The 57,349-nt window shown below is 36.5% G+C and carries 61 protein-coding genes (1 of these 61 cut by a window edge); 25 read left to right on the plus strand and 36 right to left on the minus strand.

Annotated elements, in window-relative coordinates; translation table 11 throughout:
- Positions 1–230: 230 nt before the first annotated feature.
- Positions 231–1,193, minus strand: coding sequence for an aldo/keto reductase (locus DET49_RS15075; protein ID WP_133549156.1), 963 nt, complete (start codon positions 1,191–1,193; stop codon positions 231–233).
- A gap of 124 nt (positions 1,194–1,317) precedes the next feature.
- Positions 1,318–2,214 carry a site-specific tyrosine recombinase XerD gene (gene xerD, locus DET49_RS15080; RefSeq protein WP_133549158.1) on the minus strand — a complete coding sequence of 299 codons (897 nt, stop codon included), beginning with the start codon at positions 2,212–2,214 and terminating at the stop codon, positions 1,318–1,320.
- 116 nt (positions 2,215–2,330) lie between these two features.
- Here xerD and DET49_RS15085 point away from each other — a divergent pair, with 116 nt between their 5' ends.
- The 4 genes from DET49_RS15085 to DET49_RS15100 all read left to right on the plus strand — a co-directional run bounded on the left by DET49_RS15085 (position 2,331) and on the right by DET49_RS15100 (position 4,848).
- The gene (locus DET49_RS15085; RefSeq protein ID WP_133549160.1) at positions 2,331–2,936 is read left to right on the plus strand and encodes a porin family protein; all 606 of its coding nucleotides are present in this window, start codon (positions 2,331–2,333) and stop codon (positions 2,934–2,936) included.
- Positions 2,937–3,081: 145 nt separating this feature from the next.
- Complete coding sequence (locus DET49_RS15090) at positions 3,082–3,576, plus strand: hypothetical protein (protein ID WP_166636589.1); 495 nt, start codon at positions 3,082–3,084, stop codon at positions 3,574–3,576.
- Positions 3,577–3,700: 124 nt separating this feature from the next.
- Positions 3,701–4,123, plus strand: a complete 423-nt coding sequence (gene aroQ / locus DET49_RS15095; protein ID WP_133549162.1) for a type II 3-dehydroquinate dehydratase — start codon at positions 3,701–3,703, stop codon at positions 4,121–4,123.
- Entirely contained in the window at positions 4,123–4,848 is a 726-nt protein-coding gene (locus tag DET49_RS15100) for a diphthine--ammonia ligase (RefSeq protein WP_133549164.1), read from the plus strand. The genes aroQ and DET49_RS15100 overlap by 1 nt, the downstream gene beginning before the upstream one ends.
- A gap of 145 nt (positions 4,849–4,993) precedes the next feature.
- Here DET49_RS15100 and lpdA read toward each other — a convergent pair whose 3' ends face one another.
- The 5 genes from lpdA to DET49_RS15125 all read right to left on the minus strand — a co-directional run bounded on the left by lpdA (position 4,994) and on the right by DET49_RS15125 (position 9,242).
- Complete coding sequence (lpdA, locus tag DET49_RS15105) at positions 4,994–6,385, minus strand: dihydrolipoyl dehydrogenase (protein WP_133549166.1); 1,392 nt, start codon at positions 6,383–6,385, stop codon at positions 4,994–4,996.
- Positions 6,386–6,759: 374 nt separating this feature from the next.
- Complete coding sequence (locus DET49_RS15110; RefSeq protein ID WP_243729698.1) at positions 6,760–7,299, minus strand: DUF2977 domain-containing protein; 540 nt, start codon at positions 7,297–7,299, stop codon at positions 6,760–6,762.
- Positions 7,300–7,345: 46 nt separating this feature from the next.
- Entirely contained in the window at positions 7,346–7,738 is a 393-nt protein-coding gene (msrB, locus tag DET49_RS15115; RefSeq protein WP_133549170.1) for a peptide-methionine (R)-S-oxide reductase MsrB, read from the minus strand.
- Between the two features lie 40 nt (positions 7,739–7,778).
- Positions 7,779–8,270: a peptide-methionine (R)-S-oxide reductase MsrB gene (msrB, locus tag DET49_RS15120; RefSeq protein WP_133549172.1), complete on the minus strand. Its 492-nt coding sequence runs from the start codon at positions 8,268–8,270 to the stop codon at positions 7,779–7,781.
- A gap of 102 nt (positions 8,271–8,372) precedes the next feature.
- Positions 8,373–9,242 carry an alpha/beta fold hydrolase gene (locus DET49_RS15125; RefSeq protein ID WP_133549174.1) on the minus strand — a complete coding sequence of 290 codons (870 nt, stop codon included), beginning with the start codon at positions 9,240–9,242 and terminating at the stop codon, positions 8,373–8,375.
- 189 nt (positions 9,243–9,431) lie between these two features.
- Between DET49_RS15125 and DET49_RS15130 the strand changes: the two genes are divergently transcribed.
- Positions 9,432–10,250 (plus strand): M48 family metallopeptidase, encoded by an 819-nt coding sequence (locus tag DET49_RS15130; RefSeq protein WP_133549176.1) that lies wholly within the window; start codon positions 9,432–9,434, stop codon positions 10,248–10,250.
- An 86-nt stretch (positions 10,251–10,336) separates the two neighbouring features.
- Positions 10,337–11,674 (plus strand): MFS transporter, encoded by a 1,338-nt coding sequence (locus tag DET49_RS15135; RefSeq protein ID WP_133549178.1) that lies wholly within the window; start codon positions 10,337–10,339, stop codon positions 11,672–11,674.
- Between the two features lie 24 nt (positions 11,675–11,698).
- Here DET49_RS15135 and DET49_RS15140 read toward each other — a convergent pair whose 3' ends face one another.
- From DET49_RS15140 to DET49_RS15155, 4 genes are read right to left on the minus strand one after another with little or no spacing between them, the layout of a single operon-like run.
- Positions 11,699–12,433 carry a head GIN domain-containing protein gene (locus DET49_RS15140; protein ID WP_133549180.1) on the minus strand — a complete coding sequence of 245 codons (735 nt, stop codon included), beginning with the start codon at positions 12,431–12,433 and terminating at the stop codon, positions 11,699–11,701.
- 33 nt (positions 12,434–12,466) lie between these two features.
- Complete coding sequence (locus DET49_RS15145) at positions 12,467–13,552, minus strand: hypothetical protein (RefSeq protein WP_133549182.1); 1,086 nt, start codon at positions 13,550–13,552, stop codon at positions 12,467–12,469.
- The gene (locus DET49_RS15150; RefSeq protein WP_133549184.1) at positions 13,536–14,102 is read right to left on the minus strand and encodes a DUF4179 domain-containing protein; all 567 of its coding nucleotides are present in this window, start codon (positions 14,100–14,102) and stop codon (positions 13,536–13,538) included. The genes DET49_RS15145 and DET49_RS15150 overlap by 17 nt, the downstream gene beginning before the upstream one ends.
- On the minus strand, positions 14,089–14,652 hold the full coding sequence (locus DET49_RS15155) for an RNA polymerase sigma factor (protein ID WP_243729699.1): 564 nt from the start codon (positions 14,650–14,652) through the stop codon (positions 14,089–14,091). The genes DET49_RS15150 and DET49_RS15155 overlap by 14 nt, the downstream gene beginning before the upstream one ends.
- A gap of 216 nt (positions 14,653–14,868) precedes the next feature.
- On the opposite strand from DET49_RS15155, the gene lon reads away from it, so the two are divergent.
- The 3 genes from lon to rpsA all read left to right on the plus strand — a co-directional run bounded on the left by lon (position 14,869) and on the right by rpsA (position 20,137).
- Positions 14,869–17,319 (plus strand): endopeptidase La, encoded by a 2,451-nt coding sequence (gene lon / locus DET49_RS15160; protein ID WP_133549186.1) that lies wholly within the window; start codon positions 14,869–14,871, stop codon positions 17,317–17,319.
- Between the two features lie 96 nt (positions 17,320–17,415).
- Positions 17,416–18,108, plus strand: coding sequence for a (d)CMP kinase (cmk, locus tag DET49_RS15165; protein ID WP_133549189.1), 693 nt, complete (start codon positions 17,416–17,418; stop codon positions 18,106–18,108).
- A gap of 178 nt (positions 18,109–18,286) precedes the next feature.
- On the plus strand, positions 18,287–20,137 hold the full coding sequence (gene rpsA, locus DET49_RS15170; protein ID WP_133549191.1) for a 30S ribosomal protein S1: 1,851 nt from the start codon (positions 18,287–18,289) through the stop codon (positions 20,135–20,137).
- Between the two features lie 89 nt (positions 20,138–20,226).
- Here the strand turns inward: rpsA and DET49_RS15175 are convergent, their stop codons facing one another.
- The 8 genes from DET49_RS15175 to DET49_RS15205 form a co-directional block, all read right to left on the minus strand.
- Positions 20,227–20,694 (minus strand): hypothetical protein, encoded by a 468-nt coding sequence (locus tag DET49_RS15175; RefSeq protein ID WP_133549193.1) that lies wholly within the window; start codon positions 20,692–20,694, stop codon positions 20,227–20,229.
- Between the two features lie 66 nt (positions 20,695–20,760).
- Complete coding sequence (locus DET49_RS15180) at positions 20,761–21,615, minus strand: pirin family protein (protein ID WP_133549195.1); 855 nt, start codon at positions 21,613–21,615, stop codon at positions 20,761–20,763.
- A 15-nt stretch (positions 21,616–21,630) separates the two neighbouring features.
- A complete protein-coding gene (locus DET49_RS15185) occupies positions 21,631–22,248 on the minus strand; it encodes an alpha/beta hydrolase (protein ID WP_133549197.1) in 618 nt (205 codons plus the stop codon).
- A 124-nt stretch (positions 22,249–22,372) separates the two neighbouring features.
- Positions 22,373–23,194, minus strand: a complete 822-nt coding sequence (locus tag DET49_RS15190) for a head GIN domain-containing protein (RefSeq protein WP_133549199.1) — start codon at positions 23,192–23,194, stop codon at positions 22,373–22,375.
- A 62-nt stretch (positions 23,195–23,256) separates the two neighbouring features.
- Positions 23,257–23,400, minus strand: a complete 144-nt coding sequence (locus tag DET49_RS18520) for a hypothetical protein (protein WP_166636590.1) — start codon at positions 23,398–23,400, stop codon at positions 23,257–23,259.
- The gene (locus DET49_RS15195; RefSeq protein WP_133549201.1) at positions 23,397–25,133 is read right to left on the minus strand and encodes a PspC domain-containing protein; all 1,737 of its coding nucleotides are present in this window, start codon (positions 25,131–25,133) and stop codon (positions 23,397–23,399) included. The genes DET49_RS18520 and DET49_RS15195 overlap by 4 nt, the downstream gene beginning before the upstream one ends.
- The gene (locus DET49_RS15200) at positions 25,126–25,470 is read right to left on the minus strand and encodes a PadR family transcriptional regulator (RefSeq protein WP_133549203.1); all 345 of its coding nucleotides are present in this window, start codon (positions 25,468–25,470) and stop codon (positions 25,126–25,128) included. Before DET49_RS15200 ends, DET49_RS15195 begins: the two co-directional genes overlap by 8 nt.
- Positions 25,467–26,003, minus strand: coding sequence for a DUF4870 domain-containing protein (locus tag DET49_RS15205; RefSeq protein ID WP_133549205.1), 537 nt, complete (start codon positions 26,001–26,003; stop codon positions 25,467–25,469). The genes DET49_RS15200 and DET49_RS15205 overlap by 4 nt, the downstream gene beginning before the upstream one ends.
- Positions 26,004–26,147: 144 nt before the next feature.
- Here DET49_RS15205 and DET49_RS15210 point away from each other — a divergent pair, with 144 nt between their 5' ends.
- From DET49_RS15210 to DET49_RS15220, 3 genes are all read left to right on the plus strand, one after another.
- Positions 26,148–26,600, plus strand: coding sequence for a DUF4442 domain-containing protein (locus DET49_RS15210; protein WP_133549207.1), 453 nt, complete (start codon positions 26,148–26,150; stop codon positions 26,598–26,600).
- A gap of 7 nt (positions 26,601–26,607) precedes the next feature.
- Complete coding sequence (locus DET49_RS15215; RefSeq protein WP_133549209.1) at positions 26,608–27,408, plus strand: TIGR00266 family protein; 801 nt, start codon at positions 26,608–26,610, stop codon at positions 27,406–27,408.
- Between the two features lie 133 nt (positions 27,409–27,541).
- Positions 27,542–27,739 carry a hypothetical protein gene (locus tag DET49_RS15220; protein ID WP_133549211.1) on the plus strand — a complete coding sequence of 66 codons (198 nt, stop codon included), beginning with the start codon at positions 27,542–27,544 and terminating at the stop codon, positions 27,737–27,739.
- A gap of 53 nt (positions 27,740–27,792) precedes the next feature.
- On the opposite strand, the gene DET49_RS15225 is transcribed toward DET49_RS15220, so the two are convergent.
- The 8 genes from DET49_RS15225 to DET49_RS15260 form a co-directional block, all read right to left on the minus strand.
- Positions 27,793–28,749 (minus strand): LysR family transcriptional regulator, encoded by a 957-nt coding sequence (locus DET49_RS15225; protein WP_133549213.1) that lies wholly within the window; start codon positions 28,747–28,749, stop codon positions 27,793–27,795.
- A 133-nt stretch (positions 28,750–28,882) separates the two neighbouring features.
- Positions 28,883–29,215, minus strand: coding sequence for a hypothetical protein (locus DET49_RS15230; RefSeq protein ID WP_133549215.1), 333 nt, complete (start codon positions 29,213–29,215; stop codon positions 28,883–28,885).
- A gap of 233 nt (positions 29,216–29,448) precedes the next feature.
- Positions 29,449–30,780, minus strand: coding sequence for a DUF58 domain-containing protein (locus tag DET49_RS15235; RefSeq protein WP_133549217.1), 1,332 nt, complete (start codon positions 30,778–30,780; stop codon positions 29,449–29,451).
- A complete protein-coding gene (locus DET49_RS15240; RefSeq protein ID WP_133549219.1) occupies positions 30,780–31,781 on the minus strand; it encodes an AAA family ATPase in 1,002 nt (333 codons plus the stop codon). Before DET49_RS15240 ends, DET49_RS15235 begins: the two co-directional genes overlap by 1 nt.
- Positions 31,762–32,976, minus strand: a complete 1,215-nt coding sequence (locus DET49_RS15245) for a DUF4350 domain-containing protein (RefSeq protein WP_133549221.1) — start codon at positions 32,974–32,976, stop codon at positions 31,762–31,764. The genes DET49_RS15240 and DET49_RS15245 overlap by 20 nt, the downstream gene beginning before the upstream one ends.
- Entirely contained in the window at positions 32,969–33,727 is a 759-nt protein-coding gene (locus DET49_RS15250; protein ID WP_133549223.1) for a DUF4129 domain-containing protein, read from the minus strand. Before DET49_RS15250 ends, DET49_RS15245 begins: the two co-directional genes overlap by 8 nt.
- Positions 33,727–34,584, minus strand: a complete 858-nt coding sequence (locus tag DET49_RS15255) for a hypothetical protein (RefSeq protein WP_133549225.1) — start codon at positions 34,582–34,584, stop codon at positions 33,727–33,729. The genes DET49_RS15250 and DET49_RS15255 overlap by 1 nt, the downstream gene beginning before the upstream one ends.
- Positions 34,565–35,542, minus strand: a complete 978-nt coding sequence (locus tag DET49_RS15260) for a stage II sporulation protein M (RefSeq protein ID WP_133549227.1) — start codon at positions 35,540–35,542, stop codon at positions 34,565–34,567. The genes DET49_RS15255 and DET49_RS15260 overlap by 20 nt, the downstream gene beginning before the upstream one ends.
- 35 nt (positions 35,543–35,577) lie before the next feature.
- Between DET49_RS15260 and DET49_RS15265 the strand changes: the two genes are divergently transcribed.
- A complete protein-coding gene (locus DET49_RS15265; protein ID WP_133549229.1) occupies positions 35,578–36,294 on the plus strand; it encodes an RDD family protein in 717 nt (238 codons plus the stop codon).
- Here the strand turns inward: DET49_RS15265 and DET49_RS15270 are convergent, their stop codons facing one another.
- Positions 36,295–37,053, minus strand: a complete 759-nt coding sequence (locus tag DET49_RS15270; protein ID WP_133549231.1) for a peptidylprolyl isomerase — start codon at positions 37,051–37,053, stop codon at positions 36,295–36,297.
- On the opposite strand from DET49_RS15270, the gene DET49_RS15275 reads away from it, so the two are divergent.
- The 3 genes from DET49_RS15275 (at position 37,052) to DET49_RS15285 (ending at position 39,413) form a co-directional block, all read left to right on the plus strand.
- On the plus strand, positions 37,052–37,693 hold the full coding sequence (locus DET49_RS15275) for an NUDIX hydrolase (protein WP_133549233.1): 642 nt from the start codon (positions 37,052–37,054) through the stop codon (positions 37,691–37,693). The genes DET49_RS15270 and DET49_RS15275 overlap by 2 nt on opposite strands.
- 97 nt (positions 37,694–37,790) lie before the next feature.
- Complete coding sequence (locus DET49_RS15280; RefSeq protein WP_133549236.1) at positions 37,791–38,588, plus strand: lysophospholipid acyltransferase family protein; 798 nt, start codon at positions 37,791–37,793, stop codon at positions 38,586–38,588.
- Positions 38,589–38,621: 33 nt separating this feature from the next.
- Complete coding sequence (locus DET49_RS15285; protein ID WP_133549238.1) at positions 38,622–39,413, plus strand: tRNA pseudouridine synthase A; 792 nt, start codon at positions 38,622–38,624, stop codon at positions 39,411–39,413.
- Here the strand turns inward: DET49_RS15285 and recQ are convergent.
- Both recQ and DET49_RS15295 read right to left on the minus strand, forming a co-directional pair.
- Positions 39,410–41,527, minus strand: coding sequence for a DNA helicase RecQ (recQ, locus tag DET49_RS15290; protein ID WP_133549240.1), 2,118 nt, complete (start codon positions 41,525–41,527; stop codon positions 39,410–39,412). The genes DET49_RS15285 and recQ overlap by 4 nt on opposite strands.
- Positions 41,528–41,648: 121 nt before the next feature.
- A complete protein-coding gene (locus DET49_RS15295) occupies positions 41,649–42,581 on the minus strand; it encodes a C1 family peptidase (RefSeq protein ID WP_133549242.1) in 933 nt (310 codons plus the stop codon).
- Positions 42,582–42,804: 223 nt separating this feature from the next.
- On the opposite strand from DET49_RS15295, the gene ychF reads away from it, so the two are divergent.
- The 4 genes from ychF to DET49_RS15315 all read left to right on the plus strand — a co-directional run bounded on the left by ychF (position 42,805) and on the right by DET49_RS15315 (position 46,820).
- The gene (gene ychF, locus DET49_RS15300; protein ID WP_133549244.1) at positions 42,805–43,899 is read left to right on the plus strand and encodes a redox-regulated ATPase YchF; all 1,095 of its coding nucleotides are present in this window, start codon (positions 42,805–42,807) and stop codon (positions 43,897–43,899) included.
- 163 nt (positions 43,900–44,062) lie between these two features.
- On the plus strand, positions 44,063–44,725 hold the full coding sequence (locus DET49_RS15305) for a hypothetical protein (RefSeq protein ID WP_133549245.1): 663 nt from the start codon (positions 44,063–44,065) through the stop codon (positions 44,723–44,725).
- Positions 44,726–44,821: 96 nt separating this feature from the next.
- Positions 44,822–45,556 carry a class I SAM-dependent methyltransferase gene (locus DET49_RS15310; protein ID WP_133549247.1) on the plus strand — a complete coding sequence of 245 codons (735 nt, stop codon included), beginning with the start codon at positions 44,822–44,824 and terminating at the stop codon, positions 45,554–45,556.
- Between the two features lie 70 nt (positions 45,557–45,626).
- Positions 45,627–46,820: a hypothetical protein gene (locus DET49_RS15315; RefSeq protein WP_133549249.1), complete on the plus strand. Its 1,194-nt coding sequence runs from the start codon at positions 45,627–45,629 to the stop codon at positions 46,818–46,820.
- A gap of 123 nt (positions 46,821–46,943) precedes the next feature.
- Here the strand turns inward: DET49_RS15315 and DET49_RS15320 are convergent, their stop codons facing one another.
- The 3 genes from DET49_RS15320 to DET49_RS15330 form a co-directional block, all read right to left on the minus strand.
- Complete coding sequence (locus tag DET49_RS15320) at positions 46,944–47,882, minus strand: ring-cleaving dioxygenase (protein WP_133549251.1); 939 nt, start codon at positions 47,880–47,882, stop codon at positions 46,944–46,946.
- Positions 47,883–48,063: 181 nt separating this feature from the next.
- Positions 48,064–48,387, minus strand: a complete 324-nt coding sequence (locus DET49_RS15325; protein WP_133549253.1) for a phosphoribosylpyrophosphate synthetase — start codon at positions 48,385–48,387, stop codon at positions 48,064–48,066.
- A gap of 85 nt (positions 48,388–48,472) precedes the next feature.
- Positions 48,473–48,865: a DUF302 domain-containing protein gene (locus DET49_RS15330; protein WP_133549255.1), complete on the minus strand. Its 393-nt coding sequence runs from the start codon at positions 48,863–48,865 to the stop codon at positions 48,473–48,475.
- Positions 48,866–49,111: 246 nt separating this feature from the next.
- Between DET49_RS15330 and pyrR the strand changes: the two genes are divergently transcribed.
- The 5 genes from pyrR to DET49_RS15355 all read left to right on the plus strand — a co-directional run bounded on the left by pyrR (position 49,112) and on the right by DET49_RS15355 (position 52,572).
- Positions 49,112–49,651: a bifunctional pyr operon transcriptional regulator/uracil phosphoribosyltransferase PyrR gene (pyrR, locus tag DET49_RS15335; RefSeq protein ID WP_133549257.1), complete on the plus strand. Its 540-nt coding sequence runs from the start codon at positions 49,112–49,114 to the stop codon at positions 49,649–49,651.
- Positions 49,652–49,659: 8 nt separating this feature from the next.
- Positions 49,660–50,589, plus strand: coding sequence for an aspartate carbamoyltransferase catalytic subunit (locus DET49_RS15340; RefSeq protein WP_133549259.1), 930 nt, complete (start codon positions 49,660–49,662; stop codon positions 50,587–50,589).
- A 44-nt stretch (positions 50,590–50,633) separates the two neighbouring features.
- Positions 50,634–50,966, plus strand: a complete 333-nt coding sequence (locus tag DET49_RS15345; protein WP_133549261.1) for a ribonuclease Z — start codon at positions 50,634–50,636, stop codon at positions 50,964–50,966.
- Positions 50,967–50,976: 10 nt separating this feature from the next.
- Positions 50,977–51,885 (plus strand): ribonuclease Z, encoded by a 909-nt coding sequence (locus DET49_RS15350; protein WP_133549263.1) that lies wholly within the window; start codon positions 50,977–50,979, stop codon positions 51,883–51,885.
- Positions 51,886–52,065: 180 nt separating this feature from the next.
- Positions 52,066–52,572 (plus strand): CAP domain-containing protein, encoded by a 507-nt coding sequence (locus DET49_RS15355; RefSeq protein ID WP_133549265.1) that lies wholly within the window; start codon positions 52,066–52,068, stop codon positions 52,570–52,572.
- A 565-nt stretch (positions 52,573–53,137) separates the two neighbouring features.
- On the opposite strand, the gene DET49_RS15360 is transcribed toward DET49_RS15355, so the two are convergent.
- The 3 genes from DET49_RS15360 to DET49_RS15370 form a co-directional block, all read right to left on the minus strand.
- A complete protein-coding gene (locus DET49_RS15360; RefSeq protein ID WP_133549267.1) occupies positions 53,138–54,991 on the minus strand; it encodes an OmpA family protein in 1,854 nt (617 codons plus the stop codon).
- A gap of 17 nt (positions 54,992–55,008) precedes the next feature.
- The gene (locus tag DET49_RS15365) at positions 55,009–55,920 is read right to left on the minus strand and encodes a type IX secretion system membrane protein PorP/SprF (protein ID WP_133549269.1); all 912 of its coding nucleotides are present in this window, start codon (positions 55,918–55,920) and stop codon (positions 55,009–55,011) included.
- Positions 55,921–55,932: 12 nt separating this feature from the next.
- Positions 55,933–57,349 carry part of the coding region annotated (locus DET49_RS15370) for an HYR domain-containing protein (RefSeq protein WP_133549271.1) on the minus strand (this coding region is incomplete at its 5' end). 1,362 nt of the annotated region lie beyond the right edge of the window, so 1,417 of the 2,779 annotated nt are shown.

A 57,349-nucleotide genomic window follows, 5' to 3' on the forward strand; every position in this document is an offset into this window, starting at 1 on the left:
TCAGGGTAAACTAAGGAACCGCCGTATACGAGAACCGTACGTACGCGTGGTGTGAGAGGACAGATAGGGAATTAATCCCTATCTTCCTACTCTATCTATCCCAAAATTAAAATAGATTCCCTGATCTATTATTTAGGGGAAGTCATTGGCAGCTCAGGGGAGTTCGATTTTGAAAAGCCTTATTAAGATTTTTAATTTCTAAGCTCCCCATGCTTTACAATTTCTATTAATTAAGACTGGTAATCATCATCGTCATAGATGTTTTCATAAGAATTACCTTTGGTAACGAAAAACTCGCCGGTGACATATCTAAAATGCTTATCCAAAGCCGCAATTTCATCCAGGTCTTGTTCATTTAAATGAAGCCCTGCACTAGCGAGGTTTTCTATAATTCTTTCTTTATTGGTGGACTTGGGAATAACAGCGGTACCACGCATTTCGCTCCATTTGATTAACACCTGTCCTTCAGTGGCACCATGCTTTTTAGCAATTTTTTTTATAACTGGATTATCTAAAAGCGAAGGTTCATCTTTAGCTTTCATACCATCAGGGCGATCCCCGCTTCCAAGGGGAGAAAATGCAGTCATATGGATTTTATGCTTACTGCAAAATTCCAATAACTCATTTTGTTGTAAATAAGGATGTAGTTCCACCTGGTTCATTTCAGGAATATCTGAAGTTTCTTCCATTAATTCTTCCAATTTCATGGCACTGAAATTAGAAACCCCGACATGTTTTACAAGGCCTTGTTTTTTTGCTTCTAGCATCATCTCCCAGGTTGCTATCAGTGGGACTTCTTCTAAAGATAAATAATCTTCATCGTTCTCAGGAAAGCTGACATCTGGTTTAAAAGCTACCGGCCAGTGTATAAGATATAGATCGAGATAATCTAGCTGGAGATCTTTTAAGGTTTTTTTGAGTGCCGGAATTACATCTTCTTTTTTATGGGCATTATTCCACAATTTTGAAGTAATCCATACTTGCTCACGCTTAATTTTTCCCTCTGCAAATACTTCTGAGAAAGCTTCTCCCACTGCTGCTTCATTTCCGTAGGTGGCAGCACAATCAATATGCCTGTATCCATTTTTTAAAGCGATTTTAACTGCCTCTTTTACTTCTTCTTTTCCAGATTTCCAAGTGCCTAATCCTATCGCCGGCATCTGATCACCGTTATCAAATTTTAATGTTTTCATTTTCAGATTTTTTAAAGGAAACAAGGTTTCCTTAGCATTTTTTTAAAATTAATTTGCTTGAAATTACTAATAAATAAAAGCTTTCCGAAGATTTGAGAGCAGTTTAACCGAACTTTAATACAAACTAACGGCGCGGATGAAATTGTTCCATAATTTCCCGAAGGTGCTTACGGTCAACGTGCATATAGACTTCAGTAGTTGTAATGCTTTCATGTCCTAACATTTGCTGAATTGCTCTTAGGTCGGCACCATTTTCTAATAAATGTGTTGCAAAGGAATGTCTGAAGGTATGTGGGCTTATCTTTTTTTTAATTCCGGCTTTTTCGGCCAGGCGTTTAATAATAGTAAAGATCATGGCCCTGGTGAGTTTATTTCCTCTTCGGTTCAAAAACAAAGTATCTGAAGATTCCTTATTAATTTTTTGGTGAATTCGGACCTGGTCTTTGTAAATATTAATGAATTTTTTAGTGTAGTCGGAAACCGGAACAAAACGCTGCTTATTTCCCTTTCCTGTAACCTTTATAAAGCCTTCTTGGAAGAACAGGTCTGAAATTTTAAGTTCGGTAAGTTCACTAACGCGGAGTCCACAACCATATAACATTTCAAGAATCGCTCGGTTTCGTTCACCTTCAGCTTTGCTTAAATCAATCGTAGCTATAAGTAAATCTATTTCTTCAGTGGAAATAGTATCCGGTAGTTTCCGACCTATTTTGGGAGATTCTATTAGGTCTAGAGGATTATCTTTACGATAATCTTCAAAAACCAGGTAATTGAAGAACCCGCGTAAACCGGAGATAATTCGGGATTGAGAGCGAGCATTAACCTCCTTGGCAACTTCGTAAATAAACTGTTGCAGGATTTCCTCGGAAATATGGGTAGGAGAGACTATATGGTTTTTAACATCTAAAAAGTTGATAAGTTTAGCAACATCCAGCCTGTAACTGATAATGGAATTTTCTGATAGCCCGCGTTCTATGCGAAGATAGTTGCAGTAATCCTGTAATGCCGGTGCCCATTTCATACCCTAAAGATATAAACAATTGGTTGTAATCTTAGTAATACTTTAGGCTTGAATAACATTTTATTAAGAAGCCTGTTCCTACATTTGCTGTTGTAACACTAACAAAAATGAAAGTAATGAAAAAGTCGATTTTAATTGCAGTAATAGCCATTTTAGGTTTTAATACTGCAGCAAGCGCACAGGAATTCGTGTATTTTGGAGCTAAAGGTGGGGTGAATTTTACCAATATGTCTTCAGACGGATTTGATGATGAAAAAATGCAAACAGGATTTCACTTAGGTTTGGTTTCTGAAATCCCTTTAAGTGACCGGTTTTCCCTTCAACCAGAGGTGCTTTATGCAACCCAGGGAACAGAAGCAAACAGGACCTTTGCCGGCCAGAATTTTAATGGGGAATATCGATTAGATTATATTCAGGTACCCGTATTGGCTAAGCTTTATTTAATAGATGGCCTTTCCATTGAAGCGGGACCATCATTTAATTTTCTGGTAGAAGAAGAATATAATTTCGAAAGTGACCTGGCTGATGGGGAATTTGATCCGGAGGCCGGAAGTGCTTTTGAATTTGGAGGAGCAATTGGTGCTTCTTACAAATTTAACAATGGTTTCTTTGCCTCTGCCAGATATACCCAAGGATTTACCGATGTGTTTGATAGCGAGAATTGGGATGATGATGCTGTGAAAAACAATGGAATCCAGGTAGGAATCGGATTAATGTTTTAGGGTAATTCTTAAAGAACACCTATGAAATTAAAAGCGGAAATTTACTTTCCGCTTTTTTTATACCTGAAATCCTGTATTTCGCTGTAAATGTGTGTTTTAATTATTACTTGTGGTATCTTTAGAATAGAAATTAAAATGTATAATTATGAAACGATTTGTATTTATTGTTTGTGTTATGCTAATGGGAACCAATGTGATGAAAGCCCAAAGCGGATTGCGGTTAGGTGCCAATATCGGAATACCCTTAGGAGATGTGGAAGAAGTGAGTAACTTTCAGGCTGGTGCAGATATTGCCTATATGTTTGGCATTGCGGATATGTTATATGTTGGTCCTATGATCGGATATACACGATTCTTTGTAGAAGATATTGACAATGAAATTGTAGACCTTGATATGGAAGATCCTGCATTTTTACCTATCGCTGCCTCAGGCAGGATTGCACTCGCACAGGGGTTCTTCTTTGGAACAGATCTGGGCTATGCTGTAGGCCTGAATGATGGAAATGATGGGGGATTCTATTACAGGCCCCAAATTGGGTATAATTTCGGTAAAATTGGACTTATTGCCTCCTATAGTGGAATTAGCGTAGACGGAGATAATTTCAGTTCCATAAACCTCGGAATTGAATTCGGATTATAACTATCCAACCAAAATCACCCTTTGGAAAATAGAATCTTAAAAGTATAATGTTCTTTTTTTCTAAAGGGTTTTAACTATATCTAATTTTTTACCTTTACCAATAGAACTATCTAAGCGGTAAAAAATGAAAATAATGATCATCAACGGTCCAAACTTAAACCTTTTGGGAACCCGTGAACCCGATACTTACGGAAGTAAAAGCTTTGAGACTTACTTCTCTGAACTTCAGTTTAAATTTAAAAAAACCGAACTTTCTTATTTCCAAAGTAATATAGAGGGGGAGCTCATCGATAAAATTCATCAGGCGGATAAAGAGTTTGACGGGATTGTTTTAAATGCAGCAGCCTACACCCATACTTCAGTTGGTTTGGGGGATGCGGTAAAAGGTATTAAAACCCCCGTGGTGGAAGTGCATATTTCCAATACTCATTCCAGAGAAAAATTTCGACATAAATCCTATATTGCTCCAAATGCGAAGGGTGTAATTCTTGGCTTCGGATTGCTCGGGTATGATCTGGCTATTGAGAGTTTTCTAAATAAGGAATAATGGAAAAGGCATACCTGAACTGGAGTAGCGGGAAAGATGCGGCCTTGACCTTGCATAAGCTCCAAGAGCAAGGTAAATATTCAGTTGAAAAATTAATAACTACTGTAAATACGGAGTTTGACCGAATCTCTATGCACGGGGTAAGATTAGAATTACTTCATAGGCAGGCCTCCAGTTTAAACTTGCCACTGCATCAAATTAAACTGCGGGGGGAGGTCTCTATGACAGAATATAATCAGGTGATGGAGAGAGAAACCACAAATCTTCTTAAAGAAGGATTTACCCATAGTATTTTTGGAGATATTTTCCTGGAAGATCTAAAGCACTACCGAGAAAAGCATTTGAAAGATATTGGACTACAGGCAGTTTTTCCTCTTTGGAAAAGGGACACCAATGAACTGATGAGAGAATTTATAGATACTGGATTTAAAGCCATAGTAGTTTGTGTAAATACGGATAAATTAGATGAATCCTTTTGCGGAAGAATTATAGATAAGAATTTTTTAAATGACCTACCGGAAGGGATTGATCCTTGTGGTGAAAATGGCGAATTTCATTCTTTTGTTTTTGAGGGGCCTATTTTTAAACAACCCATTGATTTTAAAAAAGGAGAAATAGTTGTAAGATCCTATAAACCTGGTGAAGAATCAGAGGGTAATTGCTCTTCGACCGATCAAAAATCCTGGGATACAAGTTTTGTGTTTTGTGATCTGTTGTTGAAATGAAAGTTATAATGTTCCGGGCTAATTACAGCTTCCGGCCCTGTATCCCCTAAAACATAGAGATTTTTGGAATTAATACCGTATAGTGTGAATAAAAAGTCCCCGGAACTTGACTGTTTCGGGGACCTATCATTTAAGCTGGTATTTTCTAAATATGAATTACTTCATCATAGGCAGCTGCAACAGCCTCCATTACCGCTTCACTCATAGTCGGGTGAGGGTGAACAGCTTTTAGTACTTCGTGGCCCGTTGTTTCAAGTTTACGTCCAAGAACAGCTTCTGCGATCATATCGGTAACTCCCGCGCCAATCATATGACAACCTAACCATTCGCCATACTTGGCATCAAAAATTACTTTTACAAATCCTTCGGATTTTCCCGCGGCTTTGGCTTTTCCGGAAGCAGAGAAAGGGAATTTACCTACTTTAAGTTCGTAACCGGCTTCTTTGGCTTGCTTCTCCGTCATCCCAACCGATGCAATTTCGGGGGTAGCATAGGTACAACCCGGTATATTTCCATAGTCCAAAGGCTCTACATCCATTCCTTTGATTTTTTCAACGCAAAGAATTCCTTCAGCGGAAGCGACATGTGCAAGAGCAGGTCCGTGAACTACATCGCCAATGGCATAAATTCCATCTACATTGGTCTTATAAAAATCGTCTACAACGATTTTATCCTTATCTGTTTTTATTTTTAGGTCCTCAAGGCCTATATTTTCAATATTTGTTTTAATTCCAACAGCTGAAAGTACAATATCGGCTTCCAGATTTTCTTCGCCTTTTTTGGTTTTTACTTTGGCTTTTACTTTCTTGCCAGAAGTATCAACACTTTCCACTGAAGAGTTGGTCATTACTTTTATCCCGGCCTTTTTAAGGCTGCGTTCAAATTGCTTTGAAATTTCTTCATCTTCTAAAGGCACTACATTTGGTAAAAACTCTACCACGGTAACTTCCGTACCCATAGCGTTATAGAAATGCGCAAATTCAACCCCAATGGCTCCAGACCCAACTACAATCATAGATTTTGGTTGTTTTTCCAGACTCATAGCTTCGCGATAACCAATAACTTTTTTCCCATCCTGCTTAAGGTTAGGTAACTCGCGAGAACGAGCGCCCGTTGCTACAATTATATTATCCGCCTGGTATTCCTTAGTTTTATCATCTTTATCCGTAACAGCGATCTTTTTACCAGATTTTAGTTTTCCGAAACCTTCAATGACATCGATTTTATTCTTTTTCATCAGGAATTGAACCCCTTTGCTCATTCCTGCAGCAACATCACGACTACGTTTTATAACTTTTGAAAAATCTTTATCAGGATTCTCTAAACTCAATCCGTAATCTTCGGCGTGCTTTAGATAATCAAAAACTTCGGCACTTTTGAGAAGCGCTTTAGTTGGGATGCACCCCCAGTTCAAACAAACGCCTCCGAGGCTTTCTTTTTCTACAATTGCGGTTTTAAAACCTAATTGAGAAGCTCTAATGGCGGTTACATAACCTCCAGGGCCACTACCTAAAACAATGATATCGTATTTACTCATATTCGGATTTTTTATGGTGCTTAATAAACTTTCTTGGGGCAAACCCACAAGGATTTAAATAAAATAATTAAAAATGATTCGATGCAAGCATCAAGTATTTCAAAGCTCACTTTGGGGAGCGAAGTTGCGAATTTAAGGAATAATCACTTAAACTGAAAGTTTTAAGTTGGAGTATAGGAGGGAAATGAAAAAGAGGTGTACCAAAGAAAAATTGAAGCTTTTTTGTTTTGGAACCTACTTATATTTTAAAAATTCTGAACTCCAGTATAATTAATTTTTTGCTCTTTAAAAGCTCTATAATAAAAATACCTCATGAATTTCTACAACACGAGGTATTTTAGGAACTTGTTAAAGTCTTTATTGTGAGGGAAAGATTATTTAATCATTTCTACCTTTCTTACATCACTTTCTTTTAGATCCAGTTCTTTCATAACTGATTCAAGATTGGAGCTATCAAAATCCGCACTTGCATAGAACTTTGCTGGAATAATTGCTACCCTAAAGATTTGATCTGTTGTAAAATCCTCACTAAGACCACTTAAATCATAATTACCATCGATAAAAATCTCGGTATCTACAAATGTGTGGTTAGATACATATTGTATGGTCCCTTCATCAGTGAAAAAATTCTGAGGTAACATACTCCATTCATCTACATCGCTTCCATCATCTAGTTGTCCTATGGCATCTAAACGATAAATTATCACAATATCTGTTTCAAGAACTTCAACATCCGTAAAGTCCTCGAAGGCCAAAAGATCTGTAGTCCATAAATTAGCTTCTTCATCATAGAAAAAGTCTGAATTGATTTCGAATATAGTTGCAGTTGCCGCATCTAAGCCATCTTCACCTGGAGGGCCTTGTGGTCCTACTTCGCCATCACTAGAGCAGGCTGTAAATAAAAAAGTTGTCATAAATAAAATTGAAAATAGTTTTTTCATAATCATAGGTGTTAGGTTATTATTTGTTAAAATTTATACTCGCCGAGTTTACGCAATAGCGCTGGCCAGTCTCGGTAGGCCCATCATCAAAAACGTGCCCAAGATGACCACCACAATTAGAACAAAGAATTTCAGTTCTTAGCATCCCAAAGGTTTTATCCTGAATGTATTCAACTTTTCCATCTATGGCTTTATCAAAACTTGGCCAACCACATCCGCTATCAAACTTGGCTTCACTATCAAAGAGTTTTTCTCCACATCCCGCACAAAAATATGTTCCATCTTCAAAGTGCATATTATATTTACCGGTATGTGGTGCTTCAGTGCCTTTTTTTCTCAATACCCGAAATTGTTCTTCTGAAAGTTTTTCCCTCCATGCTGTTTCAGGTTTTTCTATACTATATTTTTTCATTTTCTTTCCTTCTTAATCATTAATTGCACAATAGAAAGTCCTATTGTTTAGCTGGTATAAAATCCATCGCGATTCCATTAATACAATGTCTTTTCCCGGTTGTTTCCTCCGGGCCATCATTAAAAACATGACCTAAATGACCTCCGCATCTAGCACAGTGAACTTCGTTTCTTTGGTAACCGAGTTTTGAATCGGTTCCATAGGCCACTCCACCTTCAATAGCACGGTCAAAACTAGGCCAGCCCGTGCCACTGATGAATTTGTGTTTAGTTTTATACAATTCGTTCCCGCAGGCAGCACAGACAAAAGTCCCAGGTTCATCGACTTTATTTAAAGGACTGGAGAATGCAGGTTCGGTAGCAGCTTTCCTTAAAACCTGAAATTCGGCGTCAGTAAGTTCCTCTTTCCATTCTTCGGTAGATTTTGTAACTTCAAATTTTTCCTGTTTCTGCTGCTTATCATCTTGTTTTTGTGCATTGCCCTGACAGCTGAAACTTAAGACTGCGAGCAAAATTGGTAATATCTTTTTCATAGCTTTTAAAATTTAATTGGTTTCTCCTCTTTTGATAAAATTTGGAGATTTACCCATTTTAGAAGCCCATTTTTGAGCTTTTTTATTTTAAAAGTACAAAGATTATACCGCGATGAACGTTGTGATTTTGTTAATTACCGCAGAATCACCTAAGATCCGGCGGTGTCCTAAACCCTTTGTGATATGTAGTTCACTGTTTTCTAGCGCTTTATGAATTTCATATGCTGAGGAGATTTCAACATCCACATCATTTTCATCATGAATAACCAGCGTTGGGATTTTCACTGCTCTAGCGGAAACAGCCCCAGAATAGCTATCCATATCGATATCGAATTTTTTATCAAAATGAGCTTTCATTCTTTCAGCAATTTTTCTATTCATTTTAAGGTTTCGGACAAATTCTTGAGTGATATGAGTTATGCTATTGGCAGTTCCTATAACTATCAGTTTCTTAGTTTGTAAACCTTCTTTTACAGCCCTTAGTGTCGCCATTCCACCAAGGGAATGTCCGACTACCGCTGAAAACGGGCCGTATTTCTCATCTAATAAATGTATAGCATCAATAAAGTCCAACATTATTGTTTTCTTACCGGGCGCTTTCCCGTGGGCAGGTGCATCGAAACTTATCGTACTATAGCCCTTAGCTTTTAATGTTTCAGCTACTTTTGCTAATTGCGTACCACGACCACTCCAGCCATGGACAAGCAGGACTTTCTTGTTGCTATTACCAAATTCATAGATCATAATCTCTCGATTAGTTCTTGGGATATCCACCTTGAGTTGGTTAGAATTTTCGTCCATATGCTTTTCGCGGTCCGGAAGTTTATATTTGAAGGGAGTTAGAAATAGTTGTGCAGCAAACCTGCTGGCCACAAAGGGGGAAATCCTGGAAAGTACCCTTCCGGTATAGCGAATATAATTAGGCACTAGTAATTGTTGTACTGGGATTTTATCTTTTTTCTGCTGATCCATTTTTTTAGAGTAATTAATTGCAATTTACATTTTTCAAACACCTGCAAGGATCTTTTGGAAATACTTTCTATGTTTGGCCTATTGGTTTGTGGTATTATTTTTGGATAGCTATAAACTGTTAAATGATGCTTAAAGCAAGAAGCAGGGTTTAATGGCTTTTGTAATTTTAACAAAATTAAACCAATAAAGATGAAACTTAAAAAATCAATTAGCGTGATTGCTGTTTTACTGCTCGTGGTAGCTTGTAAAACCAATCCGTTTACGGGAGAAAAGAATTTGAATTTTGTTTCAAACGATCAATTATTTCCTACTTCCTTTGAACAATATGATCAATTTTTAGCTGAAAATGAAGTTGTCACAGGAACGGAAGAATCGCAAATGATTAAACGAGTTGGTAACAAAATTGAAACTGCTGCGGAGAGATATTTAAATGCCAATGGTTATCAGGGTTTCTTAAAGGATTTTGAATGGGAATACAATCTGGTGAAAGATGAAGCGGTAAACGCCTTTGCAATGCCTGGAGGAAAAATCGTTTTTTATACCGGGATTCTTGATGTCGCTGAAACTGAAGCAGGAGTAGCTGCGGTAATGGCTCACGAGATAGCTCATGCCCTTGCCGATCATGGTGCACAACGAATGAGTGCCGCACAATTACAACAACTCGGTGCTGTGGCTGGCTCAATCGCCGTAAGTGGAAGAAGCCAGGAAACACAACAAATTTTTGCCCAGGCATATGGTTTGGGAACGCAAGTGGGAGTGATGCTACCCTTTAGTCGTAGTCACGAAACCGAGGCCGATAGAATTGGGTTAACCTTGATGGCTATTGCAGGCTATGACCCTGAGGAAGCCGCTGATTTATGGAGAAGAATGGCGGCTCAAAGTGATGGACAGGCTCCTCCGGAATTTCTAAGTACGCACCCTTCTAATCAAACAAGGATAAATAACCTGGAAAAATGGACCCCTGAAGCCAAAGCGGAAGCCAGGAAATATGGCGTAACCAGTTTTTAAAGATTATAACTTTTTAATTATATGAAAAGGCTGCCATTTAAGGCAGCTTTTTCTATTTTAGGACTTTTGAAAAAATATCCTGAAAAATGAACAAACTTCCCAAGGGGCACAAAAAATTACTAAATGCATGGGCTTTTTATGACTGGGCGAATTCGGTTTATAGCCTGGTGATTTCTTCGGCTATTTTTCCTATTTTCTATGGTGCGCTCACTATTATAAAGAATGAAAAAGGAATTATACTAAACGATAAAGTAAATTTCCTGGGAATAAATTTTAATAACGATTCACTGATAAGTTATGTAACCGCCGCAGCTTTTTTGGTTGTTTCTATCTTGAGTCCATTTTTATCAGGGATTGCAGATTACGTAGGAAACAAAAAGAATTTTCTAAAATTTTTCTGCTACCTGGGTGCTACCTCCTGTATTGGCCTTTTTTGGTTCGACCTGGAATTTCTATGGTTTGGTTTGCTTTGTTATTTTATGGCCCTGATTGGGTTTTGGGCGAGTTTGGTCTTTTATAATTCCTATTTGCCTGATATTGCATTTCCCAACCAGCAAGATAAAGTTAGTGCCCGTGGCTTTTCTCTGGGTTATATTGGCAGTGTGATTTTACTTGTAATATGCCTGGCGATGATCTTGAATTATGAGATTTTTGGGTTCGAAAGCGAAGCTTTTCCAACCCGATTATCTTTTGTTTTAACCGGAATTTGGTGGATCGTATTTAGCCAATATACATATGCCTATTTGCCTAAAGGAAATAAAAAAGCAATTTTTACAAAAAATGTTCTTTTCAATGGGTTCAGGGAGCTTCGCGGAATATGGATTAGCCTAAAGCATAACATTCAATTGAAACGATATTTAGCCGCTTTTTTTGTGTATAGTATGGCGGTACAAACTATCATGCTGGTGGCTACTTATTTTGGGATTGAAGAGTTGGAGTGGGGAGAACAAAATTCTACTACAGGACTGATTATAAGTATATTACTAATTCAATTAGTCGCAATTCTTGGGGCTACGTTAACTTCACGACTTGCCATAAAATATGGAAATATAAAGATCCTCATTTTTATAAATTTAATCTGGATCGCTATCTGTGGTTACGCTTATTTTATCGTAAGCCCGCAGCAGTTTTATATTGCTGCGGCCTCAGTAGGATTAGTGATGGGAGGGATTCAGTCTTTATCCAGATCTACATATTCAAAAATGCTGCCGGAAAAAGCAATTGATACTGCAAGTTATTTCAGTTTTTATGATGTCGCCGAAAAAATAGGGATCGTTATTGGAATGTTTCTTTATGGAATTGTGGCCCAGATTACCGGAAGTGTAAGAAATTCCATCTTGTTTTTAGTGATTTTCTTTATTGCCGGAGTGTTTTTATTACTGCGTGTACCTATAAAAAAACCTGTCACGAAGGACAGGATTTAGCAATTTTTTTTCTTCGAATAAATACTAATTTGATGAAATTGAACCTGAACCTGAAGTTTTAAAATCCTGATGCTTTGGATTTCCGTTATATGTGATATCTCCTGACCCCATAACTTTGGCTTTTAATCTGGAATTTGCTGAAACCCGGATGTCTCCAGAACCCATAACAGTGGCCTCCACATTGTCCGCTTTGAGGTCATAAGCTTTAAAATCGCCAGAACCTTTTACGTTAACTTCAAAATCCTGAGCTTTTCCACTTAACTGAGTATCGCCGGACCCGGTAATGGTAGCTTCTAAATTTTCTACTTCAACCTCTAATTTTATATCTCCTGAACCAGTAAGTGCAGTGCTAAAGTTTTTTGCATTAATTGTAGCGGAATTCCAAAGATCTCCTGATCCTGTTACTTCAACTGCATCTATATGGTCAAAAGGAACTGTTATTTTAATATTATTGTTTTTGTTAGGTTTTAAATTATAACCTTTTTTTACTGAAATTTTCAAAATATTGTTGTTTACTTCAGTAGTGATATATTCCTGAAGATTGCTTTCAGCTACAACGGTTAAATTACCTTCAGTACCCCTTACAAGTTCCACATCCATAGAACCAACAAGTGAAATTTCATCATAATCTCCCGTATTTCTTTTTTCGGAAGTCATTTCGCCATTGCCTTTAACGGTTTCGCTATTACCCCACCACTGGGCTTGTACAGGTGAGTAACCCAGGCAGGATACGGCTAAAATTAAAAAAAGTTTTTTCATGGTTTAAAGTTTATTGATTGATAATTGTTTCTGTTATTGTTCGTTAAAAGTTACATTCCCGTAGTTGGTATTTATAAAAATGGAATTTCCACTGTTTTCGGTAAGGTGATAACCTTCAATGAGTTTACTTGAATTTTCCTCGTGACGTTTTCTAATCTGTATATTCTCAATCCCTTTTACATTTGCGAAAGAGGATTTTACCCTAAGATTAAAGGGATGTTCACTATCATATCCCAGGTTAACGCCTGCATAATCGGTGTTAATCTCTACTTTTGAAACTCCTTTTAAAATCTTTTCAATGCTTAAGGAACCATAATCCAAATTAAGGTCTAAATATTCAAACACCCGACCTATTTTGGTGCTTAGATAATCGCCATTACCTACTATTCTTTTGGCCTTTTCAATATTTATACTGCCATAATCACAATTGAAATCCACCTGGGTCACCTTCTTTATCCTGGAATCGGTATAATCGGCATTTACATATAAATTATCGGCTTCTTCAACTTCATAACTGCTGTAATCAGCATTTATTTCAGCGTTTCTAATGTAGCCAATATGACTGTTTCTGGTATAATCAAATTTGAGCAGATTAGAATTTCCGTGAAGTTCACCAATATCGATCTTACCATAATCGCAGCTTATTTTTGCATTTCCCAGAAGTCGATCTATGTAAATTCCGCCGTAATCATTTTGAATATCCATGCTATTTCTTTCAGGAGCTTTAATCACATAATTAATCTCCATATTTACCTGACTAGAGTTATTGAAAAGTGAACTCCACCAGGACTGGTCTTCTCTTGTAAAATGAGTTTTTGCGCTTACCCCAGAGGAGGAATGATTGAATTCAATATGAATGTCTTCGAGTTTTTGTTGTACTTTCTCCTGATCGTCCCCATTGGTTTTAATATATACCTCTATAACCACCTTATTTTGATCCCAGGTAGAAATATCTACATTGCCATAGCTATTATCTATGGTCAGCATATCCGTCGGACTAACTTTATAAGATTTTGTGACCTTTTTTTCTTTAGTATGCCTACCGTTAAAATCGCCATTACAATAGCTTAAAGCGGGGATAAACAGCGCTAGTATTATAATATTAAATATAGTTTTCATCGCTTTGGTTTTTTAGGGTTTTTATATTTTCTATTTGATGGAGTACTTGGTTTAAAAGATCAATTCTTTGTTGGAAATTTGAGATCATCGCGTAGACTACTCTTTTATCATGTCCGCTCTTATATAAATCTTCTTTCAGTTTTATGTACTCTGTTTCTAGTTTTTCAAGTTGGACAAGCGCATCTTTTACAATTGTTTCCGTTCCCGGGGCATCCACCGATTTTAGTATTTCCAATTCATTTTTAATAAGCTGGGTGTAGAATTGCTGGGTTTCTTTCATTTCAGGAGAAACACTTGCGAGTTCGCCTGAGTTTTGATAGGAATTCTGACCAAAAAATCCTGCTAAAACCATAAATGTTATGGCTAGTAAGGCAGCCACCGATAGCATTGGCTCCCAAAGACTCCTTTTAAAAGTTCTATCATCCAAATTTTTGGTTTGGTTGTTTTGTTCTTCCAGCCTTTTGAGAAACCTCACTTTGTGACCAGAAGCCGGTTCTTTATTATCGAAATCGAGTTCCCTGAGAAGCTCGTCTATTTTATCGTTTTTCATCTTTGAGTAATTTCTTTCTTAAACTTTCTTTAGCTCTAGAGATCATGGTGCGGGAATTTGCGTAACTCAAATTGAGAATTTCACCAATTTCTTCGTAATCGTAACCTTCTATCAAGTGAAGCGTTAGGGCAATACGATAGTTTTCTTTTAACGAACTAAGCATTTTTAATACTTTGTTCACTTTCTCATCCTTAGAATCTTCATCCAGAATAATTCCTGCACTATCATCTATTTCATTTTTCAATTCATCATTGTAGGCTACTTCGTTTAATTTTATCTTTTTATTAAAAGCATTAATACTTAGGTTTACCACTATTCTTTTTAACCAGGCACCAAAAGTAGAGCTGCCCTGAAAACTATCTATTTTGGCAAAGGCTTTTAAAAATGATTCCTGCATGATGTCTTCAGCTTCAGCTGTATCGCATACAATACGCAGAGAAATATTATACATCGCTTTATAATAGCGCTGGTAAACCTCCATTTGTGCTCGCTGATCATTCTTTCTACAGCGCGCAACAAGATCATTGATATGTGTGATGGTTGGTGTCAATTAAAAACTATCTTGTTTCTATACTAAAGATAGCCTTGATTTTAATTTGTTACACTTTTCAAAAAAAAATTATAAAAAAGATGGTGGCATAGGAATTGACTACTTTTATTTGAAATTGTATTAAAAGCAGCTTAGTTTACTGAGCTTAAGGCTTTACGAAAAAGAAAAGGATTAAGAACCGGAAACTGTTTGTGACAGTTTGACTTAAAATAAATTATGGCTAAAACTAAATTAACAAGTTTTGACAGTTTGTCATTGCAAGATATAGATCAGGATGCAGATTTAATCCCCTTGATGACCCCTGAAGACGAAGAAGAAATTAACAGGGAAGAATTACCCGAAACCCTACCGATACTTCCATTGAGAAATACCGTACTATTTCCTGGGGTGGTAATTCCTATTACCGCAGGAAGGGATACTTCTATTAAATTGATTAATGAAGCTAACAACAACTCCAAAATAATTGGTGTTGTGGCCCAAAAAGATGAGGAAGTAGAGAATCCTTCTGCGAAAGATATTTACAGTACTGGTGTAGTTGCGCGTATTCTTAGAGTTTTAAAAATGCCCGATGGAAATACCACGGTGATTATCCAGGGGAAAAAACGTTTTGAAATTGATGAAATTGTAAAGGAAGAACCATACCTGACGGCTAGTATTAGGGAAGTTCCGGAAGCAAGACCAGAAATTGATAATAAAGAATTCCCGGCAATTATAGATTCTATTAAAGAACTTGCCCTTCAAATTATAAAGGGAAGTCCAAATATTCCTAGTGAAGCTTCCTTTGCCATTAAGAATATAGAAAGTTCTTCTTTCCTAATCAACTTTGTGTCTTCGAATATGAACCTAGCGGTGGAGGACAAACAAAAATTATTAGAAACCAACGATCTAAAAGATCGCGCTCTGGCCACCTTGCGACATATGAATATTGAGTTCCAAAAACTGGAACTTAAAAATGATATTCAGAGTAAGGTGCAAAGTGATATGAGCCAGCAACAACGGGAATATTTTCTTCATCAACAAATGAAGACGATTCAGGAGGAACTGGGTGGGGTTTCTCACGAAGATGAAATTGAAGAAATGAAACTTCGTGCCAAAAAGAAAAAATGGGGTGAGAAAGTGCAGAAACATTTTCAAAAGGAAATCTCCAAAATGCAACGGATGAATCCCCAGGTTGCTGAATATTCCATCCAGCGAAATTATTTGGACCTTTTTTTGGATCTTCCATGGAATGAGTTCAGTAAAGATAAATTCGATTTAAAAAGAGCAAAAAGAATACTTGATCGTGATCATTACGGCTTGGATGATGTAAAGCGCCGAATTATTGAGTACCTAGCTGTATTGAAACTTCGTAATGATATGAAATCGCCAATTCTTTGCCTTTACGGACCTCCTGGTGTTGGTAAGACTTCACTTGGTAAGTCTATGGCAGAGGCTCTTGGAAGAGAATACGTAAGAGTTTCCCTGGGTGGTTTACGAGATGAGGCTGAAATACGTGGACACCGGAAAACCTATATTGGAGCTATGCCGGGTAGGATTATTCAGTCGCTTAAAAAAGCAGGTACCAGCAATCCGGTTTTTGTTCTGGATGAAATCGACAAATTAAGTATGGGGCACGCCGGGGATCCTTCTTCTGCATTACTGGAGGTATTAGACCCGGAGCAGAACAGTGAATTTCACGATAACTTCCTGGAAATGGGGTTTGATCTTTCAAAAGTAATGTTTGTGGCTACGGCTAATACTTTAAGTACTATTCAGCCGGCACTCAGAGACAGAATGGAGATCATAAACGTGACCGGTTATACCATTGAAGAGAAAGTGGAAATTGCCAAGCAGCATTTACTTCCAAAACAGTTGAAAGAGCACGGACTTACCAAAGAGCATATAAAAATTGCAAAACCGCAATTAGAGAAAATTGTGGAAGGCTATACACGGGAATCAGGAGTTCGAGGTTTGGAAAAGCAAATCGCAAAGATGGTACGCCACGCAGCGAAGAATATTGCGATGGAAGAAGATTATAATGTAAAAGTGACCAACGAAGATGTTATCGAAGTGCTCGGTAGTCCAAGACTGGAACGCGATAAATATGAAAATAATGAAGTTGCCGGTGTAGTCACTGGTCTGGCATGGACCCAGGTTGGGGGTGATATTCTCTTTATTGAATCTATTCTTTCCAAAGGGAATGGAAAACTGAATATTACTGGAAACCTCGGTAAGGTGATGAAGGAGTCGGCTACCATAGCCATGGAGTATATGAAATCCAATGCAGAAGAGCTTGGTTTAGATCCTACTATTTTCGAAAAATATAATGTACACATTCACGTGCCTGAAGGGGCTACCCCTAAAGATGGTCCAAGTGCCGGGATAACGATGCTTACTTCCTTGGTTTCGTTGTTTACACAGCGAAAAGTGAAGAAAAGTATTGCTATGACAGGAGAAATTACCCTTAGGGGAAAAGTGTTACCGGTAGGAGGGATCAAAGAGAAGATCCTTGCAGCGAAACGAGCTAGAATCAAAGAGATCATACTTTGTAAAGAGAACGAACGTGATATAAAAGAGATTAAGGAAGATTATCTTAAAGGACTCAGCTTTCATTATGTAAATGAAATGAGTGAAGTTATAGATCTGGCCATTACCAAGGAAAAGGTAAAAAACGCAAAATCACTTTAGAAAAAAGCCTCCTAATCGGGAGGCTTTTTAAATGGAGTGAAGGTTTCAGTAAAGTTGAGCTTTGCTTAATTTTGTCACTTAAGTAGAAATTAAATTATGAGTAAAAAAATCACGATAGCCATAGATGGTTATTCTTCAACGGGAAAAAGCACTGTTGCAAAACAACTTGCTGCCGAACTCGGATATGTTTATGTAGATACAGGTGCTATGTATCGCGCCGTTACTTTATATCTGATGCGTAAAATGATGGTGACCAATACTAATTTTGATAAAGAGGCTATTTTAAGGCATTTACCCTTTATAAATATCAGCTTTGTTTTTAACAAAAAGGTAGGTTACGGGGAAGTACATTTAAATGGTGAAAATGTCGAAAAGGAAATCAGGTTAATGGAAGTTTCCAAGCAGGTAAGTAAAGTGGCTGCTGTTCCTGAAGTAAGGAAGATGTTAGTGAAAATTCAGCAGGAACTTGGAAAAAACAAGGCCGTAGTAATGGATGGTCGGGATATTGGAACCGTAGTTTTCCCCGATGCTGATCTTAAATTATTTATGACCGCTTCTACTGAAAAACGAGCAGAACGCAGGTATGATGAATTAAAAGAACGCGGCGAAAACATTGATTATGAAGATGTTCTTGCCAATGTCAAAGAGCGTGATTACCTCGATACAACCAGAGAGGATTCGCCCCTGGTCAAGGCAAAAGACGCTATAGAAATTGATAATTCAGAAATGAATTTGGAGCAACAATTTAAAAAAGTACTGAAACTTGCCCAGGATAAAATAGAAGATTAAGGTTCCTGTTTTTAAATTATTTAAGGTTTGAGATTAGAGAAATAAGTTGTATTTTTGCAACCCTTTTTGGCAAAGAATCGGAAATTCAAAAGGGATTGAAAATCAAACCATAAACATCTTCTGTGTTTTATTTGCTTAATTTTTCCGAAGAATACAGGATACAAATTTTTTATCAGCAATGGCTGAAGACAAAAAAAATCAGGACCTTCAGGATGAAAATCTTGAAGTTCAACCAGTAGCTGGAATGGCTACTTCATCGCAACCTGCTCCTACCGAGCAACAGGAAAATCCTGAAAAATTTCTTGAAGAATTTAACTGGCACAATTATGAAGAGGGTATTGACCCAATTGATGATAAGAAGTTAGAAGAATTTGAGAAGCTGGTTGCAGAAAATTTCGTAGACACTTTAAATGACGAAGTTGTAACAGGAAAGGTAATTAATCTTACCGACCGAGATGCAATTATAGACATTAATGCAAAAAGTGAAGGCGTTATTTCTCTTAACGAATTTCGTTACAATCCAGATCTAAAAGTTGGAGACGAAGTTGAGGTACTTATTGATGTTCGTGAAGATTCAACAGGACAATTAATTCTTTCTCACCGTAAGGCTCGGGTTATCCAGGCCTGGGATCGTGTAAACAAGGCTCATGATGAAAGTCTTATCGTTAACGGTTTTGTGAAATGCAGAACTAAAGGAGGTATGATCGTAGATGTATTTGGAATTGAAGCATTCTTGCCAGGTTCTCAAATTGACGTGAAGCCAATCCGAGATTATGATGCTTATGTAGGAAAAACGATGGAATTTAAAGTGGTTAAAATTAACCATGAATTTAAAAATGTTGTTGTTTCTCACAAAGCGCTTATCGAAGCTGATATCGAAGAACAGAAGAAAGAAATTATCGGTCAGCTTGAAAAAGGTCAGGTGCTTGAAGGTACTGTTAAAAACATTACTTCTTACGGAGTATTTGTTGATCTTGGAGGAGTTGATGGACTTGTTCATATTACCGATCTTAGCTGGTCGCGTATCAACCATCCAAATGAGATCGTTGAACTTGATCAAAAGCTAAACGTAGTAATTCTTGATTTTGATGAAGCTAAAACAAGAATTCAACTTGGTCTTAAGCAATTAAGCAAACACCCATGGGAAGCTCTTGACGAGAATCTGAAGGTTGGAGACAAGGTAAAAGGTAAAGTGGTTGTAATCGCAGATTATGGTGCATTTATTGAAGTTGCCGATGGTGTTGAAGGACTCATCCATGTTTCTGAAATGTCCTGGAGTACGCACTTGCGTTCAGCTCAGGATTTCGTAAACGTTGGAGATGAGGTTGAAGCTCAAATTTTAACTTTGGACCGTGAAGACCGTAAAATGTCCCTTGGAATTAAGCAATTAACTCCAGATCCATGGACAGATATTACTACTAAATATCCTGTTGGTTCTAAACACAAAGGGATTGTACGTAATTTCACCAACTTTGGTGTATTCGTAGAACTTGAAGAAGGAATCGACGGACTTATCTATATCTCTGATCTTTCCTGGACTAAGAAAATCAAGCACCCATCAGAATTTACTAATGTAGGTGATGAGCTTGAAGTTGTAGTTCTTGAATTAGACGTTGATGGTCGTAAATTAAGCCTTGGTCACAAGCAGGTTGAAGACAATCCTTGGGATAAGTACGAAACTGAGTTCGCTGTTGGTACTAAACACACCGCAGAGATCGCAGAGATCGTAGACAAAGGTGCTACTATAGACTTTAACGAAGATATCACTGCATTTGTTCCAACCAGACATCTTGAGAAAGAAGATGGTAACAAATTAACCAAAGGTGAATCGGCAGAGTTTCAGATCATTGAATTCAATAAAGAATTCAAGAGAGTAGTAGCTTCTCATATGGCTATTCACAAAGAAGAAGAACAGCAAATTGTTAAGCAAGCAGCCAAGAAAGCAGCTTCGCAAAACAACGACAAAACCACTATTGGTGATGTTAATGCCGATCTTCAGGCTTTAAAGGATAAAATGGAAGGAAAATAAATTCCTGTATTATCATAAATAGAAACCTCCTTAGTTTATTTGCTAAGGAGGTTTTTTATAAGATTAAATTTAAAAAGCTTCAATGCTTTTTATTCCTGAATTTTTTTATAAAACAATCCCGGTCCATCGCAGGCCCACCAATTACTTAAAAGAAGATTTTCATCATTTCTGTAATAAAGGTATTCTACCGGTCTATTATAGCAGCTTCCAATAATATTATTTACCTCCTCATAAGTTAGAACTAAAGATTTATCAGAAGGAGTTTCCATATCCTCTGTTATTCTAAACTGACCAGAAACAGTAAATGTATTCCCTTCTTCATCAATTCTTGTTTTAGTAAAGGTTCCATCTTCAGAAAAACTGTAGGTCTCCTGCCAGAACATTTCATCTCCAGTAGTTTCAGAACCCTGGAAACTACCAGTCATTTTTATAAGTTCCCATTGCTGTGGAAGCTCTTTTAAAACCAGATCTAAATTTAGATGTTCTGGTTCTTTATTTTCCTCTTTACTGCAGGAGAGAAAACTTAATACAATAAGAATCGTAAAAAATGGTTTCATTTTATATAGTTTAGTTCCCTTATAAGATGCAGGTTCTGCAGAAAGGTTGCGTTAGTCTTAAAAGAATTATCCCCTCCATGTTCCAAATGCACCATTTTGGTAATCCTGGAAAGCCTGTTGAATTTCCTCCTGGCTGTTCATAACAAAAGGGCCCTGGGCAACAATAGGTTCATTAAAAGGTGCAGCGTGTCCCAACAGTATAACACTTTCTTCTGTGGCCTCAATTTTTATTTTTCCTTCCTCCTTAGCGAATTCAACTAAATGATGCATTTTTGCTTCTTGGCCGTTTACATTTACTTTCCCCTTTACTACATAAAAGAAAATACTTCTTTCTTTAGGAATTTCTACAGAATATTTACCACCCTCAGTAAAATTCAGGGTAGCCATCTGGATATCGTTTAAAGGTACAAAAGGACCTTTTGTATCCTCCCAGTAACCTGATACTACAGCGAGGTTTACCTTTCCCTGATCCAGGTTGAGCTGAGGGATATCTTCTTTTTGAAGGCCTTTATAATTTGGATCGGTCATTTTATGTTTTGCAGGAAGGTTTACCCAGAGCTGGAGAATTTCAAGTTCTCCACCATTTTTTTTGAATTCTTCCGAAGAAACTTCAGCGTGAATAAGTCCTTTTCCCGCGGTCATCCATTGTACCCCGCCAGCTCTGATCACACTTTCAAAACCCCCACTGTCTTTATGGGTTAAATCACCTTTAAGAATAAATGTCACCGTTTCAAATCCACGGTGAGGGTGGGGGCCAAAGGGCAGACCATTATTATTTTTAGGGTACTCCTGATAGCCGTGATGATTTAGAAATAAAAAGGGATCAATATGTGCTATGGAATTCGTGGGTAATGCGCGATAAGTAATAAGATCTGCGATAGGTGAGCTCACCGCTGTATGTATTTTTTTTATGCTTTTCATAGAATCGATCAATATTTAATTGAAAATAAATTCATTGGCAAGTTTTAGTTCATCTTGTGAAATGGTATGGGGCCTGTTTTTATAGATTTTAACTTCTACCTTGGCGTTCATATCGCGCAATATTTCGACAGAATCTTCTACGCGCTTTACCGGTACGTGAGAATCGGGATCACCGGTTCCTATAAAAATTGGTGTGCCATTAAAATCACCAGCATAGTTTTCAGTATAAATCTTATCCCCAATTAGTCCCCCGGTAAAAGCGGCCACACCTCCAAATCTTTGGGCATTTCGGCTAACGAATTCGAGTGTAAGGCAGGCACCTTGAGAAAATCCAGCGAAATAAATATTTTCGGAAACAATCCCAGTTTCTTTAATTTCTTCCAGTAATTCACTTAATATTTCCAAGGCAGAAGAATATTCCGGCTCATTCTCAGCAACTGGACCTAAAAAGGAATTTGGATACCAGGTGAAATCTGTAGCCTGTGGTGCTAAAACTGCAAAATCTGATGTATTTAATTGATTGGCCAGGGAAAGAAATTCCTTGGCACTACCACCCCGTCCATGGATGAGGATCAAAACTTTTTCGGCTTCCCTAAGTTCTTTTCCTGCGGTATATATCTCTTTTTTATGCATTGTAGTAATTTTAAATTAAGATACTAAATACCAATAAAAAAGTCCCGATTTTCGGGACTTTTAAGACAATTTTTATTTTTTTAACCCAGATCTTAAATGATCTTTCTAATATATTTCCAAGCTTTTATCCATCCTTTTTGGCTAGTACTGCATTTTCTGAGAATTCTAATAAATCTATTTCAGGATTTCCATACAATTCTATTTCACTACGGTTTTTGGCGGTAAGGGTCAATTTTTCGAGTACTTCTATTTCGATCTTAGACTTGCCTTCGGCAATTACCACTGCGGTATTTGCTGTTAAATTTTCACCATCAAATTTGCTTGAATGCTCAGCCCGTAACTGTAAGTCGTCTACTTCTCCCTCAATACGTGCAGTAGCATCTTCATAAGTGTCAACTTTAAATTTGGGAGCGTTTACCAATGCCTCGATATCACTTGAACCATTCAGTTGAAAATAAGCATCATCTGCGGTTAAATTCAATTCTACTTTAGATTTACCTTCATTAAAAAGATCAAATTTGGTAGAAGTCACGGTTAGGTAAACCTCTGCATCATCTGAGGTAGAGATTTTAAGCTCTTCAGAATATAGTTCTCCTTCGGCTTCAATTTCGGTATGGCCGGAAACATTGATTTTCTGAAGATTTTCTGGATAAGTAATTGTAATTTCCTGTGATTTGCTTCGCCCTATTTCTTTGGTTGGTTTAAGATATAGTACCCTGTCAACCACTTCACCTCTGATAAGGCTATGTAAGTTGTCATCAGCTTTTACTTCAATCATTCCGGTAGATCCTTTTTTGAGTTTCACCTCAAAATCTCCTGCGATCTCCAGGCTATGGAAATCTGGTAGCCGGTTTTTTTCGGTAGTAACATTTCCACTACCTTTTATTTTTTGAGCGCCACAGCTAATTAATGTTACAATACTGAAGAGGAATAGTACTTTTTTCATAAAATTTGTGTTTAAAACAAATATACTAAAAAGCCCCCGTAATGGAGGCTTTTAAGAGATGCTTAGCATTCGTAGAATGCTACAGGACATTTTTTGGTTAAGATTTGATGACACTCCATGTATTGCTTAACCAGTTCTTCATTTTCAACTACAGGTTCCCCTAAATTAAAGACCACCAGTAATATCTGCAGGATTAATTGTATCATAATTCCTCATTTTCTTTAATTTCTTCCTTATTATCAACCGGTTTTTTATCAACCGTTACTCCTTGACTATTAATTTGAATATTCACTTCTTCTTCCCCCGAGTTTATTCTAGCATTAAAATCGCCGTTTTCATTCCACTGATCTTCGCTTTGGGTGTTCAATTCTTCTGCCGGACAATCTTCGCATATTACTCCATCTTCAGTGATTTTTAAGAATTTTTCTTCCTGGCCATTGTTCAAAAGATCACCCCAATAATCAGCGTTCCTGTGAAAACTATGGGTATTGTTATCGGCAAACAGCGTAGTGCCTTCTGGTATATATAAAGTAATCATCACTTCCTGTTCGCGGTACTTATATTTTGTCGGTGAGGTAAAAAAGCTGTTTAGCAATAATTCATTCCCGCTGAAACTGCTATTGTATGCGATATGACTGGCTCGTTCTTTTGCCTCCAAGTAATCTTTACCATCGGCCGACTTTATTATTTCGAGTTTGGCCAGGGAATCTTTAGTGGATTTTACAACTAATCGAACATCAGAGCTGTACAATATTTTAGCATCGTTTTCATCATATTTTATTTTGAAATCGGTACTTCTGTATATACTGGAGGAGTAATTGGGGTTTGACAGCATACGCACGTAAAGCGTGTCATTACTAGAGATAGGCAGGGTCTCCGTTATAATCTGTTCTCCATCAAATGCCCGATGTGTAGCTTGTTGGACCGCGATGATACTAGCACCAACAAAAGCAAGAATCCAAAGGCCAAGTAGAACTAGTTTAGCGGGAGTTCCAATAGATTTCAAACGACCAACCAGAATTTTTAATCCCAGTACAAACAGGAAGAAGAAAGGGATACCCGCAAGAAGAAAGGCCAGCAACCAAAGTAACCACAGGGGCGCGCCACTGACAACCATTTCCACATAACTGCTCCAGGGAGCATCTATAATACCAAAAGTACCAACAGTAAAAACTCCTACGAACAGACATATCAAGACTGCACCAGCAAAAATTATTAAAGCAATTCCAATAAGTTTTACGAATACCTTTAGGATAAAAGCAAAAACATTGCCAATAGCAGTAGCGGCAGAGCTCGCACCGCTTTTTGCCTGGTTGCCGTATTTTTGGTAATCTACATCCTTTACCTTTCCGGAAACATTGTCAAAACCCTCCCGGATTTTTTTTTCAATATTACTAATGGTTACCTCTTCACCTCGCATGGCCAGTTTATCGGCTGTGGACTTGGCCTCTGGAACAAAGATCCAAAGCGCAATATAAATAAGGATAAAGGCACCACTTGAAAAAATAGTAAGTAAGATCCAAAGTAAACGCACCCATATAAAATCTATACTTAAATAATGTCCAAGTCCGGAAGAAACTCCGCCTACGTAAGAATGTTCAGTGTCCCTGAATAACTGTTTTCCTGAAGATTTCGCGGTTTTAGTATAGACTGGTTCATCTTCAAAAATTTCTTCATCAACCATATAATCTTCGGGTTGCCCCATAATGGCGATTACTTCTTCTACTTCTTTTATGCCGATAACCTGACGATCGTCCTTTTTCTTCTCATGGAACAATTCAGCAATACGAGCCTCAATATCTGCAATGATTTCATCTTTTCCCTGGGTATTGGTAAAGGATCGTTTTATAGCATCCAGATAATGCTGCAGTTTGGCATATGCGTCTTCGTCTATATGAAAGAATATACCGGCAAGATTTATATTTACTGTCTTATTCATGATTCTTATTTTTTTGATTGGTTACAACATTAACAGCGGTTTGAAGTTCGTTCCAAGTACCGGTAAGTTCCTTTAGAAAGAGTTTGCCGGTTTCGGTCAGGCCATAGTATTTTCGTGGTGGTCCGCTGCTGGACTCTTCCCAGCGATAATTGAGCAATCCTGCGTTTTTTAACCTGGTTAATAAAGGATAAATAGTGCCTTCAACCACAAGTAACTTTGCGTCTTTAAGGGTGTCCAGGATTTCGGCTACATACGCATCTTCGTCTTTTAATACCGAAAGAATACAGTACTCCAATACACCTTTACGCATTTGAGCCTTGGTGTTTTCTATCTTCATAGCGTTTGATTTTGAGGTTTGTTAAACTGTTCATTTTTTGATTTTTGATGGTTATTATGATGATGATCTGAATCTTTCCCTATAAAGTTGATGCTTAAGGGAAAAGAATAGTTTTCGCCATTGCTGGCTTTAATACTTGCACTTATTACAGCAAAGATTTCCAGTAAAAACAATGCGGAAAGCAGGCTTGCAAATACGACAATCGTTATTACAATAGAGATTGCCTGACCCATCTGGTCAATATAAAATTGATCCGGTCCTATTACAAAGGGAAAATCTCCGTTTAATCTAACCGCCTGAAATATAATAATAGCCAGGGCTAAAACTACCAGAAAGATGGTGTAGAAAAAAAGGCTAATCTGAAAATTGATCGCTTTTCTACCGTGATCATCTATAAATGGTTTTTCCTTTTTTGTCAGCCATAAGATCAAAGGGAAAAAAAAATTCCCAAATGGAATAATGAATTTGCTGAAAACCGATAAATGTAAAATTGTGGCCAGTGTTTTTTCTTCTTTTGCTATCTTTGAGTTCATAACCTAATAATTTATATTACAAATATATGTTTAAAAGAAGGTATTTTGCAAAACATAGTACTAAAATTTAACATATATTTATGAATTTATAGCTAAACAGTTATTGAATAATTTAAATACATTTAATAAAAACAAACTTTTTCCATGACGTTAAATAAAAGCAAACTCAATAAATTTCTTATGCTAAAGCTGCCAAGCGCTTGGCTTTGCGGAGTTCGGGTAAGTGAATTTGAAGAGAATACCTGCAAGGTTACCGTTAAACATAAATGGATAAACCAAAATCCATTTAAGAGTATGTATTTTGCTGTGCAGGCAATGGCAGCAGAACTCAGTACTGGCGCTTTGTTAATGGGTAAAATTCAACAGTCTAATAGAAAGATTTCTATGCTGGTGGCTCAGAACCGGGCAAAGTTCACTAAAAAAGCCACTGGTAAAATCACCTTTTATTGTTATGAAGGACATTTAATAGAAGGTGCAATAAAACAAACATTAGCCACTGGCGAGGGACAGACTTTCTGGATGAAATCTACCGGGTTAAACGATATCGGAGAACAGGTTGCTGTTTTTGAATTTGAATGGACTATAAAAGCAAAATAATAGGAATATGAATGCACATGAAATAGATTATCAGATTTTTGGTGAAGAAATGCAGTACGTGGAACTGGAACTCGATCCTAGAGAAGCCGTAATAGCAGAAGCAGGCAATTTTATGATGATGGATGATGGTATTAGGATGGATACTATTTTCGGGGATGGCTCTAAAGAGAATGAAGGATTTTTGGGTAAAGTCCTTGGGGCCGGAAAGCGTTTGCTTACCGGAGAAAGTCTTTTTATGACCATTTTCAGCAATGAAATTCAGGGAAAGAAACGGATCAGTTTTGCTTCGCCTTATCCAGGGAAAATTATACCTATAGATCTTACCCGGTTCGGGAATAAATTCATTTGTCAGAAGGATGCTTTTTTATGTGCAGCTAAAGGTGTTGCCGTAGGAATAGAATTCAGCAAAAAACTCGGTCGCGGTTTTTTTGGAGGTGAAGGTTTTATTATGCAAAAGTTAGAAGGGGATGGCATGGCCTTTGTTCATGCGGGTGGTACCATGGCCAGGAAAGAATTATCTCCTGGTGAAAAATTAAAAATAGACACCGGTTGTATTATAGGTTTCACCCAGGATATAAATTATGATATTGAATTTGTAGGAGGAATTAAGAACACCATCTTCGGTGGAGAAGGTCTTTTCTTTGCAACCCTTACCGGTCCGGGAACGGTTTATGTCCAATCCCTTCCTTTTAGTAGATTAGCGAACCGGATTTTGCAGGCAGCACCACAGGCTGGGGGTAAAGATAAAGGAGAAGGCAGTATTCTAGGGGGATTAGGAGATGTTATTGGGGGTGATCGTAGATTTTAGGGTTGTTAAACAGTTGTGAATTAAACAGGGATATAGAAATTTTTAGTATATTTAGAAGGTCTTAAAAAAATACAGCCTATTAAAAGATTTCTACTCTTTTTAAAACTAACTTCTAATTTAAATCTTTCAAATTATGGCGAGAGCGATGTTTGAATATACCAAAACTGTTCTTGACAAGGTCAGTTTTGATCCCGCACTGTTTTGTAGGGAAGTGAAAAAGGCACTTCAACGATTATTACCTCACGAAATAGAGGAACTTCGTATCTGGATTCTAGCTTTAACTCGTCAAAATCCGGAACTTAATCAATGTTTAACTTATTTAAATACATAACAAAAAGCGGCTTTGGCCGCTTTTTTATTAAATACTACATTAACTTCTAATTTTTATTCCTGAAATGCTTTCTTTTTGTTTACAGGACTTATAATATTTACATTATGAAAAGCTATAGCACCTTTTACCACCCCTTCTATGGTGCTACGCAATGCTTCAATAATCTGCATTTTTAATTCACTTCGGTTATAGATAAGACTCACTTCCCTTGCGGGTACTGGCTCTTTAAACATTCTTAGGTTTTTCTTCTCAGCGTCTTTTATATCCATAGTATGTAAATAGGGAAGGAGTGTCATGCCCAGCCCCTCATTTGCCAGTTTTATTAAGGTTTCAAAACTTCCGCTTTCCAGTTGAAAATGATCGTCATCATAGTTTCTAGAGGATTTGCAAAGATTAAGAATACCGTCTTTAAAGCAATGTCCATCTTCAAGCAGCAGCATATCATCTATGTCGAGATCATTAATTTCGATTTTTTCCTTAGGATGAAGCCGGTGTGTATTTGGAATATAACCCACAAAGGGTTCATAATAAAGCACATTTTCTTTGATTCCCTGTAACTCTAGGGGAGTTGCGGCAATTGCAGCATCTAAGTGACCTTCCCTTAACCGTTCAATTATGGCTTCGGTGTTTAACTCTTCTATTTTGAGTTTAACTTTCGGATATTTTTTAATGAAATTATTGATGAACATTGGCAGAAGAGTAGGCATCACTGTAGGAATAACACCCAATTTAAAAATTCCCCCTACAAAACCTTTCTGTTGGTCAACAATATCCTTAATTCTATCACTTTCATTAACAATATTTCTGGCCTGTTGAACGATCTTTTGGCCGGTTTCAGTAAGCTGAATTGGCTTCTTTGTTCTATCAAAAATTTGTACATCCAGTTCATCCTCCAGTTTTTGAATTTGCATACTTAATGTAGGCTGGGTCACAAAAACCTTTTGAGCTGCTTTGGTAAAATTTTTGTGTTCGGCAACGGCCAACACATAATGCAGTTGTGTTATCGTCATAAATTGATCCCTTATGTTCCTGCAAATGTATTTGTTTTTTCTATTTTAAATCAAGTTAAATATGATTTTATCTATATGAAGTCAATTTAAATTTATTTTCAAATCTACAATCGAAGGTTCAATATTTCAGAAATTAGATTGTGGATATTTTTAAATCTTCGTTCGGCGTTCTGTTTGTTTTAAAATCCATTTTTTGATTCTCCATCTTATCTAGAAAGGTTATTTCGAAGGTATTGATAGGAATTTCGGGGAAAGTTATCGAAGGTCGTCCGTCCTTAATTTGGTATACTTCAGCTTGAACTGGTGCTTTTTGAAAAAAATTATCTTTGGTAAAAAAAGTAGGGCAAACCTTTCTATATTTCCAAGAAAGATTCTCTGCATTTACACAAGTTATTCGGGTTTCCTGCATTTTTCCAAAAGCCAGATTGCTTAGAAAGAGACTCAGTAGAATGGCAATTGTTTTCATAATCCTTTTATTTTTATTGGTTTATAATCCTAAAAATAAGCTGGTTCCGAATGCCAGATTAATATTATTCACCCAGTTGTAACTTTTGGTTGCTGAACTGTCGCTACTCTTGGATGAGTATTTCAAAAAATTAAGTTGATTTACTACTGATATGTAGTATTAGGGAGGCAACCTGTAAAAGAATTTAAAAGCGTGTCAGGTGACGGAGTAATTTGGCGGATCTTAAGTTCTAGTTAAAGAATCCCGCGGGCTTTAATTTCCAGATATTTATTAATGGTGTTAATACTTAATTCTTCGGGCCTGGTAAGTAAAGTGTTGATGCTGTGTTTGCGAAGCTCAGCTGCCATTAGTTTCTTTTGGTGCGCAAAACCTTCCGCAATAACCTGGTGTGCCATATCCGTCGTATTGTCTGGACAGCTTGCGATTATTTTATCTAATTCGGTATTTTCAAAGAAAATAACCACTAACACATGTTTTTTATTAATTGCTTTTAAATAGGGGAGTTGTCTTTTTAGAGCTGAGATATGTTCGAAATTAGTATATAGCATCATTAAACTTCGCTGGGAGACACTTTTTCGCAAATTGCTATAAAGCATACTAAAATCTGAATCTGGAAATTTCGTGTTAATATTATACAAGCGTTCCATAATTTGCTGTAACTGACTCAGTTTTGCATTAGCCTTAAGAATACTTTCAATTTTAGCTGAAAATGAAATTAGGCCTACTTTGTCCTTTTTCTTAAGCGCTATATTAGAAAATGCAAGACTGCTGTTAATTGCATAATCCAGCAAGCTCAGACCATTGAAGGGCATTTTCATAACTCGTCCAGTATCGATAATCGAGTAAATAGGCTGTGCCCTTTCATCCTGAAACTGGTTAACCATAAGTTCGCCCTGTTTAGCGCTGGCTTTCCAGTTAATTGTTCGAACGTCGTCTCCCGGAACGTACTCTTTTATTTGCTCAAACTCCATTGTATGACCAATTCGGCGTATTTTTTTTAAACCGGGCTGGGATAATCGATTATCAATGGCCAGAAAATCGAGTTGCTTCATTTGAATGAATGAAGGATATACTTTCAGCATTTGTTGATTTCCAAAAACCAAGCGTTTTTTAACTAAGCCTATATTTGTAAAAACGTAAATATTTAGTTTCCCATAGAAGTATTCGCCGCGAGTAACCGGACGTAAATAATAAGAGAATCTTTCCGTAGTAGCGGCCTCGATTTTTATTTTTTTTAAAAAATCTCTTTTCTGAAATTGTATTGGGATTTCATCTATTATTTCAACATTAATCGAAAATCTATATTTGTTTTCGACCATAATCTCCACTTCATTTTCGTCTGAATTTGATAATTTCTGCGGAAGAATTCTCTCTGCACTTACTTGGTTCTTTCTATAGAGACTTATCAAATCGCTTCCAAATAGAAGTAGCAGTATTAGGCTAAGAACCCAGGTGAATCCATATAAAAATTCGATAAAATAGGAAAACAGAAAGAGTAGTGCGATGGTAAAGATCGCATAGTAAAAACGTTGGTTTAAATATAAGGATTTAAAAAATTTAAGCACTAACGTGGGATTTCTACAGATTGGGAGATCATCTCTATTACTTCTTTGGCACTTATCCCTTCCATTTCCTTATCAGGACTAATAATTAATCGGTGTGCCAGAACAGGATTAAGTGCTCTTTTAATATCTTCGGGAATAACAAAATCCCTTCCTTTTATTGCAGCAAAGGCTTTAGAAGCATTCATCACCGCAATGGAAGCTCTGGGGGAGGCACCAAGATAAACGTGCGAATGATTTCGCGTTTTACCTACAATGCCGGCAATATAATGCATCAGTTTTTCTTCAAGGATAATTTCCTGGATCTGACTTTTTAGCTCATTGAGATTCTTGGGATTCAATACTGCTTCAATCTGTGAAACAGGAAGAAGGCCTTTGCGGTTGTGATGAGTCTTTAGAATAGCTACTTCCTCGTCAAGGCTTGGGTAATCCACCTTAATTTTAAATAAAAACCTATCTAACTGAGCTTCAGGAAGCGCGTAAGTACCTTCTTGTTCTATAGGGTTTTGTGTCGCCAGGACCATAAAAGGAGCATCCAGATCGTGTTGTTGCCCGTCTATGGTAATTTGTCGTTCTTCCATTACCTCAAACAAAGCAGCCTGGGTTTTGGCCGGAGCGCGGTTAATTTCGTCGATCAAGATAATATTGGAAAAAATAGGTCCGGGTTTAAACTCAAATTCGCCTTTTTGTACATTTAAAACCGAAGTTCCAAGAACATCACTCGGCATAAGATCTGGTGTAAACTGAATTCTGCTGAAATTGGTATCAAGGCTTTTAGCGAATAATTTTGCGGTTAAGGTTTTGGCGACCCCGGGTACGCCTTCAATTAAAACGTGACCGTTTGAAAGTAAACCTGCGATTAATAATTCTACAAAATCATTCTGACCAACAATTACTTTTGCCAGCTGGTCTTTTAATCTCGCAACGGCTTCTTTTAGATCGTCTAAGGGAATGCGGTTGTCAAAATCTAGGGGTTCAGTTTCTTTACGTTCGTGGTTTTCCATTGGAATGTGATTTAAAATTATTTATTGCCTGAGAAATATCGTAAAACTCAGCTTTCCCGGCATTAGGCCTATTTGAAAATTGTGCTATTTTCGAAAAAAGTTCTTTTCCCGATGCTTCGCTGTTTCCAGATTTTGCGGCTAATAAGGTATAGAAATCTTCGTCTATGACCGTTGTGGAAATTTTATAATATATCCTGATATATTCTAAAAACAAATTGATTTTTTTTGTGATCAATTCGTTGTATTCCTTTTGTTCTAAATAAAGGTCACCCACTGTTTTAGCGTATTGATAAGTCTGATTTTTTAAAGGTCTTACTATAGGAATCGCACGTTGCTTTCTCTTACCTTCAAAAATAATGAACAAAATACTGCCAGCAAGTAAAAAATAGTATGCCCATTTAAGCTTGTTGTCGCTCAGTAAAATATAAAGTGGTGAGGAATAAAATGTTTTTCCAGCTTTATAATAATTATCTAAAAAGACTGGTTTTTCCTTACTTATATATGCCAGGATCTTTTCAGTATATTCATAATTTTGCTCCGTTAGCAAAAAGTAATTGCCAAAAGCTTCCGGGGTGTTATGGAGATAGATCTTTCCTTTACCAAAATTCGAACTGATAAAATTAGGTTGACTTTGGTTATCATCTTCCTGAATATTTATCCTTCCCAGGATTTCAACTTTAGCACTATCCTTTTGATGAAAATAAAGTGAAGGAAATTCATTCTTAAATTGATAATCTGTTTTGTTTTTTAATGCCGGATTTTCAAAATTCAATTGTGGTTTAGAACTGAGGTTATTTTCTGGTATAAAAACTTTTGTTTCCAAATTAAGTGTATCCAATAAAACAGGGCTAATGGAGCGTGCAGAAACAAACAATTCATTTCCTTTAGAGACCCAGTCCAACAGCCTGTCCAATTCATCCCGATCAAAATTCACAGTATTATTTAAAAAGAAATAAGTGCCATTTCCTATACTATCAGTAAGCTTTTCAAAGGGGGGACTCACAATTTCTTCGAATTCCCATTTATTGGTGTTTTTCCAACTTTCATAAAAAACAAAACTCCCAAGGGGAATTTTATCATCATTCATATAACTCGGTGTCCAATTCACCGGCTGTGGTTCTGTCGCTTCAAGGTAAGTTAGAAAAAGTAACAGGAGCAGAAAAAAACCAAAAAATAATTTTGATGTTTTACCCATTGTCCGCGTTTTTCAAGTTGTTTTCCATAAGGGTAAATTCCCTATTGGCTTTTTCAAACCGACCTTTGGATAATTCAAAATCACCATACCATATAAAATCATAGAGTCGGGTGATCTTGGTGAACTGATCTTTTATTTCAGTTTTATATATTTCATTGATATAATCTTGATTTGTTTTTTGGAATCTATAGGAAATATGTTCTTTTTGATCCAGCAATCGCAAACTTTTTAAATATAGAAATCGTACAGCAAGACGGTAATTTTCTTCTTCAATAGCTTTGTTAACTAATGATGAAATATCAGCGGATCTTACAATATCTTCTTCCTTTTTTAGATTTACCTTGCCCATTAAAGGTTCAGCCATCACGGCATTTCCGGGATTTAACCGAATAAAAAGCCAGGTAATCAAGCCGAGAACCAAAACTAACAACACATAAGGAAGAGCTGACAAAACGGTACTCCAGAATGAGTTTGTTTGATAGTCGCCAAAAAGCCATTGCAAAAAAGCATTCCATTTAAGTTCCACCCAACGTTTTAAGCGTGTCCACCACGAATCTTCTTCAATTTTTTCAAGATAATCAAAAGCTTTTTCCGCTTTATATTTTTCAATTTCTTTACTATCAAAATCAGCTTTTTCCAGGGTCTTGTCAGGTAGACGCTGATTTATTTCAGTAGAATCTATTACTATTTGTGCTTGCGGACCTGAGATTCCGAAGAAAATAAAACTGAGGGAAAGTAAAAATTTAACCATCAATCGTTTTTCCCAAGGTTTTCAATGCTTTCGTAGGCGCCGGTAAAATATTTTTGTTCGTTCAAATTGTAATATACAAAGGCCACCCCTATTGGGGTGATAGCATAAAGCAAATACTGAATGGCAGAAGCAATTATGGTTAAGGTAAGATACACCCAGTCAAACATATCGGCTACATTAGGTGCGGAAGCCGATTGCTCTTCCATGATGGTAAACATTTTTACAAACGTATAAATAAGTACTGGAATTTGAAAAATAAGGCTAATTATATAAATGATTAGCCAAATAAGGAAAAGGCTTATAAAACTCATCCACCAGTTGTCCTTCACCAGATGAAAACTTTCCGAAATACTACCCCCAATGCTTTCATTTTTAAATACTAAAACGGCAGCTGCAATACTTAACGGTACACTTAAATAAATACCTGGAATAATTAAAATTATAAGTCCGACGAAAATAAGAATCCAGGTAATAGCCCCAAGACCAAACATCTTTCCCAGGTCCGCCTTCACACCTTGTTTTACATCTTCGTGATCTGGTAGTCCGTGGTTGTGTACGTAAGATTTAATAAAATGAAAAGCTGCTACATTCAATACTGCATAATATAATAACAAACCAATCATTAATAAACCAAATCCTATAAAAAAGCCGCCATCCTGAGCGAACATAAGGGAGTTTCCTACAGTGGTATATGAATAATAAGCTACGGCAGCAATTAATAATAAAAATGCAGGCCAAAGGATTTTAATTACGCTTTTAAAATAGGCCTTATAATTTTCACGTATAAATTTAAATGTATCGCTTATGATATCCCCCAGCTCACGCTGTTGCTTAAAATCAATGTAATCCTGCTTCATGAATTTGTTGTTTTTTGTGTAAAAATATGGGATAAAATATATAGTAAAATATAATGAGAGTTAATGAACTTCCGATAATTAAAATTGCCAGCCAATCGGGCATTTGGGTGTGTCGGGTTACAAAACCTTCCAGAAATCCAGCTAAAATAAAAAATGGAATGGTACTAATCACAATTTTAAGTCCGTTTTTAACTCCTTTCACAAAGGAGGTCAGCCGGGTATAAGTTCCAGGGAAAAGTATGCTTTTTCCAACTACCAACCCGGCACAACCGGCAATAATTATTACTGAAATTTCTATGGTTCCATGAATCCATATTGTTCTTGCCGATTCCCACAGCAAGCCCTGATCATAAAAAAAATACTGAAAGGAACCCAGCATTACCGCGTTTTGCATTAATATAAATACCGTCCCTATGCCCGCAAGAATACCCATGCTAAAAGCCATTAGGGAAACTCGAATGTTATTTAAGGTGATTCCCAGGAACATATCCGTCTCTGCCATATTTTTATAAACCGCCATAGGATCCCCCTGAGCAATATTCTGTAAGGTCATATTTACATAAGCGTCCCCTAGAATGCTTCTAACAAAAGTATGATCCGACGCTGCGGAAAATGCTCCTGCTGCAGAAAAGAGAGCAAAAATCAAAAAACTGAGCAATAGTTGTTTCTGAAAATTATAGAAAAACAAGGGGAATTCTTTACTGAAAAAGGTGATAAACCGGTTTCGGGATTCTTTTTTGTTTCTGTAAATTTTTTGATGAGCACTGGCTGCTAACTGGTTTAGATAGGTAGTAGTATTGCTTTTTGGATAAAAAGTCTTAGCATAGCTTAAATGATCGCTGATTTCAATATAAATATTAGAGAGCTGCTCCGGATGCAGCCTATTTTTATTTTGAAGCAAGCTTTCAAACTTCAACCATTTATCCTTATTTTGCTTCACAAAAGCTGCCTCACGCATGGTAATTTCTATTATGACTCAAAGAAACAGATTAAATGGATAATTTTCAAATTGAAACCGCTCAAAATATAAGTATTGATCAGAATGTTGCTAGTGTGGGTGATCGAATCCTCGCCTTTATCGTTGATATGTTTATTATTGGTTTATATATTGTGATGAGTTCCCTTGCACTTGCAGGGACAGGATTAGATGCTTCCGGTCAATGGGTGTATTACCTGATTATGGGACTGCCTTCGTTGTTATACTATTTATTATGGGAAAGTTTATATAATGGTCAAACCCCTGGAAAGGCCGCTTTGCAAATTAGAGTCGTAAAATTAGATGGTAGCCGGCCGGCTTTTTCTGAATATTTAATAAGATGGTTATTGCGTTTTATTGATATTTCTATTAGTAGTGGGGCTATTGCGGTAGTAACTATATTACTAAACGGTAAAGGGCAGCGTCTAGGTGATCTTGCTGCTAAAACCACGGTGATTTCTGAAAAACCAAGGACTAATTTAAGTCGAAGTTTAGCAGTCGATGTTCCGGAAGGCTATGTGCCAAAATATCCACAAGTCAGTGTTTTAAAGGATTCCGATGTACAGGATATTAAAAATCTTTACCAAACTGCCAGGAGAAACCAAAATCACCAACTTATTTTATCGCTTTCAGAAAAACTATCAGAATTACTGGAGACACAACCGAAGGAATCGCCAATGGACTTTATTCAGCAGGTAATAACCGATTATAATTTTTACACCCAACGTGCTTAATTAGTCAATCAGGTCAACTTCCATTTCCACATTATTAATAGGCCATTCCGACTGACCAGTTTTTACCTTTGCGATTTTTTCGGCTACATCCATTCCTTTGGTGACCCGTCCAAAGACAGTATGGTCATTATTCAAATGAGGTGTGCCGTTTTTATCCATGACGATAAAAAATTCAAAGGGAGAAGAAGCCTTACTCACGTTTTGTTCACTGTATTTTGCTGCTGAAAAAGCTCCATAAGTATGTTTATGACCGGCATTAAATTCACTTGGAATAAGATAGTCGCCAATATTAGATCTTTTTTTAGGGGTTGAAATATTATCTGAATTACCCCCCTGGATTACAAAACCAGGTGCAACGCGATGGAAATAAGTATTATCAAAATAGCCTTTCTTTACCAGCATAATAAAATTCGCACGATGTAGGGGGGTATCGCTATAAAGCATTATTTCAATATCACCAAAATTTGTGCTAATACGAACGCGGTTCTCAGGATTCTCTTTTCCGTATTGGGTTAAAAAAGGAATAAGCTTTTCCTGGGGAATAGGAAATCGGTCGTCAGTCTCCGTAGTATCTAATTTCACTATTTTCTCTTTCTCAGCGTATATTGCTTTTAAGGAATCTAATTTGGAAGTTTTAGGAGCTATAACTTCATTTTCAGAAGTAGTTTTGGAAGCGTTTTTACTGGAAGATTGCTTATCTTCACAACTTGCGAAAAAAAGAATTAGGAATAAAGAAAAAATAGAAATAAGATTTCTCATGGATTTTCAGGATTTTAAAGACAGGATTCCAAAATTAAAAAAAATTGTCCTTCCGGGAGAAAGGGCGCATCATAAATTAATGCCGGGTAATCGAAGTAAAGCGATGGAAAATCTTGATGTTGATAGCCTTCAGCCTAATAGGGCTGGGGTTATGGCTGTTTTTTACCCTGATATTTTTGATAGAACCCACCTCGTTTTAATTTTAAGAAAAACCTACAAAGGTGTTCATTCAAATCAAATTGGTTTTCCGGGTGGACGTGTGGAACCTGAAGATGAGAATCTGGAACAAACTGCCTTGCGAGAAACCGAAGAAGAAGTTGGGATTCCCAGAAGTAAAATTAAGGTAATAAAGGAACTTACACGCTTATATATTCCCCCAAGTAATTTCTGGGTACAACCTTATTTGGGTTTGCTGGAAGAAACACCGACTTTAACACCACAGGTAAGTGAAGTAGAGCGAATTTTAGAAGTGGATTTAGATCATTTTCTGGATCATTCTAATTTTGTAAAGCAAGAATTGAGTACCAGTTATTCTAACAAAATGATCGTTCCCGCATTTAAATTAAATGAACAAATTGTTTGGGGAGCTACAGGGATGATGCTAAGCGAAATAAGGGAAATCTTTAGAGAAAGCTTTTAAAAACTAAGAATTACTATATTTGCGCGGGTTAATTTTTAAGAATTGTTGAATATGTAAGCTAACTGGTTAAGGGTTAGCAGGGACTGAAATTTAAACTATGGGATTATTAAAAAGAAATCCGTTTGGACATATTTTATTTCTGAAAAAGTGGCTTATCCGTATTTTCGGATTATTAACCCATCGACGATATCGCGGTTATAATGAATTAAATATTGAAGGCTCAGATATCATTAAAAATCTTCCTGATACCAATGTGCTTTTTGTTTCCAACCACCAAACTTATTTCGCCGATGTCACCGCAATGTTTCACGTTTTCAACGCCAGCCTCAGCGGTAGGGTAGATTCAATTAAAAACATAGGCTATATTTGGCAGCCAAAACTCAATATATATTACGTGGCTGCCAAGGAAACCATGAATGCCGGTTTGCTTTATAGGATTATGGCCTATGCGGGAGCCGTTAGTGTAGAAAGAACCTGGCGTGCAAAAGGTGAAGAAGTCGAACGTAAGGTAAATCCAGACGATACCAAGAATATTGGAATAGCCCTTGAAGATGGCTGGGTGATCACCTTTCCACAGGGAACCACCAAACCTTTTAAACCCATTAGAAAAGGAACTGCTCATATAATTAAACAATACAAACCAGTGGTAATTCCTATAGTGATTGATGGGTTTAGACGCTCATTTGATAAGAAAGGAATAAGGGTGAAGAAACGTGGAATTCTACAAACGATGCAAATTAAGGAACCCCTTGAAATAGATTATGAAAATGATTCCATAGAAGAGATTGTAAGTAAACTGGAATACGCCATAGAGCAACACCCTTCCTTCCTTAAAGTAATTCCTTCTGAAGCGCTAGAGGATATGGAAGAATTAAATAAAAAAAGAGAATATTAGCCTTGATTGTCAGGAATCCGGAAAAACAAAAATTTGCAACCCAAACGCTATTTTTATCTTATTAAAGTTCAGTATTTAGGTTACCGCTTGCATGGTTGGCAAAAGCAACCCCATGTAAAGACGGTAGAGGAGCTCATAACAAAAACCTTGCGGTATGTTATGCCTACTGAAAAATTTAAAATTCTAGGTAGCAGTAGAACTGATGCCATGGTCTCAGCTCAGGAATCGGCCTTTGAACTGTTTCTTGACTACGAGCCTCTATCAGATTTTGATGAGTTTTTAGAGGAATTCAATCTAAATTTACCTCAGGATATTAGAGCACTCTCTATTGTTGAGGTAGATTCAAAGTTCAATATTATTCAACATCCAAAACTAAAAGAATATGCTTATTTCTTTAGTTTTGGTGAAAAAAATCATCCATTTTGCGCACCCTTAATGGCAAATTTTCAATTCGATCTTGATATTGAACTAATGAAAAAAGGCGCAAAAATTTTTGAGGGAAAACACCAGTTTAGGAATTACTGCGTTCGGGTTTCAGAAAATAGTATGTTTGAAAGAGAGATCGCGGTATCAAAATTGGTTGAAAACACTGAAATAACTGCCAGTTTTTTTCCTAAGCGGTCTTATATTTTTCATATTCATAGTGCCGGATTTCTAAGACATCAGGTTCGATTAATGATGGGTGCTTTATTACAGCTTGGAAAGGGGGAACTGACTTTAGAAGATTTGGAAAACAGCTTGAAGCCCGGGGTTGAAATGCAAATGGATTATATAGTGCCGGCTTCCGGATTGCTTTTAAACAAAATTGGACTCGAAGATTTTTAATCTTTTGCTTGTTCTTTTTCTAAAACAGCTAATGCTAAGCGTATAGTACCATAATCCATGGCTTCCTCAAAATGCTGGAAATATGGTTTCAAACCTTCAGGATTTCCAAGTTCTTCTTTTGCCTTTTTTATAGCCTTAAAATCGGATTTTGAAATGTATTTCAAAGGTTCCACATCCTCATCTTCGGCATACAACTTTGCTAAATGGGAATAAATGGTAGTAAGAGCTAATTCTCGTTTCCTGGCGATTTCCTCTAAACTTAAATCTTTGCCCAATAAGGCTAATGTGGTTTTATAAGTATTAGCTTGTTTGCGCTTTTTGGTAGTTTTTTTTTCTTTGTTAAACGCAATGATTTCTTTAATGAATTCATACCCGTAATCCTGCATTTTTTGTCTACCTACGCCGTTAATCTGAAGAAATTCGTCATCGGTAACCGGCCGCGATTTTTCCATCTGTTTTAAGGTCGCGTCATTAAATATAAGATAAGCAGGTATCTCTTCTTCTCTGGCGATTTTCAATCTTAATTGCCTTAATTTCTCAAAAAGGGAATTATTTGAAGTGCTTTCGGAAATATCATTTTCTTCTGCGAGTTTGAATTTTTTCCGATCTGGAACTTTTGCGAGTTGTACTTTTCCGCCTTCAAAAAGTACGGTTTTTGCCAATGAGGTGAGCTGTAAATTATTGCCCCTGTGAAAAGCAATTTCTAAATAACCGAGATTGATCAGTTGAATAATATATTGCTGCCAGTGATGCCACGAGGTATCTTTTCCAATCCCGAAGGTTTTAATTTTTTGATAATTTTTACTGAAGACAGCTTCATTCTGTGAGCCGCGAAGCACATCTATCACTAAAGTGATAGGTTCACTTTCTTTGAGCCTGAAGATACAGGATAAGGCCTTTTGCGCAATAATGGTTCCATCAAAAAACTGCGGAGGATTTTTACATATATCGCAATTGCCACAATTTTCCTTTTTTAATTCTCCAAAATAACTTAGAAGAATTTTTCTTCGGCAACTTAAAGCTTCCGAATATTGTTTCATCCGATCCAGTTTGGCGAGCTGGACTTCCTGGTTTCCAGAATTTGAAGCGAACTTTTGTAATTGAACCACATCGGCATAACTATGAAAGAGGATTGTTTCCGAAGGCAAACCGTCCCGTCCAGCTCGGCCAATTTCCTGGTAATAGCCTTCCAAGTTTTTAGGCATATTATAATGAATCACCCAGCGAATATTTGATTTATCGATACCCATCCCAAAGGCAATGGTGGCACAAATGATCTTAGAATTATCGTTGATGAAATTATCCTGAATTTCAATCCGTTTTTCCGGCGACAAACCTGCGTGATAAGCTTCGGCTTCAAATCCTTGACGCCGCAGTTTTTCAGAAATTTCTTCGGTGTTTTTCCTGCTTAAACAATAAATAATACCACTTTCATTGCTTCGGGTTTTTATGAAATTGGTGATTTGTTCAAATCGCTTAATTCCCGGACGAACATCTAAACTAAGATTTTTGCGGTCGAAAGAAGCAGTGTGTTTTTCAGCGCTGGTAATATTTAGTTGTTTGCAAATATCTTCTCGTGTAGCTTTATCCGCTGTAGCTGTTAAGGCAATCATTGGTGTATTGGGGAAGCGGTTTTTAAGATAACCAAGTTGGGTATAGGCGGGGCGAAAATCGTGACCCCAGCTAGAAATACAATGTGCTTCATCTACCGCTATCAAACTGATTTTGCCATCGCTCAAAAAGCGGTCTACAAATTGTAAACTTTCAGGCGCAACGTAGAGTAACTTTAAAGTCTTTGAATCAATTTTTTTGAAGATTTCCTGCTGTTGATTTTCTGTTTGGCTACTGTTTAGAAATGCTGCAGCAACCCCATTAGCGGTAAGTCCGTCCACCTGGTCTTTCATTAAAGCGATCAGTGGAGAAATCACCAAAGTAATTTCCGGAAGTAAAATGGCGGGAAGTTGGTAACATATGGATTTACCTCCCCCGGTTGGCATGATCACCAGGTTATCTTTTCCTTCAAAAATCGAATCGATAACTTTTTTTTGAAGTGGTCTGAAACTATCAAAACCAAAATATTCCTTTAGCGTATGTAAAACCCTGGTATTTTCCATAGTCGCAAAGTTAGCCCAATGTGACAAATCACAAACTGGAATACATTTAAATTAGAAGAATCATTTAATTTTAACTTTGGTTTATATTTAGGGCATCCCAGATGATAAACTCCAATAGAATTTAAAGATCGTAGGCTACATAAGCCTGATTAATGACCCTGAAGTTTGAATTTTCATTGATAACATTTTCAAAAGCCAGATAATCTATCCATACAAAACCGCTGTCTCCCCAACCTATTCCCCAAGAATTCACTACTTTAAAAGCATTAAAATCATCATTGAAACCAACCACCAACATTGCGTGGCAGGTTACGTTCTCATAATCTATGTTATGGGGGCGATAGGCCGTTAGACCAAAATTATCCGTTACTCCAAATTCAGGAGAAAGTACAGTGCCGATGATAACTGGTTGTTGTTGGGTGAGCAGGGTTTTTATTTCTGCCACCATGTTTTCTCCACTTAGTGCTTTAAAATCTGCTATTTTGGCTTCGCCAGCTGCTTGAATTACATCTTCTTCAGGTTGGGTATTACAATCATTTTCGTAATACGGGAATATTTCTAAAGCGGCAACTCCCTGTTCTTCGATTATTGCTAAGGTAGCTGCAATGGAGGTTCCTCCGCACTCACTGTCAGTTAGTTGATTATAAGTGTATGATGGACTGAAAATCGTATTATCAGAATAGGGCAAACCAGATTGAATTTTTTCCTGGAATGATTTCATATAATAACTCGTGGCCCAGGATGAACAAGAACCTAGATCCCCCTGGTTCCCCACGGGTGGAAGAAATTCAGATAAATCAAAAGCATCAGGTAGGGTATCAGGGATACTAAGAGCACTTAGTAAATTTTCAGTATCAACATTGTAATCTCCTGTACCGGTGCATTCTAGTCCAGTAAAATAAACCTCTCCATTTTCTGCTACAAATCTTTGATCGATCTCTTGTGGATTTTCAGGTAATATAGGATTTCCGGTAGGGTCTAAATCGTTCCTGTCTTTATAACATCCCGATAGGCTAAATATTAATATTAATAGGAATACATTTAATTTTTTCATCGCATATGGATTTTTAATGAATCTTCAGGGAATTATTTTAGGTAGTATTAGCAAACTAATTTTTCCCTGGGTTTTTAATAATACTTAACATCAATAAACATACTAATATTATAGATGGGGTAAAAAAAATGAATATTCGGAATAAAATCGGAGCGTAGCAATAAAAGAAATTAGTGACGACAATAGAAAATCCGTACATTTGCAGCCGCAAAAAATCATTACTATGAAAGCCGGAATTGTAGGATTACCAAATGTGGGAAAATCAACCCTTTTTAATTGCCTTTCTAACGCTAAGGCACAAAGTGCCAACTTTCCATTTTGTACTATAGAACCTAACGTGGGAGTGGTAAATGTACCAGATACAAGGATCCAGAGATTGGAAAATTTGGTCAAACCCGAAAAAGTCCAACCAGCTACTGTAGAGATCGTTGATATTGCAGGACTTGTTAAAGGGGCTAGTAAAGGTGAAGGCCTGGGTAATCAATTTTTAGGCAATATTCGGGAAACTGATGCAATTCTGCACGTTCTACGTTGCTTTGACAATGATAACATTGTACATGTGGATGGTTCTATAGATCCTATCCGTGATAAAGAGACTATAGATATGGAACTTCAGCTCAAGGACCTGGAAACAACCGATAAGAAATTGGAGAAAGTAAAACGTGCTGCGCGAACTGGCAATAAGGAGGCTCAGAAGGAAGAGGCTGCACTAAGCAAAGTTAAAGAAGGTTTGGAAGCAGGGAAATCGGTTAGGGCGATAAATTTAACCGAGGAGGAACGGAAAGACTTTATAAAACCACTTCAGTTCATCACCGACAAGCCAGTGATGTATGTTTGTAATGTAGATGAAGATTCTGCGGTTTCGGGAAATGCCCATGTGGATAAAGTAAGGGAAGCTGTAAAAGAAGAAAATGCAGAGGTGCTGGTACTTGCAGTAGGAACTGAAGCTGATATTACTGAACTTGATGATTTTGAAGAACGTCAAATGTTCCTGCAGGATATTGGTCTTGAGGAACCTGGTTCGGCAAAGTTGATACGCGGAGCATACCAGCTTTTAAATTTACAGACTTATTTTACTGCCGGTGTTAAGGAAGTTCGAGCCTGGACTATTCCCGTTGGTTCTACTGCACCCCAAGCTGCGGGTGTGATCCATACCGATTTTGAAAAAGGGTTTATTAGAGCCGAAGTAATTTCTTATACCGATTTTGATCATTTCGGCAGTGAGGCCAAAGTAAAAGAAGCTGGAAAGATGCGGGTAGAGGGGAAGGAATACATCGTGCAAGATGGCGATATTATGCATTTCAGGTTTAATGTTTAATTTCTTATTTTAAGATATATTTTATTTTTTCGCTATATTCTAGTTAGAATTAACTAAAATTAAAATTTGATCTAAAAGTTTTAAAAATAGTTTATCATTATGATTATCTAGAACGGTTATTTATTTCCTAATTTTAATCTAAACAACCAAAATTTTAGAGATAATGAAACTAGATAAGAATTTTAATTTTATATTTAGAACTATAGGTCTTGCTAAGAAAACAGGATTTATTCTGATAGCTGGTGGATTACTGGTCGCCTGTAATGATGGGGATAAGAAAGCGGAGGATTCAGAGATAGATATAGAACCCTTAGAAGTTGAGCAGGATACAATGTCTAATTATTCTTATGAGGCTAATGCTATGGCAGATTACCTTACGTATATTAGCGGTGATGATGAATACGCAGAAATGCAGGAAGAAATTGATCCTACTATAGCTTTGCAGAAATTTGCAGCGGCTATTTCCGAGAGACGTCAGGTATATGGATTAGAAACTAGTCAAGAACTTGAAGCTATGGAAGATAGTTTAAGTAATACTTCGGAGAACTTAAATAGGCAATTGCAAATTACGGTGGCTTCTTTGAAAGATCTCCAGGAAAATTTTTATGAAGAACTTTCTGAAGAAGTAGATGAATTAAAAAATGAACTTCAAGAAATAGATATGAAATCAGCGGATGCTGATAAAGAAATTCGTTCTTTCTTTATTAAGACCGCCAATGTTATGAAGAAAATGGATGCCCCCTCAGCAGATGCAATGTTGAGCACATATCCAAGAGCGATAGATAGTGTATACTATGAGGAAGTATCCGATAGCCTTGATAGGTAATAAAAAAATTATATGGTAAGCAGTATCTAAAGAGCTGTCCTTTTGGGCGGTTCTTTTTTGGTTCATATTGATTTAAATATCATTTACAGCTAATAGATGAAAGACAATTTTTCTTTTGAATCATCCTCATATGCAAAATTTAGACCCCATTATCCAGGGGATCTATTTAAGTACCTTAAGGAGAATTTAAATTGCACCGAACATGCATGGGACTGCGGAACTGGGAATGGTCAGGTGGCAGGAGAACTCGCAAAATTCTTTAAAGAAGTAAAAGCAACCGATATTAGCAAGCAGCAATTAAATAATGCCGTACACAAATCTAATATTGATTATTCTTTACAGCCGGCGGAAAAAACAAACTTTCCAAGTAATTATTTTGATATTATTACTGTAGCGCAAGCCATTCACTGGTTCAATTTTGATGCTTTTTATAAGGAAGCAAAACGAGTATTAAAAACCAGCGGAATTATTGCCATAATCGGATATTCCTTGTTTAAAAGCAATTCTGAAACCGATGAGGTTATCCATAAATTTTATAATGAGATCATTGGTACTTACTGGGATAAAGAACGCAGGTATTTAGATGAAAAATATCAGACAATTCCTTTTGCCTTTCAGGAAATTGAAAGTCCTGAGTTTTTCCAGGAATATCAATGGACACTTAATCAACTCATTGGATATTTAAAAACTTGGAGTGCTGTTAAACATTTCGAGAAAGCAAATGGGCAGAACCCAGTGGATCTTATTACAAATGAGCTAAAAGTAACTTTTGGTTCAGTAAATAAGGTAATTTTTCCAATCCTTTTTAGATTTGGAAAATTAACCAATTAATTACCTGGCATAAAATATGATTGTTCTGGGTTCGTTATAAATTAATAATAGCCGATTAAAATAATTGATAATGAATAAAATAGCTTTTGTTTTCTTGTTTATTACGGGAATATTTTTTCAGAATTCTTTGGCCCAAGGTTTCGCTGAGGACCAATCAGTTACGCAACAAGTACTTCAGGAACTCAACAGAGAGCGCCGTTTGCTAAGTCAGAATCTGGAATACAGAATAAAAGAAATAGATTCAAAAATTAGTAACCTTGATGAAAGTATTCAAAATACCAATTCTTCTGCGGAAAAAGTAGAAAAACTATTAGAACGAGTGAAATTTCTAGAGGAGCGCCAAGAAGAAATTGATAAAAATACCATCAGTGTTTACAAATATAATTACAGTTCTGCGGTACTAAATTTAGCATCGATGGAACGTGAAATTAAGCCCCTCAACCTATTCAACGCCTCCCGGGAATTTTATGCCACTCTTGATCAGGTTAGTAATCCTATGCATTATGAAGGTTATCAGGAGTGGTTTGGTGAATTTAGAAAGTTTGTGGAGGAAGAAAAGAAAAATGATGCACGGCTTTCTGCTTTAAGTCATATTTTGGATGTTACCGGAGATCTTGCAAAGGGGACTCCCTTTACGGGAATGTTCGCTGGTACCGTTTTTGACGGAATTGGCAGTTTTATTAATTCTCTGGGATGGGGCGATAAAAAGCTTAAACAGCAAAGTACCGAAATGCTGAAACTAACCACAACTGTAGCGCAATTTACACATGATAAGGATCTTATTGAGACAGAATGGGAATCCATTAATAAAAACTTGGATGAACTAAAGGAGTTACAGGAGCAGGCGATGCATGAAAATTTGGTGAAAATATTAAGAATAGATCCTGAGGAATTTGATCGAAATTTCACCAACGAAACTGATGCTAAAAAACGTACCCAGTATATTCTGGATATTTCCAAAATAGCCGAGAATAAAATAGCTGAAGAAAAAGCGAAAAATCCCGAGAATTGGAAACAGGACTATCATGACCAGATGATCGCAGTACAGAACCTGAAAATTCGATTTGGAACAATTACTTTTAGAATTCTGGAGAACCTCAAAAAATACGATTCGCTTATTAAGAAATATGAAGATGATGAGTATCTAAAAACTAAAATCGCTGATTTAAAAAGTAAATTAAATGTCGTGCGGAATAGTTTTGAATCTACTTTTAATCCGCAGGAATATATAAAGGCTTCTAACGAAATGTATGTGGTAGAGTAGCTCCCATACTAGAAAAATGCTAGATTTAAGATTTTAAATTATTTAAATTCAGAACATGTTAAATCCAGAGCCAAATTGTTTTGGCCTAAACAGGAAATTTAGATTGTTTTAGTTAGGCTTTTTTTAATGTTTTATTTGAGGTAGGAGCTTTTCTATCCGCTCTCTTGCCTGTTCGTATTGAGCTGGTAGTTTTAGACTGGTTCCCAGATCTTCTAAATTCTCGTCTCTTGTAAAGCCTGGATTATCAGTGGCAATTTCAAATAAAACTCCTCCTGGTTCTCTAAAGTAAAGAGAGAAGAAATAATCTCGGTCAATTTTTTCAGTGATTTGTAAACCTTTTTGAACAATCTTTTCCCGGAAATTCATTTGGATTTCTTCATTTTTAACTCGGAATGCTATATGATGATTGGTACCACCGGCGTTAATACCACGCGCTGCACTAGAATCTTCATGAATATCTATAATTGCTGCATTTTTTACCGCATTGGTTTTATATCGATAAAATTCACCAGCTTTCTCTTCGAGTTCATAGTCAAATAGTTCGGTTAAAATACTCGCTGTAGGCCCGACATTATAAAGTGTAAGGGTTACGCTATGAAAACCTTTTAGAGCTACGTCCTTTTTTATTTCTTCAGTTTCCCACGCCTCACGATCGTCTTGATGGTTAGGCACTACTAATTTTAAATTAAGCCCGTCTGGATCACGAAATGGTAAAAATTGTTCTCCAAATTGCTCTCTAATTTTACCAAATTCTACGCCGTGGCTTTCAAAACGTTTTTGCCAAAAATCCAGGCTCCCTTTTGGAACAGAATAACCGATTTCAGTGGCCATACCTGCTCCGTTTTTTCCTTGCTTAACCCTTTGCCAGGGAAAAAAGGTAAGAATGCTTCCCGGTGTTCCTGTTTTATCACCGAAATAGAAATGATAGGTTTGCGGATCATCAAAATTTACTGTTTTTTTTACCATCCGTAATCCCAAAACTTTGGTGTAAAAATCGTAATTGCGTTGTGCATCTCCGGCGATTGCAGTGATATGGTGTAAACCAAGTATTTTATCTTCCATAGCTTTTTAATACAATTAAGTAAAAAGCAAGTGCATTTCGGTTAAAATAATTGTAAAACTAAGGTTAGTGAGAATTTAAATAATCATCTCAACCGTAATTCTAATTCGAAACTCACTTGCGGGATATAAAATTAAAGATTTTATAGGAAATTTTTGGATAGAAAATATCCAATTGAAAGATTTAAAGATGTTTGCGTAACCTTTTTACGATATTATACGTATTCAAATCTGAATAAGTGCCAAAAGCATTTACTAATATGCCTTTGATTTTATGATTAAGGGAGGAGATAGCGTATACTATCATTTCATCCCCTGGATCTGTCATTCCTTCAAAACGGTAAATCTCATCAATCTCAAACTCTTCAGGAGAAAGTTCTAATGAACGTTGGGTAGCTACAATTTTATCCTTTTCGGGCTCCAATTTAAAATCGGTAGTATAACCGCGCACAGCCAAACCGTTTATAGCCTGACTCACTGTTTCGTAATCGTGTCTTTCTACCAACATAATTTCCTATAAATCTACCAGTGAAATTACTTAATTTATTGGAGTAAAGCAACTGGTAATCAGTTTATTATTGTGCTTTAAATTTTTAGCTTAAGGAAGCTATAATTTTTTTTAATTTTTGCTGGACTTCCCTGGCGATTCCTTCTAAATCCTCACTTTTGGCTGCTTGCATAGAAGCTATCGGGTCTACAGCTGAAACCTCAATTGAGCCATTGTCATTTTCTTCGACAATAACGTTACAGGGCAGTAAAACACCAATTTTATCTTCACTTTTAAGTGCTTTATGGGCAAATTCCGGATTGCAGGCGCCAAGAATTTTATACTTTTTAAAATCTACATCTATTTTCTTCTTCAAGGTTTCTTTTACATCGATTTCCGTCAGCACACCAAAACCTTCTTCTTTTAAAGCGGCTGTAACCTTTTCTATCGCCTTATCAAAATTCTTTTCCTTTAAAATAGTATTGAAATAGTAGCTCATAACTTAATTTTTATCAGTTTATTTTACTCTTAATTTACAAAGAATACCAAGTAAAATGATTGAAATCTAGGTTTAAATTTTTCTTAAATATTCAGTATTGAATTAGTCCTTGGAATTGGGGTCATTTAATATTGATTATTATTGGAGCGGCTATGGAAATTATTTTTAAACTCAAGCTTCTTCAACTTCAGGAAAAAATAAAAAAGCTTACTTTTGTGATAGAACTTCTACTTTTGTAATTAAACTATGGGCCAAAGAATATTACTAAATGCTGTTGAAATAAATATTATTCTTCATCGTCTTGCCTGCCAACTAGTTGAAAATCATACCGATTTTAAGAATACCGTAATTATTGGAATTCAGCCACGCGGTGTTTTTCTTGCGCATAGAATTATTAAAATACTTAGAGAAGAATATAACATCACAGATCTAAATTACGGCCATCTGGATATCACTTTTTACCGTGACGATTTTAGGAGAAGTGACAAACCCCTAGAAGCCAATAAAACCAAAATTGATTTTATAGTAGAAGATAAAAAAGTGGTTTTTATAGATGATGTTCTTTATACTGGAAGAAGTATTAGAGCCGCATTAACTGCGGTACAATCATTTGGTAGGCCTGCAGAAATTGAATTATTGAGTTTTATAGATAGGAGATTTAGCCGTCATTTACCTATTCAACCAGATTATAATGGAAGGCAGGTAGATGCGATTAACGAAGAAAAAGTAATAGTAAACTGGAAAGAAAATGATGGAGAAGACGTGGTTTATCTGGTTTCTAAATAATTAAGTATATGAGCGAATTAAGTGTAAATCACTTACTGGGAATTAAATATCTTACCAAAGAAGATATTCAGCTTATTTTTAAAACCGCCGATCATTTTAAGGAAGTGATTAACAGACCAATTAAAAAAGTCCCTTCGCTTCGAGACATTACCATTGCTAATCTATTTTTTGAAAATTCCACAAGGACCCGGCTTTCTTTTGAACTTGCTGAAAAACGTTTAAGTGCCGATGTAGTTAATTTTTCGGCTGCATCTTCATCAGTGAAAAAGGGTGAAACGCTAATAGATACCGTAAACAATATCTTATCGATGAAAGTAGATATGGTGGTTATGCGGCATCCAAATCCCGGGGCTGGGATCTTTCTTTCAAGAAACGTAGAAGCCAGTATTATTAATGCGGGAGATGGTGCTCACGAGCACCCAACACAAGCACTTTTAGATACTTACTCTATACGTGAACGTTTAGGAGAAGTATCCGGAAAAAAGGTCGTTATTGTGGGAGATATCCTTCACAGCAGAGTAGCCTTGTCAAATATTTTCGCACTAAAACTTCAGGGAGCTGAGGTAAAGGTTTGTGGTCCTAAAACGCTTTTACCAAAACATATTGAATCTTTGGGAGTAAAGGTAGAAACCGATCTTAAAAAAGCTTTGGAATGGTGTGATGTGGCCAATATGCTAAGAGTTCAAAACGAGCGAATGGATATTAGCTATTTTCCTAGTACCCGCGAATATGCCCAACAGTTCCAGGTAAATAAAAAAATGCTGGAAAGCTTGAATAAAGAAATCGTAATTATGCATCCCGGCCCAATTAATCGCGGAGTTGAAATTACAAGTGATGTTGCTGATGCAGAAAATGCAATTATTTTGGACCAGGTACAAAATGGGGTTGCCGTTCGAATGGCTGTGATTTATTTACTAGCTTCGAAGATAAACCGCTAGAAAAACTTTTAGTTACCTAAGTTCAAATTTTAAAGAATTACGCTATGAAGATTTCCGAAAAAGAAAATTATATTTTAATAGAGCCTCTGGAAGCTCCCGTGGTAAATTTTGTATCCTCCCTTACGCGGAGGCATTCCGAATTTAACAATAAGAATATTATGGTTAGCCTTTTGGCATACCATAGTCTTCAAAAAGAGGAAGTGATGGGATTTTTAGAGATATCAAAAGCTCACCAACAAAATAATAAATCGATTGTATTGGTAAGCAATGCAATTTCTATAGATGAATTACCTGAAGAGATTGTTGTAGTTCCTTCTTTAAAAGAAGCTGAAGATTTAATTCAAATGGACGAAATTCAAAGAGATTTGGGCCTTTAATTAATTGAAAATGAAGCTTACTATCCTTGGTTGTTACGCCGCTACTCCCCGTAGTTTTACTAATCCCACATCCCAGGTGCTGGAAATAAACAACCAATTGTTTTTGATTGATTGTGGTGAAGGGACACAAGTGCAATTAAGACGAAATAAGATTAAATTTTCTAAAATAAAACACATCTTTATTTCTCATCTCCATGGGGATCACTCCTACGGTCTTGTAGGACTTATTTCAACTTTCAGGTTGCTGAATCGTGAAACCGAACTGCATGTTTATGGTCCAAAGGGAATTAAGGAAATCATTACCCTTCAACTAAAACTTTCTAATTCGTGGACCAATTATCCACTTTATTTTCATGAATTAGAGAGTAAAGAACCAGAGCTTATTTATGAAGATGAGAAAGTAAGTGTTGAGACCATTCCTTTAATCCATAGAATCTATACCAATGGTTTTCTATTTAAAGAAAAACCGGGAGACCGCAAATTACTTATAAATAAAGCGGTTGAGTATAAAATTGATGTTTCCCTTTATAGAAGCATGAAGAAGGGAAAAGATGTGACTTCAGAAACCGGGGAACTTGTTCCTAATCATCTTGTAACTGCAGATCCTCCTACACCTAAAAGTTACGCTTATTGCAGCGACACAGCCTTTAATCAGAAAATGATTCCGCAAATAAGTGGAGCAACTGTTTTGTACCACGAATCAACTTTTCTTGAAGACAAATCTGATTTGGCTTATCCTACAAAACATAGTACGGCGAAACAAGCTGCACAAATAGCCAAAGAGGCAGGTGTTAAGAAGCTTATTCTAGGCCACTATTCTACCCGATATAACGATATAAATTTATTTAGAGAAGAGGCTGCCACCATATTTTCTGAAGTAGATTTAGCCGATGACGGTAAGGTTTTTATCTTTGAATAGCACTTTTCTTTATTTTTTCTTACATATCAACTTCTCGTAGATTTAATTTTAATGCTTTTTAGTAGGTTTAATCTTACATAAACTGTTAAAATACAAATAAAACCGATAAAATGCATTTTAACATATGCTTTTAGTCGATAAAAAGTGTACTTTTATCTTCCTTGTTTAACATGATCAACCATGAGAAAAAGTACACTTAGATTTATTATGCTTGTTTTGCTTACTGTTACAACGGTTTCTTGTGCGAAAGAAAGCATTGAAGAAGAAGTAAATTCGTACAACCATATTGCTGAGGAGAAAATCAATTTCGATTATTCGGAAATTGAAAGTAGTATTCTCGATTTGGTAAATGAACACCGCGAAAGTTTAGGACTTTCATCTCTTAAGCCTATAGCTGAAATTTCAGTTGAAGCGGAATCTCACAATTATTACATGCTAGAAATTGGAAAAGTTAGCCACGATAATTTTGGAATTCGTTACGAAAATTTAGTAAAAACTGTTGGGGCAAAAGCGGTAAGTGAAAATGTAGGATATGGTTATAGGACTGCAGAAGCTGTAGTGAACGCTTGGTTAAACAGTGATGGACATAGAAAGAATATTGAAGGAAATCATTCTCATTTTGGAGTTTCAGTTGTTGATGATGAAGAAGGCAGGAACTATTTTACCAATATTTTTATAAGAAGATAACTATTGTTTTTATAGATTTACACATAAAGGTTCAGTAAAACGCTGAGCCTTTTTTGTTGTGGGGGCACGCCCCGCTTGGCTTATCAATTGATTGTGCAACTTCCTTAAAAGGGAGACCATAGTACTGATCATTATCTTACAAGATGGGTGTTCACCGCACTCCTGAGTACAGAGGAAATCCACGACAAAGTTTCGGTAATAAGTTTAAGTTATGTATTCTAAATTGGTAGCCTCACGGAAATGTACTGAAATACAAGGTCAAAATTTATCGATGAAATGCCACACCGCTTAAAAATCTAGCTAATAGGTAGCCTTATAAGTATCATACACACGGAGAATAATAAGTGAATGCTATTTTATACCTTTAAAATATAAGATGCTTAGCCTAAGATCCATTTTTCCTTAAAAAATTAGATTAAAACCAAAATGGATCAGGGTAATTGTCACCCAAAAGGAATAACTGTAAAAGCATGGACCATACAAAGTTTTATAAGAGGGGACCTTAATAAACACACTCACACTGGCCTGGCGCAGGCTGGAAAAAGGCTTTTTTTAAAATAGAATATTACTCCATTTTCACCACACTAAACATAGAGCGTCGATTAAGTTGGTGTTCTTGCCCGGAACAGCGTTCACATTCAATGGCAGGTTGACGTTCTCCGAAGGCTTGCTTTTTAATGCGCTCTGGACTAATACCTTTAGCAATTAAATATTCACGAGTGGCTGTAGCACGCCTTTCGGCTAGTGCTTCGTTATAGCTTTCGCTTCCTCGTTTATCAGTATGTGAGCCAATCTCAATAACGAGGTCTGGATATTCATCTTGCATTAATTCTACAAGTTTGTCGAGTTCATTTGCAGCATCAGGCTTAATCAAACTTTGGTCAAAATCGAAGTAAATATTCTCTATTTCGGCAAGATATTCCACGTCCGCTATAGGTTGGAGCGCAATATTATATTCAATTTTATCAGAATCTTCAGTATTTTTAGTGCTTATGGTATCATTGAAAATTTGATATTCAATTTGTTTCGCTTCCAACGGAATTTCGACGTTTCTATTTACAGTGGTGCTATAATTCCCATCTTCATCTGATTCAAGGAATGCAATTTGGTTGTTATTTTTATCGAAAAGCACAATGGTAGCCTGATCAATTGGACTACCATTTACCGCGTCAGTTATTTTTCCCTTAAGGACTAATGGAAGCAATTGATTAAATCCATAAATATTATCAGAACCATCCCTGTTCGAAGCTATAAAGCCTGAATTAGAATCAGTTTTCCTGAAATAGCTAAAATCATCCAAATTACTATTTATAGTTTCACCCAGGTTTTGCACTCCATTATTTAAATCTGTTTTAAAAATATCTGACAGACCATAGCCTCCGTGACCGGTAGAGGAGAAATAGAGGATATTATTTTCATCTATAAAAGGAAAAGTTTCATCTTGACTAGTGTTGATTATCTTACCTAAATTTTCAGGGGTTCCAAATAGATTATTTCCATTTATAGAAACTTTATAAAGATCTGTGCCACCTTCACCACCTGGCATACTGGAAGCGAAATATAGCGTCTTTCCGTCCGGTGAAACCGAAGGGTGCCCTACTGAAAATTCATTGTCGTTTATAGGCAATTCCTGAATATTCCCCCAATTTTCACCCATTTTTTGAGCCGAATAAATTTTTAGATGATTGGTTGCCTCCTTATCTCTTTTTCCTTCCTGATTATTATAATAATTATTTCGTGTGAAATAGAGGGTTTTACCATCTGGACTAAAACTTATTGGGCCATCGTGAAGTTTTGTGTTTATTTCATCTGAAATAGGGAAAGTATCTCCACTAGAACTTAACTTATAGATATCTAAAAACGGTTGTTTGTTCCAGGAATACTGTTTTTCTGAATTTTTGGAATTTCTTGCGGAAACAAAATAGGTTTCACCATTATATACCACGGCACCAAAATCACTAAAATCGGAATTGAATTCACTTTTGCTTAATGTGTAAGTAGTTTGTGTTTCTGGAAGATTTTGTGTTAGTATTTCTTTAGTTTCTGTAGAAACTTGACTGCTGCTTTCTAAGTATTTTTGCAACCATTCCCGAGATTCGTCATATCTTTTTGCTCCGCGCAATGCTTGAGCATATTCATAAAAATATTCGGGAGAAATATCAGAGGAATCTTTAAAAATATCTTCATAATAGAAAACAGCATTTTCCGGACTTCTTAATTTCATATAAGTATCGGCAAGTTTTAACCTGTTCTCCGTAAGGTTATAATTGTTTTCTATGAGTTCTTTATAAACATCCACCGCTTCCACATATTCGAAATTGCTGTAGAGTTTATCTGCCTTTTTTTGTTTGCCATACTGTGCTTGAAGGCATAAGCTAAACACCAAAAAAAATAGGTTCAAATAGTATTGTTTTTTCATAATTAGCCGTGTTTATATTAAAAGAATCGAGGAGATTTGTAACGTGTTTTCTGAAACCGGAATTCATATATAAGTAATATTTCATGAGAACCGGAGGTATACGGTCTTATATCAGAAATTGGATATTCGTAAGCATAACCAGCTCTAAAACCATCAAATAGCTCTACGTCAAGAAAAGCTCCTAAGGCATCCTCTATTCTCCAGTTGGCGCCCAAATAAAACTTTTCATTAAAAATCATTGTTCCAGAAAAATCTACGGAAAGAGGTGCTCCACTAGTCATTTTTACTAAAGAAGTTGGCCTGAATTTTAGATTATCATTAAGATCAAACACATATCCCCCTGTTAAATAATAATGAACCTGCTCCATTGCTAGAAATTCACTGTATTCGTGGTTATTATTGTTGATCAGTTTTGGTGCTGATGCCCCTATATACCATTTTTGGGAGGAAAGGTAAAAACCTATTCCAAAGTTTGGCGTCCATTTATTAAATCGGTCTTCAAAAAATGGGTCGTTTAAAACCTGTTGATCAGTAAATAATTCCTGATCTAAATTGTAGTAACTCATTCCAGCTTTTAATCCCATTGCTAAAGAGACATCATTATTGAAATCCAGGCGATAAGCGAAATCTCCGTAAGCATAAGTATAATTCTCATATCCGGTTTTATCATTAATGATAGAAAGTCCTAACCCCACTTTATCATTAGTAAGCGGAGAGTGAATGGAAAGGGTTTGTGTATTTGGGGCACCGTTTACTCCTGCCCATTGGTTCCGGTTTAAAGCTGTTATGGAAAACCCATCCCGACTTCCAGCATAGGCCGGATTTATAGAGATGGTGTTATACATATATTGGGTAAACTGTGGCAATTGCTGAGCAACTGCTGATATCGAAAACATAAGACAAAATAGAAGTAGATATATATTTTTCATTGTTTTTCAGTATTATTTTGTTCCTAAATAAATGTAACCTTGAATAGGGTCAAATCCACTATTTCTAATTTCCAAAATATAGAAATAGGTACCAGATGGTAATTGATTTGAACTTGTTATGGAATTAGTAGAATAGCCATTCCAATTGTTTTGATAATTGGTGGTTTCATATACCTTATTACCCCATCGATTAAAGATTTTTATATCGTAGGTGAACCCACATTCGCTTGCAAAATCTATGGTGAAATAATCATTATAATTATCTCCATTTGGTGTAACTGCCTTTGAAATACTGGATTCTATATCTTCTAGACTACAAGGTAATACTACACAGTCATCATTAATAGATAAAGAAACGGTAGTGCTAGAGGTACAAATACCATTTTCAATTTGGTATTCAAAGGTGTAAGTACCCACTTGCAGCAGAGAGGGGTCTATAAAACTTTGATTTAAAGCACCGGTTTCATTAGTATCTATCCAAATGCCTGAGTTATCGTATTCACCTTCAAGTAATTCAAAAAGATCAAAAGTTGAATCTTCGGTACAAAGACTTGTAGTACTGGTTCCAATTTCGTTTACTACTGGTTCTTCTAAAATTACTACAATAGCTTCTGAAATTTGATCAAACTCATCCCTAGCAGTCACTTCGTAAGTCCCTGGTTCAAGATCAGTAAATTCTCCTGTTGCTTCATAATTTTCACCATCAATACTATAAGATAGTCCCTCCTCAGTATTTATTAAAATCACTCCGGTTGGCGTAATACAGTCAGGCTGTATTATGTCAACTTGCGGTGCATTCGGTGCAGAAGGAATCTCTTCCGGATCTTCTATAACGTTAACCTTAAAGGTGCAGGTGGCAGAATTTCCTGCAGCATCGGTCACTTTATAAGTAATTTTTGTTTCACCGATCGGAAATTCTTCACCAGAAGCAAAACCTTCTATTAGTTCTATACTGGTTTCCGTGCAATTATCCGTATTAGATATTGCATTATAATTTACTAGAACCGTCTCAGTTCCAAACTCTACATTTAAGGAAATATTTTCCGGACAGGTAATTATTGGAGCCTCATTATCTATAACTGTTACATTGAAACTAGATATAGCTGAATTGCCATGAATGTCTGTAACTTTATAGTTGACAGTGGTGGTTCCCACAGGAAACTCAGATCCAGGTTCAAGTCCACCGGCTAACTCCACGGTTTCAATACCACAATTATCTGTAGCTGAAGGAATATCGAAGTTTACAATGGCTCCGCATATCCCAGGATCCGTGTTTACCGTGATATTATCCCTTTCTTCAATAACCGGAGCCTGGTCATCATTTACATTTATATCAAAGCTACAGATTGCTGTATTTCCTGCAGGATCAGTAGCGGTAAAAGTGATAGTGGTAATTCCCACGGCAAATAATTCTCCTGACTCGGGACCT

Source organism: Salegentibacter sp. 24 (genome assembly GCF_004362395.1).
In the GTDB taxonomy this organism is placed as follows: Bacteria; Bacteroidota; Bacteroidia; order Flavobacteriales; family Flavobacteriaceae; genus Salegentibacter.

Bases quoted from the DNA above. Each gene is read 5' to 3' on its own strand.
- DET49_RS15210 (WP_133549207.1), top strand. From the start codon at position 26,148: ATGACGTTAAATAAAAGCAAACTCAATAAATTTCTTATGCTAAAGCTG.
- DET49_RS15330 (WP_133549255.1), bottom strand. From the start codon at position 48,865: ATGAGCTACTATTTCAATACTATTTTAAAGGAAAAGAATTTTGATAAG.
- lpdA (WP_133549166.1), bottom strand. From the start codon at position 6,385: ATGAGTAAATACGATATCATTGTTTTAGGTAGTGGCCCTGGAGGTTAT.
- DET49_RS15200 (WP_133549203.1), bottom strand. From the start codon at position 25,470: ATGAAGATAGAAAACACCAAGGCTCAAATGCGTAAAGGTGTATTGGAG.
- xerD (WP_133549158.1), bottom strand. From the start codon at position 2,214: ATGAAATGGGCACCGGCATTACAGGATTACTGCAACTATCTTCGCATA.
- DET49_RS15180 (WP_133549195.1), bottom strand. From the start codon at position 21,615: ATGAAAAGCATAAAAAAAATACATACAGCGGTGAGCTCACCTATCGCA.
- DET49_RS15360 (WP_133549267.1), bottom strand. From the start codon at position 54,991: ATGAAAAAACAATACTATTTGAACCTATTTTTTTTGGTGTTTAGCTTA.
- DET49_RS15245 (WP_133549221.1), bottom strand. From the start codon at position 32,976: ATGGGTAAAACATCAAAATTATTTTTTGGTTTTTTTCTGCTCCTGTTA.
- msrB (WP_133549172.1), bottom strand. From the start codon at position 8,270: ATGAAAAAGATATTACCAATTTTGCTCGCAGTCTTAAGTTTCAGCTGT.
- DET49_RS15225 (WP_133549213.1), bottom strand. From the start codon at position 28,749: ATGACGATAACACAACTGCATTATGTGTTGGCCGTTGCCGAACACAAA.
- DET49_RS15260 (WP_133549227.1), bottom strand. From the start codon at position 35,542: ATGCGTGAGGCAGCTTTTGTGAAGCAAAATAAGGATAAATGGTTGAAG.
- DET49_RS15150 (WP_133549184.1), bottom strand. From the start codon at position 14,102: ATGAAAAACGATAAAATAGACGAGCTTCTCAGGGAACTCGATTTCGAT.
- DET49_RS15140 (WP_133549180.1), bottom strand. From the start codon at position 12,433: ATGAAAAAACTTTTTTTAATTTTAGCCGTATCCTGCCTGGGTTACTCA.
- DET49_RS15280 (WP_133549236.1), top strand. From the start codon at position 37,791: ATGGGATTATTAAAAAGAAATCCGTTTGGACATATTTTATTTCTGAAA.
- recQ (WP_133549240.1), bottom strand. From the start codon at position 41,527: ATGGAAAATACCAGGGTTTTACATACGCTAAAGGAATATTTTGGTTTT.
- DET49_RS15265 (WP_133549229.1), top strand. From the start codon at position 35,578: ATGGATAATTTTCAAATTGAAACCGCTCAAAATATAAGTATTGATCAG.
- DET49_RS15085 (WP_133549160.1), top strand. From the start codon at position 2,331: ATGAAAAAGTCGATTTTAATTGCAGTAATAGCCATTTTAGGTTTTAAT.
- rpsA (WP_133549191.1), top strand. From the start codon at position 18,287: ATGGCTGAAGACAAAAAAAATCAGGACCTTCAGGATGAAAATCTTGAA.
- cmk (WP_133549189.1), top strand. From the start codon at position 17,416: ATGAGTAAAAAAATCACGATAGCCATAGATGGTTATTCTTCAACGGGA.
- lon (WP_133549186.1), top strand. From the start codon at position 14,869: ATGGCTAAAACTAAATTAACAAGTTTTGACAGTTTGTCATTGCAAGAT.
- DET49_RS15205 (WP_133549205.1), bottom strand. From the start codon at position 26,003: ATGAACTCAAAGATAGCAAAAGAAGAAAAAACACTGGCCACAATTTTA.
- DET49_RS15230 (WP_133549215.1), bottom strand. From the start codon at position 29,215: ATGAAAACAATTGCCATTCTACTGAGTCTCTTTCTAAGCAATCTGGCT.
- DET49_RS15125 (WP_133549174.1), bottom strand. From the start codon at position 9,242: ATGGATCAGCAGAAAAAAGATAAAATCCCAGTACAACAATTACTAGTG.
- DET49_RS15130 (WP_133549176.1), top strand. From the start codon at position 9,432: ATGAAACTTAAAAAATCAATTAGCGTGATTGCTGTTTTACTGCTCGTG.
- ychF (WP_133549244.1), top strand. From the start codon at position 42,805: ATGAAAGCCGGAATTGTAGGATTACCAAATGTGGGAAAATCAACCCTT.
- DET49_RS18520 (WP_166636590.1), bottom strand. From the start codon at position 23,400: ATGATACAATTAATCCTGCAGATATTACTGGTGGTCTTTAATTTAGGG.
- DET49_RS15365 (WP_133549269.1), bottom strand. From the start codon at position 55,920: ATGAAAAATATATATCTACTTCTATTTTGTCTTATGTTTTCGATATCA.
- DET49_RS15345 (WP_133549261.1), top strand. From the start codon at position 50,634: ATGAAGATTTCCGAAAAAGAAAATTATATTTTAATAGAGCCTCTGGAA.
- pyrR (WP_133549257.1), top strand. From the start codon at position 49,112: ATGGGCCAAAGAATATTACTAAATGCTGTTGAAATAAATATTATTCTT.
- DET49_RS15295 (WP_133549242.1), bottom strand. From the start codon at position 42,581: ATGAAAAAATTAAATGTATTCCTATTAATATTAATATTTAGCCTATCG.
- DET49_RS15355 (WP_133549265.1), top strand. From the start codon at position 52,066: ATGAGAAAAAGTACACTTAGATTTATTATGCTTGTTTTGCTTACTGTT.
- DET49_RS15220 (WP_133549211.1), top strand. From the start codon at position 27,542: ATGGCGAGAGCGATGTTTGAATATACCAAAACTGTTCTTGACAAGGTC.
- DET49_RS15310 (WP_133549247.1), top strand. From the start codon at position 44,822: ATGAAAGACAATTTTTCTTTTGAATCATCCTCATATGCAAAATTTAGA.
- DET49_RS15145 (WP_133549182.1), bottom strand. From the start codon at position 13,552: ATGAAAACTATATTTAATATTATAATACTAGCGCTGTTTATCCCCGCT.
- DET49_RS15350 (WP_133549263.1), top strand. From the start codon at position 50,977: ATGAAGCTTACTATCCTTGGTTGTTACGCCGCTACTCCCCGTAGTTTT.
- DET49_RS15110 (WP_243729698.1), bottom strand. From the start codon at position 7,299: ATGACAACTTTTTTATTTACAGCCTGCTCTAGTGATGGCGAAGTAGGA.
- DET49_RS15250 (WP_133549223.1), bottom strand. From the start codon at position 33,727: ATGGTTAAATTTTTACTTTCCCTCAGTTTTATTTTCTTCGGAATCTCA.
- aroQ (WP_133549162.1), top strand. From the start codon at position 3,701: ATGAAAATAATGATCATCAACGGTCCAAACTTAAACCTTTTGGGAACC.
- DET49_RS15275 (WP_133549233.1), top strand. From the start codon at position 37,052: ATGGATTTTCAGGATTTTAAAGACAGGATTCCAAAATTAAAAAAAATT.
- DET49_RS15090 (WP_166636589.1), top strand. From the start codon at position 3,082: ATGAAACGATTTGTATTTATTGTTTGTGTTATGCTAATGGGAACCAAT.
- DET49_RS15305 (WP_133549245.1), top strand. From the start codon at position 44,063: ATGAAACTAGATAAGAATTTTAATTTTATATTTAGAACTATAGGTCTT.
- DET49_RS15185 (WP_133549197.1), bottom strand. From the start codon at position 22,248: ATGCATAAAAAAGAGATATATACCGCAGGAAAAGAACTTAGGGAAGCC.
- DET49_RS15195 (WP_133549201.1), bottom strand. From the start codon at position 25,133: ATGAATAAGACAGTAAATATAAATCTTGCCGGTATATTCTTTCATATA.
- DET49_RS15215 (WP_133549209.1), top strand. From the start codon at position 26,608: ATGAATGCACATGAAATAGATTATCAGATTTTTGGTGAAGAAATGCAG.
- DET49_RS15255 (WP_133549225.1), bottom strand. From the start codon at position 34,584: ATGAAGCAGGATTACATTGATTTTAAGCAACAGCGTGAGCTGGGGGAT.
- DET49_RS15190 (WP_133549199.1), bottom strand. From the start codon at position 23,194: ATGAAAAAAGTACTATTCCTCTTCAGTATTGTAACATTAATTAGCTGT.
- DET49_RS15175 (WP_133549193.1), bottom strand. From the start codon at position 20,694: ATGAAACCATTTTTTACGATTCTTATTGTATTAAGTTTTCTCTCCTGC.
- DET49_RS15320 (WP_133549251.1), bottom strand. From the start codon at position 47,882: ATGGAAGATAAAATACTTGGTTTACACCATATCACTGCAATCGCCGGA.
- DET49_RS15075 (WP_133549156.1), bottom strand. From the start codon at position 1,193: ATGAAAACATTAAAATTTGATAACGGTGATCAGATGCCGGCGATAGGA.
- DET49_RS15100 (WP_133549164.1), top strand. From the start codon at position 4,123: ATGGAAAAGGCATACCTGAACTGGAGTAGCGGGAAAGATGCGGCCTTG.
- DET49_RS15315 (WP_133549249.1), top strand. From the start codon at position 45,627: ATGAATAAAATAGCTTTTGTTTTCTTGTTTATTACGGGAATATTTTTT.
- DET49_RS15325 (WP_133549253.1), bottom strand. From the start codon at position 48,387: ATGTTGGTAGAAAGACACGATTACGAAACAGTGAGTCAGGCTATAAAC.
- DET49_RS15340 (WP_133549259.1), top strand. From the start codon at position 49,660: ATGAGCGAATTAAGTGTAAATCACTTACTGGGAATTAAATATCTTACC.
- DET49_RS15135 (WP_133549178.1), top strand. From the start codon at position 10,337: ATGAACAAACTTCCCAAGGGGCACAAAAAATTACTAAATGCATGGGCT.
- msrB (WP_133549170.1), bottom strand. From the start codon at position 7,738: ATGAAAAAATATAGTATAGAAAAACCTGAAACAGCATGGAGGGAAAAA.
- DET49_RS15240 (WP_133549219.1), bottom strand. From the start codon at position 31,781: ATGGAAAACCACGAACGTAAAGAAACTGAACCCCTAGATTTTGACAAC.
- DET49_RS15270 (WP_133549231.1), bottom strand. From the start codon at position 37,053: ATGAGAAATCTTATTTCTATTTTTTCTTTATTCCTAATTCTTTTTTTC.